Annotated in this window: 49 protein-coding genes (2 of these 49 cut by a window edge); 33 read left to right on the top strand and 16 right to left on the bottom strand. The window is 41.2% G+C overall.

Annotated features, from left to right (window positions below; all coding sequences use genetic code 11):
* The 17 genes from fliQ to PSH50_RS13980 form a co-directional block, all read left to right on the top strand.
* Positions 1-126, top strand: the 3' portion of a protein-coding gene (gene fliQ, locus PSH50_RS14060) for a flagellar biosynthesis protein FliQ (RefSeq protein ID WP_004588301.1). Its footprint begins 144 nt before the window's first position; only the last 126 of its 270 coding nucleotides appear in the window; its start codon lies off the left edge, out of view; it ends in the stop codon at positions 124-126.
* A gap of 2 nt (positions 127-128) precedes the next feature.
* Positions 129-908, top strand: coding sequence for a flagellar biosynthetic protein FliR (gene fliR, locus PSH50_RS14055; RefSeq protein ID WP_029773807.1), 780 nt, complete (start codon positions 129-131; stop codon positions 906-908).
* A gap of 8 nt (positions 909-916) precedes the next feature.
* Entirely contained in the window at positions 917-2,050 is a 1,134-nt protein-coding gene (gene flhB, locus PSH50_RS14050; RefSeq protein WP_029773808.1) for a flagellar biosynthesis protein FlhB, read from the top strand.
* A 205-nt stretch (positions 2,051-2,255) separates the two neighbouring features.
* The gene (flhA, locus tag PSH50_RS14045; RefSeq protein WP_004588304.1) at positions 2,256-4,367 is read left to right on the top strand and encodes a flagellar biosynthesis protein FlhA; all 2,112 of its coding nucleotides are present in this window, start codon (positions 2,256-2,258) and stop codon (positions 4,365-4,367) included.
* A gap of 22 nt (positions 4,368-4,389) precedes the next feature.
* On the top strand, positions 4,390-5,865 hold the full coding sequence (gene flhF / locus PSH50_RS14040) for a flagellar biosynthesis protein FlhF (protein WP_273609784.1): 1,476 nt from the start codon (positions 4,390-4,392) through the stop codon (positions 5,863-5,865).
* Positions 5,858-6,718 (top strand): MinD/ParA family protein, encoded by an 861-nt coding sequence (locus PSH50_RS14035; RefSeq protein WP_054983003.1) that lies wholly within the window; start codon positions 5,858-5,860, stop codon positions 6,716-6,718. Before flhF ends, PSH50_RS14035 begins: the two co-directional genes overlap by 8 nt.
* A 26-nt stretch (positions 6,719-6,744) precedes the next feature.
* Positions 6,745-7,455 (top strand): RNA polymerase sigma factor FliA, encoded by a 711-nt coding sequence (locus PSH50_RS14030; RefSeq protein WP_024032309.1) that lies wholly within the window; start codon positions 6,745-6,747, stop codon positions 7,453-7,455.
* A gap of 41 nt (positions 7,456-7,496) precedes the next feature.
* Complete coding sequence (gene cheY / locus PSH50_RS14025; RefSeq protein ID WP_004588308.1) at positions 7,497-7,880, top strand: chemotaxis response regulator CheY; 384 nt, start codon at positions 7,497-7,499, stop codon at positions 7,878-7,880.
* A 15-nt stretch (positions 7,881-7,895) separates the two neighbouring features.
* Positions 7,896-8,663, top strand: a complete 768-nt coding sequence (locus PSH50_RS14020; protein ID WP_055015934.1) for a protein phosphatase CheZ — start codon at positions 7,896-7,898, stop codon at positions 8,661-8,663.
* A 15-nt stretch (positions 8,664-8,678) separates the two neighbouring features.
* Entirely contained in the window at positions 8,679-10,886 is a 2,208-nt protein-coding gene (locus PSH50_RS14015; RefSeq protein WP_126007840.1) for a chemotaxis protein CheA, read from the top strand.
* 51 nt (positions 10,887-10,937) lie between these two features.
* Entirely contained in the window at positions 10,938-12,083 is a 1,146-nt protein-coding gene (locus tag PSH50_RS14010) for a chemotaxis response regulator protein-glutamate methylesterase (RefSeq protein WP_273609783.1), read from the top strand.
* Positions 12,076-12,840, top strand: a complete 765-nt coding sequence (locus PSH50_RS14005) for a flagellar motor protein (RefSeq protein ID WP_004588312.1) — start codon at positions 12,076-12,078, stop codon at positions 12,838-12,840. The genes PSH50_RS14010 and PSH50_RS14005 overlap by 8 nt, the downstream gene beginning before the upstream one ends.
* Before the next feature lie 5 nt (positions 12,841-12,845).
* Positions 12,846-13,811, top strand: coding sequence for a flagellar motor protein MotB (locus PSH50_RS14000; protein WP_273609782.1), 966 nt, complete (start codon positions 12,846-12,848; stop codon positions 13,809-13,811).
* Positions 13,812-13,823: 12 nt separating this feature from the next.
* Positions 13,824-14,594 carry a ParA family protein gene (locus PSH50_RS13995; RefSeq protein WP_004588314.1) on the top strand — a complete coding sequence of 257 codons (771 nt, stop codon included), beginning with the start codon at positions 13,824-13,826 and terminating at the stop codon, positions 14,592-14,594.
* Between the two features lie 3 nt (positions 14,595-14,597).
* Positions 14,598-15,380 carry a chemotaxis protein CheW gene (locus PSH50_RS13990; protein ID WP_004588315.1) on the top strand — a complete coding sequence of 261 codons (783 nt, stop codon included), beginning with the start codon at positions 14,598-14,600 and terminating at the stop codon, positions 15,378-15,380.
* Positions 15,381-15,404: 24 nt separating this feature from the next.
* Positions 15,405-15,902: a chemotaxis protein CheW gene (locus tag PSH50_RS13985; protein ID WP_004588316.1), complete on the top strand. Its 498-nt coding sequence runs from the start codon at positions 15,405-15,407 to the stop codon at positions 15,900-15,902.
* 17 nt (positions 15,903-15,919) lie between these two features.
* Positions 15,920-16,321 (top strand): DUF2802 domain-containing protein, encoded by a 402-nt coding sequence (locus tag PSH50_RS13980; RefSeq protein WP_004588317.1) that lies wholly within the window; start codon positions 15,920-15,922, stop codon positions 16,319-16,321.
* A gap of 82 nt (positions 16,322-16,403) precedes the next feature.
* Here PSH50_RS13980 and PSH50_RS13975 read toward each other — a convergent pair whose 3' ends face one another.
* Both PSH50_RS13975 and PSH50_RS13970 read right to left on the bottom strand, forming a co-directional pair.
* Complete coding sequence (locus PSH50_RS13975; RefSeq protein ID WP_004588318.1) at positions 16,404-16,724, bottom strand: EscU/YscU/HrcU family type III secretion system export apparatus switch protein; 321 nt, start codon at positions 16,722-16,724, stop codon at positions 16,404-16,406.
* A gap of 1 nt (position 16,725) precedes the next feature.
* Positions 16,726-19,038, bottom strand: coding sequence for a flagellar hook-length control protein FliK (locus PSH50_RS13970; RefSeq protein ID WP_273609781.1), 2,313 nt, complete (start codon positions 19,036-19,038; stop codon positions 16,726-16,728).
* A 113-nt stretch (positions 19,039-19,151) separates the two neighbouring features.
* Between PSH50_RS13970 and ccmA the strand changes: the two genes are divergently transcribed.
* The 10 genes from ccmA to PSH50_RS13920 are packed head-to-tail and all read left to right on the top strand — an operon-like array spanning position 19,152 to position 26,867.
* A complete protein-coding gene (gene ccmA, locus PSH50_RS13965; protein WP_273587054.1) occupies positions 19,152-19,772 on the top strand; it encodes a cytochrome c biogenesis heme-transporting ATPase CcmA in 621 nt (206 codons plus the stop codon).
* A complete protein-coding gene (gene ccmB / locus PSH50_RS13960) occupies positions 19,772-20,458 on the top strand; it encodes a heme exporter protein CcmB (protein WP_004588321.1) in 687 nt (228 codons plus the stop codon). The genes ccmA and ccmB overlap by 1 nt, the downstream gene beginning before the upstream one ends.
* Before the next feature lies 1 nt (position 20,459).
* On the top strand, positions 20,460-21,197 hold the full coding sequence (locus PSH50_RS13955; protein WP_004588322.1) for a heme ABC transporter permease: 738 nt from the start codon (positions 20,460-20,462) through the stop codon (positions 21,195-21,197).
* Between the two features lie 3 nt (positions 21,198-21,200).
* Complete coding sequence (gene ccmD / locus PSH50_RS13950; protein WP_004588323.1) at positions 21,201-21,404, top strand: heme exporter protein CcmD; 204 nt, start codon at positions 21,201-21,203, stop codon at positions 21,402-21,404.
* Complete coding sequence (gene ccmE, locus PSH50_RS13945; RefSeq protein ID WP_004588324.1) at positions 21,401-21,880, top strand: cytochrome c maturation protein CcmE; 480 nt, start codon at positions 21,401-21,403, stop codon at positions 21,878-21,880. Before ccmD ends, ccmE begins: the two co-directional genes overlap by 4 nt.
* A gap of 1 nt (position 21,881) precedes the next feature.
* Positions 21,882-23,846, top strand: coding sequence for a heme lyase CcmF/NrfE family subunit (locus PSH50_RS13940; protein ID WP_064386512.1), 1,965 nt, complete (start codon positions 21,882-21,884; stop codon positions 23,844-23,846).
* Positions 23,846-24,415 carry a redoxin family protein gene (locus PSH50_RS13935; RefSeq protein WP_029773820.1) on the top strand — a complete coding sequence of 190 codons (570 nt, stop codon included), beginning with the start codon at positions 23,846-23,848 and terminating at the stop codon, positions 24,413-24,415. The genes PSH50_RS13940 and PSH50_RS13935 overlap by 1 nt, the downstream gene beginning before the upstream one ends.
* Entirely contained in the window at positions 24,415-24,876 is a 462-nt protein-coding gene (locus tag PSH50_RS13930; protein WP_004588327.1) for a cytochrome c-type biogenesis protein, read from the top strand. Before PSH50_RS13935 ends, PSH50_RS13930 begins: the two co-directional genes overlap by 1 nt.
* Positions 24,876-26,126, top strand: a complete 1,251-nt coding sequence (ccmI, locus tag PSH50_RS13925; protein WP_273587055.1) for a c-type cytochrome biogenesis protein CcmI — start codon at positions 24,876-24,878, stop codon at positions 26,124-26,126. Before PSH50_RS13930 ends, ccmI begins: the two co-directional genes overlap by 1 nt.
* Before the next feature lie 9 nt (positions 26,127-26,135).
* A complete protein-coding gene (locus tag PSH50_RS13920) occupies positions 26,136-26,867 on the top strand; it encodes a VacJ family lipoprotein (RefSeq protein ID WP_004588329.1) in 732 nt (243 codons plus the stop codon).
* An 81-nt stretch (positions 26,868-26,948) separates the two neighbouring features.
* Here the strand turns inward: PSH50_RS13920 and PSH50_RS13915 are convergent, their stop codons facing one another.
* A complete protein-coding gene (locus tag PSH50_RS13915) occupies positions 26,949-28,172 on the bottom strand; it encodes an EAL and HDOD domain-containing protein (RefSeq protein WP_273587056.1) in 1,224 nt (407 codons plus the stop codon).
* 334 nt (positions 28,173-28,506) lie between these two features.
* Here PSH50_RS13915 and putP point away from each other — a divergent pair, with 334 nt between their 5' ends.
* Entirely contained in the window at positions 28,507-29,985 is a 1,479-nt protein-coding gene (putP, locus tag PSH50_RS13910; RefSeq protein WP_004588331.1) for a sodium/proline symporter PutP, read from the top strand.
* A gap of 116 nt (positions 29,986-30,101) precedes the next feature.
* Here putP and fahA read toward each other — a convergent pair whose 3' ends face one another.
* From fahA to bcsR, 10 genes are all read right to left on the bottom strand, one after another.
* Complete coding sequence (fahA, locus tag PSH50_RS13905; protein WP_273587057.1) at positions 30,102-31,415, bottom strand: fumarylacetoacetase; 1,314 nt, start codon at positions 31,413-31,415, stop codon at positions 30,102-30,104.
* Positions 31,416-31,545: 130 nt separating this feature from the next.
* Positions 31,546-32,592, bottom strand: coding sequence for a 4-hydroxyphenylpyruvate dioxygenase (hppD, locus tag PSH50_RS13900; RefSeq protein WP_273587059.1), 1,047 nt, complete (start codon positions 32,590-32,592; stop codon positions 31,546-31,548).
* 308 nt (positions 32,593-32,900) lie between these two features.
* A complete protein-coding gene (locus tag PSH50_RS13895) occupies positions 32,901-35,648 on the bottom strand; it encodes a metallophosphoesterase (protein WP_273587060.1) in 2,748 nt (915 codons plus the stop codon).
* Between the two features lie 145 nt (positions 35,649-35,793).
* Entirely contained in the window at positions 35,794-37,287 is a 1,494-nt protein-coding gene (locus PSH50_RS13890) for a peptide MFS transporter (protein ID WP_024032295.1), read from the bottom strand.
* Positions 37,288-37,532: 245 nt separating this feature from the next.
* Positions 37,533-41,351: a cellulose synthase subunit BcsC-related outer membrane protein gene (locus PSH50_RS13885; protein ID WP_273587061.1), complete on the bottom strand. Its 3,819-nt coding sequence runs from the start codon at positions 41,349-41,351 to the stop codon at positions 37,533-37,535.
* Positions 41,342-42,469 carry a cellulose synthase complex periplasmic endoglucanase BcsZ gene (bcsZ, locus tag PSH50_RS13880; RefSeq protein WP_273587062.1) on the bottom strand — a complete coding sequence of 376 codons (1,128 nt, stop codon included), beginning with the start codon at positions 42,467-42,469 and terminating at the stop codon, positions 41,342-41,344. The genes PSH50_RS13885 and bcsZ overlap by 10 nt, the downstream gene beginning before the upstream one ends.
* A complete protein-coding gene (gene bcsB, locus PSH50_RS13875) occupies positions 42,469-44,715 on the bottom strand; it encodes a cellulose biosynthesis cyclic di-GMP-binding regulatory protein BcsB (protein ID WP_273587063.1) in 2,247 nt (748 codons plus the stop codon). Before bcsB ends, bcsZ begins: the two co-directional genes overlap by 1 nt.
* Positions 44,708-47,377 carry a UDP-forming cellulose synthase catalytic subunit gene (bcsA, locus tag PSH50_RS13870; protein WP_273587064.1) on the bottom strand — a complete coding sequence of 890 codons (2,670 nt, stop codon included), beginning with the start codon at positions 47,375-47,377 and terminating at the stop codon, positions 44,708-44,710. The genes bcsB and bcsA overlap by 8 nt, the downstream gene beginning before the upstream one ends.
* A gap of 2 nt (positions 47,378-47,379) precedes the next feature.
* Positions 47,380-48,093, bottom strand: coding sequence for a cellulose biosynthesis protein BcsQ (bcsQ, locus tag PSH50_RS13865; protein WP_004588340.1), 714 nt, complete (start codon positions 48,091-48,093; stop codon positions 47,380-47,382).
* A 31-nt stretch (positions 48,094-48,124) separates the two neighbouring features.
* Positions 48,125-48,304, bottom strand: coding sequence for a BcsR/BcsP family cellulose biosynthesis protein (bcsR, locus tag PSH50_RS13860; RefSeq protein ID WP_004588341.1), 180 nt, complete (start codon positions 48,302-48,304; stop codon positions 48,125-48,127).
* Positions 48,305-48,418: 114 nt separating this feature from the next.
* Here bcsR and bcsE point away from each other — a divergent pair, with 114 nt between their 5' ends.
* The 3 genes from bcsE (at position 48,419) to tyrR (ending at position 53,557) form a co-directional block, all read left to right on the top strand.
* A complete protein-coding gene (bcsE, locus tag PSH50_RS13855) occupies positions 48,419-50,041 on the top strand; it encodes a cellulose biosynthesis protein BcsE (RefSeq protein ID WP_273587065.1) in 1,623 nt (540 codons plus the stop codon).
* A gap of 169 nt (positions 50,042-50,210) precedes the next feature.
* Positions 50,211-51,791, top strand: coding sequence for a cellulose biosynthesis protein BcsG (gene bcsG / locus PSH50_RS13850; RefSeq protein ID WP_273587066.1), 1,581 nt, complete (start codon positions 50,211-50,213; stop codon positions 51,789-51,791).
* 209 nt (positions 51,792-52,000) lie between these two features.
* Positions 52,001-53,557 carry a transcriptional regulator TyrR gene (tyrR, locus tag PSH50_RS13845; RefSeq protein ID WP_004588344.1) on the top strand — a complete coding sequence of 519 codons (1,557 nt, stop codon included), beginning with the start codon at positions 52,001-52,003 and terminating at the stop codon, positions 53,555-53,557.
* 18 nt (positions 53,558-53,575) lie between these two features.
* On the opposite strand, the gene PSH50_RS13840 is transcribed toward tyrR, so the two are convergent.
* Positions 53,576-54,070 carry a hypothetical protein gene (locus tag PSH50_RS13840; RefSeq protein ID WP_054983023.1) on the bottom strand — a complete coding sequence of 165 codons (495 nt, stop codon included), beginning with the start codon at positions 54,068-54,070 and terminating at the stop codon, positions 53,576-53,578.
* Positions 54,071-54,173: 103 nt separating this feature from the next.
* On the opposite strand from PSH50_RS13840, the gene PSH50_RS13835 reads away from it, so the two are divergent.
* Positions 54,174-54,710, top strand: coding sequence for a thioesterase family protein (locus tag PSH50_RS13835; protein WP_004588346.1), 537 nt, complete (start codon positions 54,174-54,176; stop codon positions 54,708-54,710).
* 60 nt (positions 54,711-54,770) lie between these two features.
* Here the strand turns inward: PSH50_RS13835 and PSH50_RS13830 are convergent, their stop codons facing one another.
* Positions 54,771-55,424, bottom strand: coding sequence for an OmpW family protein (locus PSH50_RS13830; RefSeq protein ID WP_004588347.1), 654 nt, complete (start codon positions 55,422-55,424; stop codon positions 54,771-54,773).
* Between the two features lie 261 nt (positions 55,425-55,685).
* Between PSH50_RS13830 and dapE the strand changes: the two genes are divergently transcribed.
* Positions 55,686-56,870 carry a succinyl-diaminopimelate desuccinylase gene (gene dapE / locus PSH50_RS13825; protein WP_273587067.1) on the top strand — a complete coding sequence of 395 codons (1,185 nt, stop codon included), beginning with the start codon at positions 55,686-55,688 and terminating at the stop codon, positions 56,868-56,870.
* Positions 56,871-57,186: 316 nt separating this feature from the next.
* Here dapE and PSH50_RS13820 read toward each other — a convergent pair whose 3' ends face one another.
* Positions 57,187-57,671 carry the 3' end of a lysophospholipid acyltransferase family protein gene (locus PSH50_RS13820; protein WP_273609780.1) on the bottom strand. The gene runs 1,222 nt beyond the window's last position, so the window shows 485 of its 1,707 coding nt (coding positions 1,223-1,707); its start codon lies off the right edge, out of view — the gene reads right to left on this strand; its stop codon occupies positions 57,187-57,189.

The raw sequence follows: 57,671 nt of genomic DNA, 5'->3' as shown, positions 1-57,671 counted from the left end.
CTAAGTTTTTTACCGCGCTTATTAATTACCATTGGAGCACTTATTGTAGGTGGGCATTGGCTTACTCAAGAGCTAATGGACTTTTTTACCCGCCTAGTGTTACTCATTCCTGAAATTGCAGGCTAATTGTGGAATTTCCTTTTTCTTTTGTTATTCAATGGTTAAGTGATTTTTTACTGCCTTTAGTTCGCATAAGCTCTATGATCATGATTATGGCGGGCTTAGGCGCACAAAACGTACCTACCCGCATTAAAATGGGATTGGCGGTAGTGGTAACGTTTTTAGTGGTGCCAGCGCTGCCTCCTGCAACATTTACTAATTTATTTTCTTTTGAAATGGTGCTGGTGGTTATTCAGCAAATGTTGATAGGTGTTGCGATAGGGTTTGCCTCTACGCTAATGCTAAATACCTTTGTGCTTGCTGGGCAAATACTGGCAATGCAAACCGGTTTGGGCTTTGCCTCTGTTATAGACCCTTCAAATGGTGCGAGTGTGCCTGCAGTTGGCCAGTTTTACTTAATTTTAGCGACCTTGTTATTTTTTGTTTTTAATGGCCATTTAATGATGATTCAAATGGTGGTGCATAGTTTTTCGGTGTTGCCTATAAACGGCCAGTGGTGGGCTGTTGATCATTACTGGGACATAGTAACGTGGGGCAGCTGGATGTTTACCACTGCACTGGTATTGGCTTTAGCCCCCCTTACGGCCATGCTCATTATTAATATTTCATTTGGTATTATGACCCGCGCAGCACCGCAATTAAACATTTTCTCAATAGGTTTTCCGTTTACATTAGTTGCCGGTTTAATTATTATTTGGGCTACCTTAGGTAATTTTGTAACCCAATTTGAATTTCAGTGGTTAAAAATGATTGAGCTAATGTGTAGCCTTGTTGGCTGTACGGTGTAGGAGGGGCAATGGCTGAAGATTCAGGACAAGAAAAAACAGAAGAACCCACCTCCAAAAAGCTCGAAGATGCTAAAAAGAAAGGTCAAATAGCACGCTCAAAAGAGCTAGGGACTATGTTTGTACTTATTTTTTCTGCAATTTCGTTGCTGTTATATGGGCCCGAAATAGGCAAAGGCTTATACAATATTATGGGTAGGATGCTGTCTTTAAATCGCAGTGAAACCTACGACACCACTAAAATGTTTGCGGTGTGGAGTGAGGTGGCCAGTGCGCTGCTGTTTCCAGTGGCGATGTTTGTTTTAATTATTGTTATTGCAGCATTTATAGGAAATACCTTACTCGGCGGCTTTAATTTTAGTTGGGAAGCTGCAGCACCTAAGCCCAGTAAAATGTCGCCAATAAAGGGTTTTAAACGCATGTTTGGCCCACAAGCAGCGATAGAGCTTGTAAAGTCTATATTAAAGTTTGCGCTGGTGGCTATTTTTGCGGTGTTTTTGATTCAAACTTTTTTTGATGAAATTTTGCATTTAAGTATTGAAAGCGCACCTAGTAATATAATTCATGCCCTTGAAATGCTCTCGTGGATGTTTTTAGGGTTGTCGTGCACTTTGGTGATTATTGCCGCAATAGATGCGCCTTATCAAAGTTATAACCACAACAAACAACTTAAAATGACCATGCAGGAGATCAAAGACGAGTACAAAAACTCAGAGGGTGATCCGCAAATTAAAGCGCGCATTAGGCAAACACAAAGGCAAATGTCGCAGCGAAGGATGATGCAAGATGTCCCCGATGCCGACGTAATTGTAACCAATCCTACTCACTATTCTGTGGCGCTAAAATACGATACTGAGCGAGCAGGTGCACCGATTGTACTTGCCAAAGGGATAGATGAAATGGCTATGCAAATTCGTAAAATAGCCAAAGGTAACGAAGTACCGATTGTAGAATCTCCTATGCTTACGCGGGCGCTTTATCATACTGCTGAAATAGGCCAACAGATCCCAGATCAGCTATTTACCGCTGTAGCGCAAGTTTTAGCCTATGTATTTCAGCTTAAACGCTTTAAAAAAGGTCGCGGAAAGCGCCCCATCCCTCTTAAGTCTAAACTGCCTATTCCGGATGATTTTAAATACGATTAGGGTAAGCTGAGCTAACCACACTTTACAGGGGCGCCTTGCCTAAATACCAACATGGGGCTGCAAATTCAAACCATAAAGCCCATTCGCTCTTGTCTCTCACTTGCTTTAAATTTTGTATCAATACTCAATGAATCTATTGCTGGCTCTATACTTGGAATAGTTATTGCAATTTCAGGCTAGTGTCAATTTATTGAATTGTAGAGTTATGGATTTTAAAGCGGTATTACAACAACTTAACAAAGATAAAAAAGAGTATGCCAAAGGTGTTGGCACACCGCTATTAGTACTTGCAGCGCTGGGTATGGTTATTTTACCGCTGCCGCCATTTCTTCTTGATATATTATTTTCATTTAATATTGCCCTTGCCTTAGTTGTTTTACTGGTGACTGTTTACACCATGAAACCCCTCGAATTTGGCATGTTTCCGGCGGTATTGTTAATCGCTACAATTATGCGTTTAGCACTAAATGTTGCCAGTACGCGCGTGGTGCTCCTTGAGGGTCACAACGGGGGTGATGCGGCTGGTAAAGTAATTGAAGCGTTTGGCTCAGTGGTTATTGGCGGAAACTACGCGGTAGGTTTAGTGGTGTTTTTAATTCTGATCATCATAAACTTTGTAGTAATAACCAAAGGTGCAGGGCGTATTTCTGAAGTATCGGCTCGTTTCACGCTAGATGCTATGCCGGGTAAGCAAATGGCGATAGATGCCGACTTAAACGCTGGCTTTATTAGTGCAGAGCAAGCACGTGAGCGCCGCAGCGAAGTAACCCGCGAAGCCGACTTTTACGGCTCTATGGATGGGGCGAGTAAGTTTGTAAAAGGCGATGCCATTGCCGGTATCGTGATATTAATTATTAATATTGTTGGCGGCTTATTTGTGGGCATGATCCAACATGACTTGAGCTTTAGCCGCGCAATGGAAGTATATACTTTACTTACCATTGGTGACGGCCTTGTGGCGCAGCTTCCTTCATTACTGCTCTCTATTGGTACTGCTATTGTTGTTACTCGCCAAAACGAATCACATAACATGGGTGAGCAATTTAAAGCCCAATTAGGTAACGAAAAATCATTATTTATCGCCTCAGGTATTTTAATCATTATGGGGTTAGTTCCGGGTATGCCTCATATTGCTTTTTTAAGTTTAGGCGCACTACTTGGCTACTTAGCTTACTTTACTCAGCAGCAAAAATTAAAAGCCGCTGCTCTAGCAGCCCAAGAGGCTGAAAGTGGTACCGTTGCCGGTACTGGTGTTGCAAACAAGCAAGAGCAAAAAGAGCTTGGATGGGACGATGTACAACAAATTGACGTTATTGGCTTAGAAGTTGGCTACAGGCTTATTCCGCTTGTTGACCAATCTCAAGGTGGTGAGCTGCTCAACCGAATTAAAGGGGTGCGTAAAAAGCTATCTCAGGAGCTTGGCTTTTTAGTACCGCCTGTACATATTCGCGATAACTTAGAGTTAGACCCTAATGCGTACCGTATTACCATGATGGGTGTTTCAAGTGGTGAGGGCGAACTCAAACATGGCGATGAACTGGCCATCAACCCAGGGCAAGTATTTGGCCCTATTAAAGGGGTTGAAACCAAAGACCCAGCATTTGGCTTAGATGCGGTGTGGATAAAGCCTGATCAAAAAGACGAAGCACAATCACTAGGTTACACCGTGGTTGACTCAGCCACTGTGGTAGCCACCCATATTAGCCAGTTATTAACTAACAGTGCCGCATTATTACTAGGCCATGAGGAGGTTCAAAACCTGCTTGATATGTTAGCTAAAAGCCATCCACGTTTAGTCGAAGGGTTAGTGCCAGAAGTACTACCACTGACAACCGTTGTAAAAGTACTGCAAAATTTATTAAACGAAGGTGTGGCTATTCGTGATATGCGCTCTATTGTTCAAACCCTTGTGGAGTACGGACCACGTAGCCAAGATGCAGATGTATTAACCGCTGCAGTGCGTATTTCGCTGCGCCGTTTAATCGTACAAGACGCTGTGGGCATGTCATCAGAAATCCCTGTCATAACCTTGGCGCCTGAGTTGGAACAGATGTTGCATCAGTCATTACAAAATGCAGGCGACGAAGGTGCCGGAATAGAACCAAGCCTTGCTGAGCGACTTCAAACATCATTAAACGAAGCGCATCAGAATCAAGAAATGGCCGGAGAACCTTCAATATTGCTAACGTCAGGAATGTTACGCACTGTGTTATCTCGTTTTGTTAAGTACACCATACCGGGTTTAAGGGTGATGTCTTATCAAGAGGTACCAGATGAAAGACAGATCAAGATTGTCAGCTCAGTAGGCCAACAATAAAGATTTTAACAGGGGTTGAACCATGAAGATTAAACGTTTTTTTGCCAAAGATATGCGCACCGCACTGAAAGAAGTTAAAGATGAGCTAGGTGTTGATGCCGTTATTATGTCGAACAAAAAACTCGCTAATGGTGTAGAAATTGTTGCCGCAGTAGATTACGACAAAGCAGCCCCTAAAGCCGCAGCGCAACCACAGGCAGCGCCTGCTCCGCAAAGAGCCGTGCAACAGCCTACTCATAACTTTGTAAAGCCAGAGCCTAAGCGTGCGCAACCTGAGCCACAAGCGGCAGTCGCCGATAGCTTACAAGCATTATTAGAGCGTCAGTCGCCACGCCCTCGCTCTCCTGAGCTAGCCTCTATGTTTTCGCAATCAGGTATTGATACGTCTGAGCATTACCAAGAGCCAGCACAGCCACGTACGACAAATATGTTTGCTCGCGAAAATGAAGCGCCAAAACGCATGCAAACCCAAGCAGACAGCCTAGGCTTTGATGACCTAGATCAAGATTTTGACGAGCTAGATGCGCCGGTTGCACCACGTAGCCAAACTAATAACAACGAAAGCGCCCAAATGAGCGCGATGCGTGATGAAATGAACGCAATTCGCCAGTTACTAGAACACCAAGTATCGGGTTTAATGCAGCAAGATATGGCACGTCGCGACCCTACACGTGCATGCATGATTGATCGGTTAGTTGGCATGGGAATAGATAAAGACGTTGCAGAGCAAATGGCGTGTTTTATTCCAGATGACGTATCGCGACAGCAAGGTTGGAGAGCATTATTGCAAATGGTTGAAGATCAAATGCAAACCACCAATAACGAAATTCTTCGCCAAGGGGGTGTGTATGCACTTGTTGGGCCTACTGGTGTAGGTAAAACAACCACAGTAGCTAAACTTGCCGCATTAGGCGCACAAAAGTATGGCGCCGACAAAGTTGCCCTAATCACCACTGATACATACAGAATTGGTGCGTATGAGCAGCTTGCAACGTATGGTCGTATTATTGGTTGTGGTGTTAAACAAGTAAAAGATGCCAATGAATTAGCTGAAGTTTTATATCATTTACGCAATAAGCGTCTAGTATTAATTGATACAGCGGGTATGAGCCAACGTGATTTACGCCTTACAGAGCAATTAAATACGTTAATGCGCAACCAGCGAGTAGATATACGTAGTTATTTGGTATTAAGTGCCACAGCACAAATAAATGTACTGCAAGAAACCGTAAGACATTTTAAAAAGGTTCAGCTAAGCGGTTGTATTTTCACTAAGTTAGATGAATCATTAAGTTTAGGTGAGATTATTAGTATAGCGATTCAAAATCGCCTTCCAATAGGGTATCTTACTAATGGTCAGCGTGTACCAGAAGATATTCGCGTTGCAAATGCTGAAAAACTAGTAAAAAAAGCTGAGCAATTGTATTTAAAAAGAGCAAAAGCACAACATTCAAGACACCAAGCAGTGGCGTCAAGCACAGTAGGGATGTATGATTAACACAGTATTAGATCAAGCAAGCGGCCTGCGCAAAATGAGTCAAAACAACAACAACGGCGTAAAAGTTATCGCTGTCACCGGCGGTAAAGGAGGGGTGGGTAAAACCAACGTCTCTTTAAATACTGCTATTGCTTTAGGGCAGCAGGGTAATCGTGTATTAGTATTAGATGCCGATTTAGGCCTAGCTAATTGTGATGTAATGCTAGGACTACGTGTTGAAAAAAACTTATCTCATGTCCTTTCAGGCGAGTGCGAACTTGACGAGATTTTAGTTGAAGGCCCAGGCGGTATTAAAATCGTGCCTGCTACATCAGGCTCGCAAAGTATGGTGGAGCTAACCCCATCTGAGCATGCTGGGTTAATTCGTGCCTTTAGTGAGCTTAATACCGAATTTGATATTTTAATTGTAGATACCGCCGCTGGTATTTCTGACATGGTGCTGAGTTTTTCTCGTGCAGCGCAAGATGTCATGGTGGTGGTGTGTGACGAGCCGACCTCTATTACTGATGCCTACGCGCTTATTAAAGTACTTAGCCGCGAGCATGGCGTTTATAAATTTAAAATTGTTGCAAACATGGTGCGCAGTATGCGCGAGGGCCAAGAGCTTTTTGCAAAGCTCTCTAAAGTAACAGACCGCTTTTTAGATGTGTCTATGGAGCTTGTTGCGACTATTCCATATGATGAAAATATGCGTAAATCTACGCGCAAACAAAAAGTAATTGTCGATCTTTTCCCTAATTCACCAGCAGCAGTCGCGTTTAAAACATTAGCGACAAAAGCAGTAAAATGGCCTATACCTAATCAACCTTCAGGACATTTAGAGTTTTTCATTGAGAAGCTAGTAAACGGCTGATTATGACAACATCGGTGAAAAGAGCTATGGGATATCAATCAACACAAAATTTAAATGTGATTGTTGAAAAACACGCGTCGCTTGTCAAAAAAGTGGCGTGCCATTTAATAGCTCGTCTTCCTCCTAGCGTTCAGCTTGATGACTTAATCCAATCGGGAATGATTGGCCTTATCGAGGCCTCAAAAAACTTTGATGCCAGTAAAGGGGCAAGCTTTGAAACGTTTGCTGGTATTCGTATTCGCGGCGCTATGCTTGATGAAATGCGCAGAGGGGATTGGGCACCACGTTCGGTGCACCGCAAAAGCCGATTAGTAGCCGAAACCATCACAGAATTAGAAAATAGCTTAAATAGAGAACCAAAAGATACTGAAGTAGCTGAAAAACTTGATATTTCGCTAGAAGAATACCATCATATTTTAAATGATGTTAATTCCAGTAAAGTGCTTGGTATAGAAGACCTAGGGGTAGATGAAGATGTTATTAGCCCTGCAGGTCAAGATTTAGCGCTAGACAAACCATTTAATAATGTTAAAAATGAACGGTTTAATAATTCATTGTTAGAGGCAATAAAGTCTTTACCAGAGCGAGATGCAATGGTGCTTTCTTTGTATTACAACGATGAAATGAATTTAAAAGAAATTGGGCATATACTCGATGTAAGTGAATCGCGTGTAAGTCAGATACATGGTCAGGCGATGATTAAGCTCAAAGCAAAAATCAATGACTGGATAAACTAGTAGTAAGTAAATTATAGGTTAAGACCTCACCGGAGGATGTTTTGGATAAAAACATGAAAATTCTTGTTGTTGATGATTTCTCTACAATGAGACGTATTATAAAAAATCTGTTGCGTGACCTAGGGTTCACGAATGTTCAAGAAGCTGACGATGGTTCTACAGCATTACCTATGTTGCAAAATCAGGTTTTTGACTTTGTTGTAACCGATTGGAACATGCCAGGCATGCAGGGTATTGACTTGCTAAGAGCCATTAGAGCTGACGAAAAATTAAAACATATTCCGGTTTTAATGGTGACGGCAGAAGCTAAAAAAGAACAAATAATAGCGGCAGCGCAAGCAGGTGTTAATGGCTATATTGTTAAGCCATTTACTGCTGGTACTTTGAAAACTAAATTAGAAAAAGTGTTTGAACGCTTAGGTTAATGAGAGGAGAGGCTTATGTCAGCACCAGCTGCGCCTCAAATTACTTTAGAACAAGCTCGTCAGCTCGTCGTTTTTTTAGAAAACGGTGAGCAAGATAAAGCAGATCAATTAATTTTAGATACTGCCTCTCAAGAGCAATCGCAGCTTTTTGCTGAAGTAGGTAAGTTAACACGCCAATTACACGAAGCCCTTAAAAGCTTTGAACTTGATACGCGTTTAACCGATTTAACCACTGATGCAATACCGGATGCGAAAAAGCGCTTAAACTATGTCATGGAAATGACAGAAAATGCAGCTAATAAGACAATGGATGCGGTCGAAGCAAGCCTTCCTATTGCGCAGCAGCTAGCAGATGAAATTGCACATATTAAGCCTACTTGGGATAGGCTTATGAACCGCGAAATAGAGCTGGGCGAGTTTAAAACCTTATGCCACAGCATCGACAAGTTTATGAACAGCTCTCATCATAAAACCGATGAGTTGCAAACTTTAATGACCAATGTACTAATGGCGCAGGATTTTCAAGATTTAACTGGCCAGGTTATCCGCCGTGTAATTGAATTAGTCAGAGAAGTAGAAGAAAGTTTAATCCACCTTTTAACAGCATTTGCTGCACAAGATGACAGCATTGTTGAAAGTAAAGAACAACAAGAAACAGAAGAACTGGTTGCCGCACAAACATTAGCAGGTCCTGAAGGCCCTATTATTGATAAAGAGTCGCGAAATGATGTTGTATCTGACCAAGACGAGGTCGATGACCTATTATCAAGTTTGGGCTTCTAAGAGGAGAGTAACTGCATGAGCTTTGAAGTCGATGAAGATATTTTACAAGACTTTCTTGTAGAGGCTGGAGAAATCCTAGAGCTTTTATCTGAACAGTTAGTTGAGCTAGAAAATAACCCAGAAGATACTGAGTTACTAAATGCTATTTTTAGGGGCTTTCATACCGTAAAAGGGGGGGCAGGCTTTTTAGCTATGACTGAGCTTGTTGATGCCTGTCATGGTGCTGAAAACGTATTTGATCTCTTACGCCAAGGGGTTAGAACTGTTAATTCAGAATTAATGGATGTGATTTTACAAGCACTAGATACCATTAATGAAATGTTTGCCACTATTCAAAACCGCGAACAGCCAGACCCAGCAGACCCTCAATTACTAGAAACCCTTCACAAACTTGGTCAACCGCCTACGGATGACGAGCTTACTGAAACAGCCCCCGAAGTTGTTGAACAAGAACCCGCAGCTCCCGTTAGCGCAACAGATGATGAAGACCCATTTGCATTTGATGAACTATTTGATGTGGCAGGTTCAAGCCCTTCAGCAGATAGCACGCAAATTGATGAAATTACAGAAGATGAATTTGAAAGCTTACTCGATGAGCTACACGGCAAAGGGCAAAGCCCAGTGTCGCAACCAAGTGCAGAGCCAGATTCAAGTTCAGATATTACCGATGATGAATTTGACAGTTTATTAGATGAATTACACGGTGTAGGTAGTTTTGGTCCGGTTGCAGGAGATACTTCAAGCAGTGAGCCAGAAGTAAAACACACAGCACCACCAGCGGCTGTTACAAATGATAGCGGTGATGATGAAATCAGCGATGATGAATTTGAGGCACTGCTTGATGAATTGCATGGTAAAGGTGCCGCACCAGAATCAAAAGAAGCTGACACACCTGCACCGCAGCCACCTAAGGCTGCACCTGTAGCACAAACGCCAGCAAAACCTACGCCAGCACCTGCAGTAAAACAAGCTCCGGCGGCAAAAGCCGCTGCGCCTACACCTAAAGTGGCTGAAAAACCAGCGAGTAGCGCTGCACCTAAAAAAGCTACGCCTCCACCTGCTGAAACCACAGTACGTGTTGATACAAAGCGTTTAGATCAAATAATGAATATGGTTGGCGAGTTGGTATTAGTACGAAATAGGTTGGTCAGTTTAGCGACCAATACAGACAGTGAAGCGATGGGTAAGGCGATATCAAATCTTGATGTGGTCACTGCTGATATTCAAGGTGCAGTAATGCAAACGCGAATGCAGCCTATCAAAAAAGTGTTTGGCCGATTCCCTCGCGTAGTACGTGACTTAGCCCGTAGCTTAAATAAAGAAATTGATTTACAGCTTGTAGGTGAAGAAACCGATTTAGATAAAAACTTAGTTGAGGCACTGGCCGATCCGTTGGTGCATTTAGTACGAAACTCAGTTGACCACGGAATTGAAATGCCAGCAGCGCGTGAAGCTGCGGGTAAGCCTAGAACTGGTAACGTTACATTATCGGCTTCGCAAGAAGGCGACCATATTTTGTTAACCATTAAAGATGATGGTGCAGGTATGGATGCGGAAAAACTGAAAAAAATAGCGATCAGTAAAGGCGTTATTGATCATGATCAGGCAAGTCGCTTAACAGATACAGAAGCGTATAACTTAATATTTGCACCAGGCTTTTCGACCAAAGAAGAGATATCTGATATTTCTGGCCGTGGCGTAGGCATGGATGTAGTAAAAACTAAAATTACGCAGCTTAATGGCTCTGTGAGTATACAGTCAGAGTTGGGCGTAGGGACTATTTTAGAGATAAAAGTACCATTAACACTGGCTATTTTACCTACGCTGATGGTTATTGTTGGTGAGCAAACGTTTGCGTTACCACTTGCTGGTGTGAGTGAAATATTCCACTTAGATTTAACCAAAACCAATGTGGTAGATGGTCAGCTTACAATTATTGTTCGTAAAAAAGCGATACCGCTATTTTACTTAGAGCATTGGTTAGTTAAAGGTGCTGATTGTTCTCAGCGAAAAGCGCAAGGTCATGTGGTAATTGTACAAATAGGTACTCAGCAAGTTGGCTTTGTGGTTGATTCATTAATTGGCCAAGAAGAAGTTGTTATTAAGCCTCTTGATGCGTTATTACAAGGTACGCCTGGAATGGCTGGTGCAACAATTACATCTGACGGTGGTATTGCGCTGATTCTGGATGTACCTAATATGCTTAAGCATTACGCAGGGTAAAATGTAGGCATACCTGTGTATGCCTATACATAAATTTAATAAGAGAGCGCAATGGCCGTAAAAGTTTTAGTTGTTGACGATTCCAGTTTTTTTCGCCGTCGAGTGAGCGAAATCCTTGAACAAGACAGCGGTATCGAAGTAATAGGCTTTGCTGTTAACGGTAGAGAAGCCGTAGAAAAAACAGCGCAGTTACGTCCAGATATGATCACCATGGATGTAGAAATGCCTGTGCTTGATGGTATTAGCGCAGTTAAAGAAATTATGGGGAGTAACCCAACGCCAATACTTATGTTTTCTTCATTAACTCGCGACGGTGCAACCGCAACTTTAGATGCACTTGATGCCGGAGCTATGGACTTTTTACCGAAAAAGTTTGAAGACATTGCACGAAATAACGAAGATGCAATCAAGTTATTGCAAGCTAAAGTGAAGGAAATTGGTCGCAGGCAAGCACCGCGCCCTGTTAGGCCATTAACATCAAGTAAGACTACTGCTCCATCTGCAAGCAAACTTGCCACAACAAGCTCATCGCTTAAACAACCTGATAGAAGCTTTCAACGTGCTGCCCCAGTGCAGACAACAACTACACCCAGTATGCCCACGCGTGCCAGCGGTAAACACTATCAAATAGTGGCTATTGGCACTTCAACTGGCGGGCCAGTTGCTTTACAAACCATATTAACCCAATTACCTGCTCACTTTGCTCACCCTATTTTGTTAATTCAGCACATGCCGGCAGCATTTACGCCTGCGTTTGCGGCACGTTTAAATAGCCTTTGCAAAATACGCGTTAAAGAAGCGCAACAAGGTGACAGGCTAGAAGCCGGCACAGCCTACTTAGCACCTGGTGGACAGCAAATGATGGTAGAAGGGCGAAGTGGTAACAAAACGTTGCGTGTATTTGAAGATAATAGTGAACGTATAAGCTACAAACCAAGCGTTGATGTGACTTTTGCAAGTGTTGCCAAAAGCTACCAAGGAGATGTACTTGCTATTGTTTTAACCGGCATGGGCGCTGATGGACGTGATGGCGCGCGAATGCTTAAGCAATCTGGCGCAACAATTTGGGCGCAAGATGAAAAAAGCTGTGTGGTATACGGTATGCCTCAAGCTATTGCCAACGCTGGGCTTGCCTCTGAGCATTTAGCGTTAAACGACGTAGCAGCAAGAATAAAAAGAGAGACTGGTTGTGGATAAGCTCTCTGTTTTAGGGTTAATCATTGCGCTGGGCGCTATAGCGATTGGTTACTCTTTAGAGGGGGGCGTTGTCACGGCGTTATTTAATGGCCCTGCACTTATTATTGTACTTGGCGGCACCTTAGGGGCTGTTATGTTGCAAACGGCGACAAGCACCTTTAAAAAAACGCTAAGCATGAGCCATTGGGTGTTTTTTTCACCTCAGTACAATATTGAGCAAGCCATAGAGCAAATTAAAACGTGGTCGCATAAAGCTCGCCAGGAAGGGTACTTAGCGCTTGAAAAAGAGGCACTTAGTCACCCAGATCCTTATGCAGCAAAAGGGCTTAGCTTACTAGTAGATGGGTGTTCGGAGCAAAAGCTACGCGACACCTTAGAAATAGATTTAATGCTTGAACGAGACCGCTTACTTGAAGCAAGTAGAGTGTACGAAGCCATGGGCGGATATAGCCCAACTATAGGTATTTTAGGGGCTGTACTTGGCCTTATTCAAGCAATGTCATTTATTACCGACCCTCAAAAGCTTGGTGCAGGGGTCGCCACCGCATTTATTGCAACAATATATGGGGTGGGTTTAGCTAACTTATTATTTTTACCTATGGCCAATAAGCTTAAGCAGCGAGTAGAGCAAAAAATGCTTTACCATGAAATGATGGCCGAAGGGGTGATTGCTATAAGCCTTGGCGAAAGTCCTATAAACATAGAATTAAAGCTTGAAGCTTATCGCACAGAGCGCCCTAATGTCGTGGTAGAGTAACTTTTATGTTACGCCGGCGCTTACGTCAATCAGCTGAAAAAAATCAACTTACAGAACGTTGGTTAGTCTCTTATGCTGATTACATGACCATTATGTTTGCCTTTTTTGTGGTTATGTATGCCATTGCCATAAATAAAGAAGAAAGTTTTCAAATCCTCTCCGACTCCCTAGAACAGGTTTTTGACAAATCAGCAAGGCAACAATCGCAACAAGGTGAGGGCGTGAAAGGCGAAGGGCTACTTACTGACCGTGTTACCCCAGAGCAAGAGTTATTGTATGGTGAGAGCATTCAAAAACAGGAGTCTGGCCCAGAGCTGTTAGATGGACATAGTGATACCAGCAATATAAAACAAAAACATTTAGGTAAACCACTCGATAGTCTGTTAACTAAATTACATTCAGCACTTATTGATGAAATTCGTGATGGAGAAGCAAGTTTAGAGCTCAACCAAGATTGGCTTATTATTGAGCTAAGTTCAGGAATGCTGTTCTCAAGTGGTAGCTCAGTGGCCCACGCGCGAGCTAAGCAAGTCGTAAAAATTGTAAAAGATATTATTGCCCCAGTAGATAACTACATATGGGTAAGAGGTTACACAGATAACGAAAGTATTCGCAATGAAATGTTTCGCTCTAACTGGGAGTTGTCAGTTGCACGGGCGACCTCTATTTTAGTTGAATTAGAAACGTTAGGAATTAACCCAGCGCGAATGGCAATCGAGGGGTATGGGCAATACTCACCTTTTGCCGATAACGACACCGCAGCGGGTCGAGCAGAGAATCGTAAAGTTGTTATTGCGCTTTCTAAGTATGGCTTAGTACAACAAACCACCGAAAATGAAGCTGAGCCTGATGAGCAAGTGCAACAAGCTGCGCCTGAGCCAGAGGTGGAACTTCCCTCTGATGATAACTCTATTAAAATAATTCGTTTACCTCATGGTGGCATCAGAATCACCACGCGCAATGAACAGTAATTAGGACTTAATGTGAAGATTTGGACAGTAGCAAATCAAAAGGGCGGTGTAGGTAAAACCACAACGGCTGTCAGTCTTGCTGGTATTTTGGCCTTGCAAGGTAAACGCGTATTACTCATTGATACCGACCCTCACGCCTCACTAACGTACTATTTTGGTATTGATTCTGAAGATTTAGAAGTCAGTGTGTACGATATTTTTGCCCGCGGCACCTCAATGCAAAGTGAAGAAATACTACAAGCCTTGTGCCCCTCTACCATGGAAAACCTAGATATATTGCCCGCGACGATGGCTATAGCAACCCTCGATAGAAGTATGGGCAATAAAACGGGGATGGGCTTAATTTTAAAAAAAACACTTGCAAAAATTAGTGAACATTACGATTATGCGCTGCTTGATTGCCCGCCCGTTTTAGGTGTTTTAATGGTGAACGCATTAGCCGCCAGCGAACGTATTTTAGTGCCTGTGCAAACTGAGTTTTTGGCGCTCAAAGGGCTTGATAGAATGATGCGCACTATGGAATTAATGCAAAGCTCTCAAGCGAAACAGTACCAATATACTATAATCCCTACTATGTATGATAAGCGCACTAAAGCGTCGCTTGAAGCCTACAAAACGTTGCAAAATACATATAAAGATAAAGTATGGCCAGGAGTGATCCCCGTTGATACAAAGTTTAGAGATGCAAGCCTTGCACAAAAGGTACCCATAGAGTTTTGCCCACGTTCGCGTGGGGTTTACGCTTATAAAGCGTTATTAGATTATTTAATTGGACAAGGTTAATGAATGAGTAAGCAATTATTTGCTAATGAAAAAGTAATGACTCAATACTTAGGGGCGCTATTATGCGAAGACGAACCTGAGGAAAACCTTGAGCCTGTAGCAAAGCTACTTGAGCAAGTACCTAGTGCCTTACAAAACGACGAAGTACTTTTAAAGCCCAAAGCGCAATTAAAAGTAACCGAGCAGCTTTATTCTGAGCAAGTAAAAGAGAGTAATAGCGAGGCTGACGCCACTATTTCGCCACCGGCACCTATTGAGCCTGAGCCAGTAGAGACAGCTGAGGTGCAAACCCAGTTAAGTACAGAACCTGCCCCTTTATTACATAGCCAAGAAGATTACTTTGAAGGTGAATTTCAGGCTCTGTTTTTTGAAGTGGCTGGTTTAACATTGGCTGTTCCTTTGAAAGCGCTTGGAGGAATTCATCAATTAGGTGAAGTAAATCATTTATTTGGTAAGCCAAAGTGGTTTAAAGGCGTTATGCTTAATAGAGATGAAAAGCTAAACGTAGTTGATACTGCCCGTTGGGTAATGCCTGAAAAGTACGATGAAAAGTTAGAGGCCTCTCTTAATTATCAGTATTTAATAACCTTAGGCGATAGCAACTGGGGTTTATTGGCCGAAAAGTTAATAAATAACATTACATTGAGTAAAGAAGATGTAAAATGGCGAAAAAACAGTGGCAAACGCCCTTGGCTTGCCGGTGTTATTAAAGAAAAAATGTGTGCTTTAATAGATGTAGATAATTTAAATGCACTATTAGAAAAAGGCTTAGATAGCCGTCAGTAGTAACGACCATTACGGGGTAACAGCATGAGCGAAGATAGACTATTATCAGCGAATAAAAACGCAGATAACAACGATGAAATTTTACAGTGGGTAACGTTTAAGCTTGAAGAAGAAACGTATGGCGTCAACGTAATGCAGGTGCAAGAAATTTTACGTTATACCGAAATTGCCCCAGTACCTGGAGCACCTTCATACGTTATTGGCATTATAAATTTACGTGGTAACGTAGTCACTGTTATTGATACTCGTGCACGCTTTGGTTTGCCTGCTGCGGATGCAACTGATAACTCTCGCATTTTAATTATTGAAGCAGAAGAGCAAGTAATTGGTATTTTAGCCGATAGTGTTTCTGAAGTTGTGTATTTACGCAGCTCTGAAATAGACAGCGCCCCAAATGTTGGTACCGAAGAAAGCGCTAAGTTTATCCAAGGTGTATGTAACCGCGATAACGAATTACTTATTTTAGTCGATTTAAATAAATTACTTAGCGATGACGAATGGGATGAGTTAAGCGATATTTAAGCTTTACCACTAAAATTATGTTGTTACTCAGTATCGCAATAGCAGCGCTAGGGATAGGTTTAATATCGCTGGCGCTAATTGTTGCATTAAAAAATAAACAGTCGGCGGAGCTTAATGCGGTATCACAGCAATTAAAAGATACCTCAGAGCAAACACATATATTACGCAGTGAAGTGTCTGAGCTCAGAACAGGGCTTTTAAGTATAGGTAAGCGCGTACTTGAAGTTGAGCAACAAAATCAAGAGTTGATGCAACAACAAGCTGCCCAAAAATATGATGACCCAGACGCAAAAATATATTCACGTGCTGTTAAAATGGTTGAGCTTGGCGCAGATTTAGATGAGGTGATACGCGAGTGCGAGCTTCCTAGGGCTGAGGCTGAACTATTATTTTCGTTACATAAACAAAAAGACGCCTAGCGTCTTTTTTGCTTTTAACTACACACAACACCAATGTGCAGTAATACTTAATAAAGGGGGGAGATATAATTCATCCACCTAGTTATGCCTTTACATTTAGCTTACCTTGAAAGTCTTGCCAGCCAGGTGGGAACTGCCCACGAAGCACGTACGAAAAAGCAATCAATTCAGCAATAACATAATAAAGCTCTTTAGGTATTTCCTCTCCCAATTCTAAGTGTGAGAGTGTTTTAGCAAGTGCTTCATCTTGGTGGATCATAATGCCTTTTTGTTTTGCTGCTGCGATTATTTCATCGGCTAACTCGCCAAACCCTTTTACACTTACTGCTGGGGTACTTCCTGCTTCATACAACAGGCCAATCGCGGATTTATTATTTGCTGCTAAATTAGAGGTGTCAGTCATGTTAAACCTTAATATTTATAATGGCATGCGATTGATAAAACGCTTGATGACTAGCATCTCCGCGTCTTAAGTTTAGCTCGCCTACTTGCAAGCCATGCTGAGCTAATTTAGCCCTGAGGCTATCTAAGTGAGGGTGTGCAATTGCACTTACTTCTTGGCTAGAGGCAAGCAGCTGGCAATCGAGCGCTTTGTCCATAAGCTCAGCCACTATTTGTAATTGCCCTTGCTGTGCATAATCAAAATTTAATCTAACAAACCACACGTTTTTTTCGGTTTTATCTACACTGGCTTTTTTATATTGCCCTAAGGTTATCTCTGTTTGTCCCGCTTCAGGCGGAAGTTTCATCGGAAATAAAAACTGTGCTAGCGGGTTTGTGTCGCTTTGTTGGTTTGGCGTAGTTACTTGTACTTGGCTAAGGGTATTTTTAACTTGTAACAGCTCTGGGGCAAGCTCTTGTATTTGTGTTTGTTGAAGTTGCTCTAATAGTTTATCCGCGCCATTACCTACTTTAAAAGTAGGTAAAAGCACATTAAGTAGGGCATCAACCCCTGTGTGGTTATTAAACGTTAGCGAAGTACTTGGTTGGCTTATTATTGGCGCCGCTAAAATAGTAACCGCAAGTTGCTCAAGCCCTTTTGTAAAGCTACTTTGTAGTGTGTCGTTTGGCGTAGTAAGCGGTTGTAAGGTACTTAAAAGCTCTCGCTGTATGGTGGCTGGGTGCACATTAGTACTGGAGACCATTCTATTAAAAGCTTGATTCACTAAACGCGTAAGATCAGGTGTATTTTGAGTAGCTTTACTTGCTATGTCAGTAATTTGGCTACTCAACAATGTCTTAGGGTTGGAAGCACTATTTGGGCGCTCACTCTCTGTTGGCAAATTTAAAAGCGAGGTTAAAATTTTAGCTTCTGTTGGTTGTAACTGCTGACTTACAGCTGTGTTAAAAAGCGAGTGAGACAAACTGGGTTGATTGGGAGTATTTACCTGTGAAGTTGTGGCATGTAGTGTTTTTAAACTCAGCGGCGTAGAAGCGTTGCCTTGCGTACTTACATTTGTTGGTTGGGCGCTCACTGCTTGGGGCTGAGCTGTATTGTTTGCTGATTGCCATAACGACACACTTGCCTTTAATTGCTGGGTTATTTGCACTAAAGGAGGAAGCTGCGCAAAGTGTTTAGCTAAAGGGCTGTTAGGGGTAAAAGAATGATTAGCAACTTCAGCGGTTATATTTAGCTTGCTTAAATTAAGGTTTGTTAGCGTGTTTATTTGTGTCGGCGTTTTATTTACATCAAGCTTAGCTTGTTGAACCTGCAAAGGTGACGTTTTACTCGCAAAGGGTTTGTTTTCAAAGTATTTAACGGCATCGTTAATTCGCGTTTTTAAATCGCTAAAGCTGCTTTGTAACCATGACTTTATAGGGCTTTGTGCACTTAACTGCGGGCTTGTTTTATCAGCGGGGGGTCTGGCTGCATTTTGCTGCTGTGATAAAACCAAGTCGGTAAAGGGTTTACTAAATGAGTTATTAAGTGCGACCTGCATTTTAGGTAAGTTAGTTTTAATGAGCAGCTTATCTGCTTGATTAGTAATATTTACTGCCACGGGCTTGCTAGGCAATTCACTAAGCTGTTTATTGGTTATCGGGGTTGTGAACGAGCCGCTATGCTGAGGGTGCGAAATAATAGCTAATTTAGGCGTTGCTTGTAGTTGCGCGCTGGGCAGTAAGTTAGTTAATAGCTGCGAAATTTTATGTTGGCTGAGAGTTTGAGTATGGACGGTGTCAGCAAAGCGGTTAATAACATTTATTTGTGCGCCTTTATTGGTTGTATTAATAAGTACCTGTAATGGCTGCTCGGTATTTAACAGCTGTGCGGTTTCTTTGTTAATTGCAATACTGGCATTAAGGCTAGGTATCATAAGCTGCGGTGACGGCGAAAGCTGTACATTGACTGGCAAGGGTTTACTTTGTATTTCACTACCGGTACTAACATAATTTAAAAAACGCTGCAGTTGTGATGCGTTGCTAAGTGTAATATTGGTATTGTTAGGAGTAATATTTAGCTGCTTTCCATCAGCGCTGAGCTGTATGTTAGCACTTGCTATTTTGTCTGTATTTTGAGGGGCATGCGTTATGCCTAAGCGTAGAGTTTGCCAGTGTTTATCTATTAAAACATCGAGTGTAATTGAGCCTTTTGAAAACTGAATATTTTTAGCCGCAAGTACCTGCTCTGGTAATTGTACTAATTCGTCCGAAGTGCTCGGAGCGCTTTGGTTATTAACCAATGAATTAGATAATGTGATTTGCGTTGGATTATTCATTATTTTAAATCAAGTTTTCGCTAATTTTCGTGAATCGATTTTAAAGCAATATTCGTATTACCCTATCATTATGGTAGACTAACGCCTAATTTTTGGCATAGAGAAACGTCATCTTGTTACACATTAAGTCCGTCACCTGCATCAAGCAAGAACGTTGTTTGTTTGCGGATCTTAATTTTAGCCTAAATAGCGGTCAAATCATGCAATTAGCGGGTCCTAACGGGGCTGGCAAAACATCATTATTGCGTATTGTCGCAGGCTTTAGTGTGCCTGATGAAGGCGCTATTTTTTATAACCAGCAAGCTATTACCAAGCATTATGAAGAGTACGCCACAGACTTGCTATTTATAGGCCATAAAACCGGAGTCAATGTGCAGCTCAGCGCACTGGAAAACGTACGCCATTGGTTGCACATTAACGGCTATACAAATGAGCCCGACTTATATCCAATTTTAGCTAAGCTTGGCTTAGTGGGCCTTGAAGATGTGCCGGTAAGAATGCTCTCTGCAGGGCAGCAGCGTCGTGTCGCTTTAGTGCGATTATGGTTAAGCGATGCAAAACTATGGGTGCTTGATGAACCCTTTACTGCACTTGATAAAAATGGCGTTGCATTTTTACAACAACGTTTTTCTGAGCACTTAAAAAGTGGTGGCGCTATTTTACTAACAACCCATCAAGATTTAACAACACAGTTTGAAAACCTAAAAACGGTGACCTTGGAGTATCGTTACTGATGACTCGTCAACATTCATATTGGCTGCTGTTTAGTGCGGTATTTAGTAAAGATGTAAAGCTTGCGTTTCGCCAGCGTGCTGAAATTATCAATCCTATCTTGTTTTTTCTCATTGTTATTTCTTTATTTCCGTTAGCAATTGGCCCAGAGCCCGGTCTATTAAACAGAATGGCGCCAGGTATTATTTGGGTAGCAGCTTTGCTCTCTACCATGCTTGGACTCGATAAATTATTCAGAGACGACTATAACGATGGCTCGTTAGAGCAGTTAATTGCATCATCGTACCCGCTATCACTCACCGTGTTGGCTAAAGTCGCGGCGCATTGGGTTGTTACCGGTTTACCATTAGTATTAATGACACCGTTATTTGCTTTATTGCTTAATTTAGAGAGCTCTGCGCTGTTAGCGACCGTATTAACATTATTATTAGGCACGCCATTATTAAGCTTTATTGGTGCAATTGGGGCTGGCCTTACTGTGGGATTACAAAAAGGCGGCATTTTAATGAGCCTATTAGTGTTGCCTTTGTATATTCCTGTTTTAATTTTTGCAACGTCAGCCATTGATACCAGTACTATGTCGCTGGATTATAGCGGGCAGCTTGCCATTCTTGGGGCCATGTTAGTAGTTGCTATTATGTGTGCACCCATCGCCATATCGTCAGCATTAAAAGTGAGTGTAAGTTAATATGTGGAAGTGGTTACATCCCTACGCAAAAGCAGAGCGCGCATATCAATTATGTAATACGTTACTGCCTTATTTTGCCGTTGTTACGGTTATAAGTATGCTTGTTGGTTGGATTTGGGGCTTAGGTTTTGCACCAGCTGATTATCAACAAAAAGACAGCTACCGTATTATTTTCATTCATGTTCCATCGGCTATTTTGTCTATGGGCGCATACTCTTCTATGGCTATAGCAGCTATTGTCGCTTTAGTGTGGCAATTACGTAACGCTGAACTTGCTGTAATTGCTATTGCCCCGGTGGGAGCATGTGTTACAGCTATTGCCTTAATTACCGGCGCTGCATGGGGTAAACCTATGTGGGGTGCTTGGTGGGTATGGGATGCACGTTTAACCTCTGAACTTATTTTATTGTTTTTATACTTAGGCGTGCTGTCGCTTTATCATGCCTTTGAAGATAAAAAATCAGCAGGGCGCGCAGCGTCTATTTTAGCCATTGTAGGGGTAATTAATTTACCTGTTATTCACTACTCCGTAGAGTGGTGGAACACCCTGCACCAAGGCGCAACAATCACAAAGCTTGATACAAAAGCCATTGACCCAAGTATGTTTTGGCCGCTTATGGTAAATATTTTAGCGTTTGCAGCGTTTGTAGGCACTGTAACGTTAATTCGCCTTAAAAATGAAATATTACAACGTGAAAAGCATCGACCTTGGGTTCGAGCCTTGTTAAGTAAGGGGTAAATTATGCAGTTTGACTCTTTTTCTGATTTTATTGCAATGGGAGGCTACGGGTTTTACGTGTGGCTTTCATTTGGTACATGCGCCTTAATTTTGTTGGGCATTTTATTTAGCTCTTTACGTGATACAAAACGTATTATGGCCTCAGTAGAGCAGCAAGTTGCGCGCGAAGCGCGAATTAAAAAAGCGAAGCAGGAACAAATCTCATGAACCCAAGACGTAAAAAACGCCTATTGGTAATTATTGCAGTACTGTTTGGTATTGGTGCCTCTGTAGGCCTAGTGCTTTATGCGCTACAAGAAAACATCAACTTATTTTATACACCAAGCGAGCTAATAGACGGCAAAGGCCCAGATAAAGAAAAACCGCAAATAGGGCAAAAGTTACGTATTGGCGGTATGGTTGTGCCGGGTTCTGTCATTCGTAATGAACAAAGTTTACAAGTCAGCTTTAAATTGATTGATACCGGGCCATTGGTAACAATTAAATACCAAGGCATTTTGCCTGACTTATTTCGCGAAGGCCAAGGTATTGTCGCGCAAGGTGTGCTTGTAGAACCAAACGTGATTGAAGCTTTTGAAGTACTGGCTAAGCATGATGAAGAATACATGCCAGCAGAAGTTGCAGAAGCCGTAAAAGGAATTAAACACGAAAAACCAAAATACAACCTAGATAGCGGTAGCTAATATGATCCCAGAACTTGGTTATTTTTCTTTAACGCTTGCCATGGTGCTAAGCGTTTTACTGTGTATTTTTCCGCTGTGGGGCGCGCATACCGGTAATCTTCGTTTAATGCGTGCGGCCCCGTCTTTAGCCGTTGGGCAGTTTGCTTTTGTACTTATCTCGTTTGCTGCGCTTATCTATGCCAGCTTAACAGATGACTTTACGGTATCTTATGTGGCGTATCATTCAAGTAGTACGTTGCCTTGGTATTATAAAATTACCTCTACGTGGGGTGGGCACGAAGGCGCTATTTTACTGTGGCTTGTAATGCAAGCAGGGTGGACCGCCGTAGTTGCTATGCGTTCTAAATCGCTACCTTGGGTGTTGCGTGCACGCGTTTTAGGTGTGCTTGGCTTTTTAGGTGTCGGTTTTATGATGTACACACTACTGCTTTCAAGCCCATTTGAACGCTTACTGCCGTATTTCCCTGTTGAAGGGCGTGATTTAAATCCGCTTCTACAAGACCCAGGTATGATCATTCATCCGCCATTACTATATATGGGATATGTGGGGTTATCGGTTGCGTTTTCATTTGCTATTGCAGCACTTTTAACAGGTAAACTTGATAACACCTGGGCTAAATGGTCTCGCCCATGGACGATGACTGCTTGGGGCTTTTTAAGTTTAGGAATAACCATAGGCAGCTGGTGGGCTTATTCTGAGCTTGGCTGGGGTGGCTGGTGGTTTTGGGATCCGGTAGAAAACGCATCGCTTATGCCTTGGCTAGTCGCTACGGCTTTATTGCACTCTTTGAGCGTGACAGAAAAGCGCGGTGTATTTAAATCGTGGACTGTGCTGCTTGCCATCGCTGCATTCTCCCTAAGCTTATTAGGCACCTTTATTGTTCGCTCAGGTATTATTGTATCGGTGCATGCATTTGCCACTGACCCCGATAGAGGTTTATTCATTCTAGCCTTTTTAGGCATTGTTGTTGGCGGCGGTTTATCGTTGTATGCGCTGCGCGTATCACAAGTTAAAAGCGAAGGCCGTTACAAGTTTGTATCACGCGAAGTGGCCTTATGGCTTAACAACATCTTTTTAGTGGTAGCCACATTAATTGTTCTTTTAGGTACTTTGTTACCTATGGTGCATAAAGAAATGGGCCTAGGCAGTATTTCTATTGGCGAACCGTTCTTTAATAAAATGTTTGCCATTTTATTAGTACCATTTGCCATATTAATGGGAATAGGGCCTTTTCTTCGTTGGAAACAAAACAAGTGGGCTGTACTACAAAATAAAGTATTAATAGGTGTGTTAATAAGTGTTGTTATTACCTGTGCGTGGTTGTTCTCAAGCTACGATGTCGTAAAACCACTTACATTATTAGCAACCACATTAGGTGTATGGGTTGCTGTATCTACTGCCATAGATTTATACGCCAAGGCGTCGGTTCACGGGACGCTAAAAGAAGGCATTAAACGTTTAGGCATTAGCTACTGGGCTATGGTGCTAGGTCACGTTGGTTTAGCATTTGTTATTGCTGGCGTAACACTTACTTCGGCGTACTCGGTAGAGCGTGATGTTTCTATGAAGCAAGGCGATATTGTTACGCTTAATCAATACGAATACCGATTTGATGGCGTTAAAGCAATACGCGGCCCTAACTACAGTGGACATGCTGGTGTAGTGTCGGTATTCAATAACGATAAGCTAGTGACTGAGCTGCACGCAGAAAAACGCAAATACGATATTGGTATGCAATTTATGACAGAAGCGGCAATTGATGCCGGCTTTACTCGCGACCTATATTTAGCGCTCGGAGAGCAATTAAGTAAAGGGGCATGGTCACTGCGTATTTATCACAAACCGTTCGTGCGTTGGATGTGGATAGGCGGTGTACTTATATCGCTTGCAGGGTTTATGATTTTATTTGATAAACGCTACCGTACATCAGCAAGTACACGCAAAAAAGCGTTGGAGAATGCGTAATGAACCGTAAAATTTTAGCTTTAGCACCGTTATTAATATTTATATTTTTATGTGTATTTTTGTATCAAGGTTTGTTTGCCAACCCGCGTGAAATTCAAACCGGTCGACTAGGCCAAACGATGCCTGCGTTTAACCTGCCTGATTTAATGCAAGATGATAAGCGCTGGACAGATGAAAGCCTAAAAGGCGAAGTTTATTTACTTAATGTATGGGGGACTTGGTGCCCTACATGTTTAGTTGAACTTGGGTATTTAACCAAGCTGCGTGAGCAAGGCGTAAAAATTATTGGTTTGTACTATGTACAAGGCTACGATGCCGATTTTGATGGTCCATTTGATATGCAAGCTTTGCGTACCGATGTGAGTGATATGCTCAGCCGTGCTGGCGACCCATACCAGTTTAATATTTTAGACTTGCACCGTACCTTGTCACTTGATTTAGGTGTATCAGGTGCCCCTGAAACATTTTTAGTGGATAAAACGGGTAAAATTTTATTACACCATACAGGGGATCTAAACCCGCGCGTATGGCGTGCTAAATTTGCCCCTGTTATGCAGGAGCTAAATTAATGCGAGTGTTTTTATTAACCCTGAGCTTTTTTATAAGTATGGCAGTGTATGCCGAGCAAGATCGCTACCAGTTTGACAATAACCAACAAGCTGTGCGCTTTGAAGAGTTAACCAAAGAGCTCAGGTGCCCTAAATGTCAAAACCAAAATATTGCAGACTCTGATGCCATTGTTGCAAAAGATTTACGCGACAAGGTACTCGCGTTGGTAAAAGAAGGTAAAACAAAAGACGAAGTAATCGATTACATGATAGACAGATACGGTTATTTTGTTCATTACGATCCGCCTGTAACACCAGCCACATTAGTACTTTGGGTTTTACCTGTACTTATTGTTATTTTGGGTTTTGGTTTTATTGTAATTCGCCAGCGTAAGGCGTCAGTTAAGCAAACCTGGAACAGCGATGATGAAGCAAAACTTGCTAAGTTAATTGCAGAAAATAAACGTCAGGAGCAAAATTAATGATTTTAATGTGGGCGTGTTTTGCTTTACTCACACTAATTGCACTGGCTTTTATTATGTTGCCTTTTTTAAAAAAAGAGCGCGTGCAAACCATTACTCACAATGCTAATGCAGAATTGATCAGCATTTACGAGCAGCGTTTAGTTGAGCTGCAAAACGACTTAGACAATCAACGTATTGATGCGCAAAGCCATAGTGAATCGGTTATTGAGCTAAAACGTCGTTTATTGAACGAGCTTTCGCCAGAAAAATCGCTTAATAGCAAAGGTAATAACCGTATTTTTGCTTTAACAGGCGCAGCATTTTTATTAGCCCTCACCGGTGTTTTTTACACCTTTACAGGGAGCCAGCAGCAAATAGCAGCGTGGTATGATGCAATGGATAACCTTGCAGATTATGGCGAGCGTGCGGTAATGCAAAAAGGTGAGCCACTAACTCAAAACGAGTTGCAAGCGTTTGCTTTAGCGCTGCGCACTAAGCTTAGTGAATCAGGCGATGACGAAGTTGCGTGGATGTTGCTTGGACGTGTAGCCATGTCGTTAAACGAATTTGATATGGCGCAGCAATCGTTTGATAAAGCCCTTCGAATGAACCCAGACAACATGCAAGTACTCATTAGCTACAGCCAAGTTTTACTGCTTGAAGGCAGCGAAGAGAACATGACGCGTGCAGCGGGTATGCTATCTAAAGTGCTAAAGGTTGAACCAACAAACCTTGATGCTATTTCTTTATTAGCGCTTATTGCCTATGAGCGCAAGGACTGGCCGCAAGCCAAAGCGGCGTTTGAAGTATTACTGGCAAGCATGGATAAAAGCGATACGCGCTACTCAATGATAGCGCAGCGTATTTCCGATATAGAGCAACAAATGCAAAATGAGGGCTCTGTAATGCCGGTCTCTGCTAATAGTGCTATTAGTGTTACTGTGAGCTTAGCAGATGAGCTTTTCGATAAGCAGCCACAGCAGGGGACTTTATTTATTTTTGCCAAGGCTGCTCAAGGCTCTCCTATGCCATTAGCGGTTGTTAAACTAAATGAATACAGCTTTCCGCTAACGGTGCAACTCACTGATGCTAATGCAATGGTTGATGGGTTAAACTTATCAAGTGCTAAAGATATTGTGATCACAGCGCGGATCTCAATCGATGAGTCAGTTATGCCAAGTAGTGGTGAGTTAGAGGGTCACTCTGAGACACTACAACGTGAAAACGTAAGTGACTACCAACTTCAAATTGATACATTAATACCTTAAGGACATTAGATGTTAAAGCATAGTTTTACTTTTTTATGTTTATTGGTGCTAGCCGGATGTGCACAAGTACCAGAAAACAAAGTTGATGAGCGCGACCCGCTACAAAGCATTAACCGTCCATTGTACGACTTTAATATGGATATTCTTGATGCTTATATTTTACGCCCTGTGGCTGTAGGGTATGTAGAAGTGACCCCTGTGCCTGTACGCAATGGGATTGTTAACTTTACCGATAATATTAGTGCGCCTGTTGATATGATAAACGCAGGGCTACAAGGTAAAGCGGGCAACGCAGGCGTGAGTTTAGCGCGTTTTTTAGTTAACTCTACGGTAGGTGTATTTGGTATTTTTGATGTTGCAAGTTCACTTGGACTTGAGCTGGTAGATGAAGACTTTGGCCAAACATTGGGCGTGTGGGGCGTTGGCGATGGCGCATATATTATGCTGCCAGCAATGGGGCCGACTACAGCACGTAACTTAACAGGCGATGTAGTTGATAACTTTGTGTTACCAGAAATCGCTCTGACTACGCCTCAAACTATTTTAGTTTTTGCGCTTAAAGCGGTTGAAGCTCGTGCTTCGCTTATCCCGCAAGAAGGCTTACTTAATGATTCACTCGACCCGTATTTATTTGTTAAAGACATATACTTTCAGCGTCAGCTTTATGAGCTATACGACGGCAATCCTCCAATCAAAGAAGAGCCTGAAGACTTTGATGAAGACTTCTTAGAAAGCTTATAAATAACAGCTATAAAAAATGCCAGCAATTGCTGGCATTTTTTATGTGTATTTTGAGCTTAAATAAACAGATTCTGATGTTTATTATTCTTTAACCATCAGCTGCATTTGCTCATTAACCCACGTTAAGGCGTCATGGTATGCATTGGCAACTTCTTCGCCTAAATTTAACTGTTTAGCAATTTCGTTGGCGGCTTCCCAATCTGCGTGCTCATAAAACTTAACCAAGTTTAGATACTGAGCAAGCAGGCCTTCGTCATTCAATAGCGCAGCTTTTATCTCTGCAGACAGCGGGAGCTTTTGCATAACGCTTTCCATGGTTTCATCTAAAATAGCGTCCATAAGCGACATCATGCCAGTTAAAAAGGCCATGCCGGTATCTTTAAACTGCCCGTGTGAAATAGCAAGTAGTTCGCCAAATCGTGCACGTGTTAGCGAAAGCCTAATGAGCTCAACAGGTTTATCGGCAGAGACTTGCGCTGCAAATAACAAAGATAACAGCTTTTTAATTTCGTTAGCGCCAAGGACGATGAGTGCTTGTTTGATTGTGTTTATTTCGGCTCTGCGCGCAAACGCAGCTGAGTTTGAATAACGCAATAATTTGTATGATAGATTTACGTCACGTTCAAACACATCGGTTATCTTTTTAAGATCCATTTCAACAGATGAGGTTTCGTAAAGCAGCTCTGCTAATGCCATTTCTGATGGCGGCAGTGCTTTACTTTGTACCATTTCAGGCTTTGAAAAAAAGAACCCCTGAAAATATTCAAACCCAAGCTCAAGAGCTAAATTATAGGCTTCATAGGTTTCTACTTTTTCAGCTAAAAGCTTGATGTGTGGATAGGCTTTAATATCGTTAATTATGGTTTTTATTGCATTTTCATCAGTGGTTAAAAAGTCTATTTTTAAAATATCGATAAACGGGTAAAAATGGCGCCATACAGGTTGGTGAATGTAATCATCAAGCGCTAGGGTGTAGCCTTTTTCTTTTAAATCTTTGACAATAGCCAGTAAGCGCTTACCTGGTTGCACTGTTTCAAGGATTTCTACAACGACCGTCTCTTTCCCTAACATAGTAGGGTAACCTTTAAGTAAGGTTTCTAGGGTAAAGTTAATATAGGCGGGTTTGTTGCCAGTCAAATCTTCTAAGCCAAAATTAAACTGACTCCCTTCGATTAGCTTCGTTGTTGCTTCGTCACCGTCTATGTCTGGAAATACATTATCAACGCCATCACGAAATAATAACTCGTATCCAACAAGCTCCTTTTCGCGGTCTAAAATAGGTTGGCGTGCAGCATAAAAATACATAAATAGTTCCGTACAAAATAATAATTATTAGTAATGGTTATAATATATGGCAAAACGTTCGAAATAGCATTAGGTAATTATTATTGATTTAATGAATTGTTATTAAATATTAGCTATATATGTAAATAAATTTACCGTATATCGGGTGTTTGAGGGTTAAATAGTCAATCCGGCTGTTTTTTGTTCACTTCAGTGTAACAAGTTGGAGTTATCACCTTTAAGCATGGTATAGTCAAGACGGATGGTTTTTACCCCAATAGTGTCTTTATTATAATATTTTAAGAGTCATTATTAGGATTAAAAGCCTGTTTTATACAACTTTGTGGAGGCGAATTTGGAAACAGGAATGATTATTTCACTGGCATTGTATTTTATAGTCATGCTTGGCATTGGACTTTATGCATACAAACAGTCTACAAGTGATGTATCGGGTTATATGCTAGGTGGACGTAGCTTATCTCCAAGTGTTGCAGCATTATCTGCTGGCGCATCGGATATGAGCGGTTGGATTTTAATGGGCTTACCTGGCGCTATGTTCGTTACTGGCTTTAGTAGCACATGGATAGCAATAGGCTTGGTTATTGGTGCGTGGTTAAACTACTTTTTAGTTGCGCCTCGTTTGCGTGTTTACACTGAAAAAGCAAACGACTCAATCACAATCCCAGACTACTTCTCTAATCGTTTTAATGATAAATCAAACCTTTTACGTGTAGTTTCTGCGGTAGTAATTATTGTGTTCTTTACGCTTTATACATCATCAGGTGTTGTAGCAGGCGGTAAATTGTTTGAAAGCTCGTTTGGCTTAAGTTACGAAATGGGTTTATACATCACCACTGGTGTTGTTGTTTTATATACCTTATTTGGTGGCTTCTTAGCAGTTAGCTTAACTGACTTTGTGCAAGGCTGTATTATGTTTATTGCCTTGATACTGGTACCGACCGTTGCTTACTCTTTATTAGATCAACCGCTAGAGTCAACACTTCATAGCGTTAACCCCGATATGCTTAATTGGATAGGTGCAGGCTCTGCATTAGGGATTATTTCGGCAATGGCATGGGGCTTAGGCTACTTTGGTCAACCTCATATTATTGTACGTTTTATGTCGGTGCGTAGCGTAAAAGATATGCCAACGGCTCGCCGTATTGGTATGACATGGATGATAGTTGCAGCCATTGGTGCTGTGGGTACTGGTTTATTTGGTGCCGCGTACACTTACGAAAACAACATTGTTGTTGAAGACCCAGAAACCATTTTCTTAATTCTTTCTGAGTTATTATTCCACCCATTAATTGCTGGTTTCTTATTGGCGGCTATTTTAGCTGCAATCATGAGTACAATTTCTTCGCAGTTACTTGTTAGCTCAAGTTCGTTAACTGAAGATTTTTACAAAACGTTTTTACGCAAAGAAGCAAGCGACACAGAGCTTGTTACTGTAGGACGTATTAGTGTAGCAGCAGTTGCTCTATGTGCTATTTACTTAGCGTACGATAGAGATAGCTCAATATTAAGCTTAGTAAGTAATGCATGGGCAGGTTTTGGTGCGGCATTTGGCCCACTGGTTTTATTTAGCCTGTACTGGAAACGCATGAACTTTGAAGGCGCACTAGCAGGTATGGTTGTAGGTGCTGGTACGGTTCTGTTTTGGATTTACTCACCATTTATGATTGATGGGCAAAGCTTAAGCAGTTACATGTACGAAATTGTACCAGGCTTTATTTTAGCAAGTATTGCAATTGTCGTTGTAAGCTTAGCGACGAAAGAGCCAGCGCAAAATATTACTGCGCTATTTGATGAGGTTGAAAAAGACCTTTAATAAACCCGTACTGTAGATACGAAAAAGCCACCTAGTTTAACTAGGTGGCTTTTTTATTTGCTATGTGTTGTCCTCAAATGTGTTTGCTTATTTAGGACATATCAATAACCAATAAGTTATTTAGCAGGTAATACAGTGCTTTCTACACTACCAAAGCCAATACGGGCATAGCCTGGCTTTTCACACCAGCCGCGCATAATTACATTATCGCCATCTTCTAAAAAGCTGCGTTGCTCACCATTACTCAGGGTTATTTTTTCTTTACCACCACGAGAAAGCTCTAATAAAGAGCCCGCTTCTTCATGTGTAGGGCCTGACTGCGTGCCAGAGCCGAGCATATCACCTGGCATAAAGTTACAGCCATTTACAGTGTGATGGGTCACCATTTGCGCCACAGTCCAATATGAATGTTTGAAGCTTGAGGCAGAGACCTGCGTAGGTTGGTGGTTTTCATCACGCATTTTTTGAGTCTGAATTTTAACATCCATTTGAATATCAAATGCACCTAGCTCGCGATTAGCGGCAGATTCTAGGTACGGCATTGGCTGTGGATCGTTTTCATCACGTGTCCAGCTAGTTCTAAAAGGTGCAAGTGCTTCAGTGGTGACAATCCAAGGCGATACGGTTGATGCAAAGTTTTTAGCTAAAAACGGGCCTAATGGTTGGTATTCCCATGCTTGTAAATCCCGTGCTGACCAATCATTAAATACACAAAAACCAAATACATGGTTTTCAGCGTTTTCAATGGCGATAGCATCACCCAGCTCATTGCCTTTGCCTAAGTAAATACCGAGCTCTAACTCGTAATCTAGGCGCTTACATGGGCCAAATGATGGAGTATCTGCATCGGGCGCTTTAGTTTGCCCTTTAGGGCGGTGAAACGTTTGCCCCGATACATCAATAGATGAAGAGCGGCCATGATAGCCAATCGGCACCCATTTATAGTTTGGTAAAAGCGGGTTGTCTGGTCTAAACAAGCTACCAACGGCTGTTGCATGGTAAATTGAGGTATAAAAGTCGGTGTAATCACCAATACGACACGGCAGTGAAAACTCTATATCAGCTTGAGCAATAAGGGTACTTTGCATTTCTTTTTGTTGTTGTGCGCCTTCACGCAGTGCTTTTGAAAGCGCTAAGCGCAGTGCTGACCAGTATTGTTCCCCTAAACCCATAAATGTATTTAGTGTTGATTCGCTTGCTGCATCCACGGCTGTTTTAGCATCACCGGTAAAAATGTTTAAGTGGCTCAATTTTGCTAAATCAATAACCTGATCGCCAATAGCAACCCCGCCTCTAAATTCTTCATTTGTGTTTTTAGGACGAAATTCTGCAAAAGGTAAATTTTGAATCGGGAAGTCACAGCCTTTAATATTGGCCGACTCTACCCAGCTAGTTAAATTAATGTCGTGGGTTTCGTTAATTTGGCTCATTACTTATCCTTTAGGTTTGATGTTGGGTGCATGCATTTATTTAAGCATACTTGTATCTTGCACCCTACTTTTTAAATATTAAAACGACAAAAAGCAGCGAAGATCGCTGCTTTTAATTTACTCAAAAAAGTTATAAAACGCCGCGGCGCTCTTGGTCTCGCTCAATTGACTCAAACAATGCTTGGAAATTACCTTCACCAAAACCACCATCATCTACACGTTGGATCATTTCTATAAAAATAGGTCCAAATAGGTTTTTAGAGAAAATTTGTAATAGGTAGCAGTTTTCACTTTGGCTATCGACTAATATTTGATGCTCGCGAATTTTTTCTTTATCTTCTGCAACCCACGGTACACGGTCAAAAATAGTGTCGTAATACTCAGGAATAATGTCTAAAGTAGCAATGGTCGATTTATCAAGCTTATCAAGCGAGCTAACTAAATCGTCAGTTAAAAACGCGAGATGTTGTACACCAGGGCCATTATATTCGCCTAAATACTCGTCAATTTGGTTGTTGTTATTGCCTTTACCTTCATTAATAGGAATTGAGAAGGTGCCACAGGGCGATTTTAATGCATACGATAGCAACGCTGTTTTTTGACCTTTAATATCGAAATAGCGTACTTCTGTAAAACCAAATACGTCTTTGTAAAAGTTTGCCCATGTTTCCATAGTGCCTTTATAAACGTTATTAGTTAAGTGATCTATACGTATAAAGCCTTTATCTTCAACTACATTAGGTGCTGATAAATCTTCAAAGTCAGACTCATAAATAGATCCTTTATCACCAAATTGCTCAATAAAGTAAATCAGGCTATCGCCAATACCGTAAATGGCGGGATAAGGTAAGTCTTTATGGGTTGAGTCGGTTGCGGGTTTTGCACCACGTGCTACAGCTGTTTCAAATGCATGCTGTGCATCCTCAACGCGCCAACCCATAGAGCAAATTGCTGGGCCATGACTTTTTGCAAATTCAGCAGAAAAACCATCGCGTTCGTTATTTAGTAAAAAGTGAATGTCGTTTTGGTTGTAATAGACAATATCTTTGCCTTTAAATTTTTTTAATTTTGAAAAACCAAAATCAGTAAACACTTTATCCATGTAGTCTGCATCAGGTGTTGCGTATTCAGTAAACTCAATACCAACTAAACCTAGTGGATTATTTGCTTCACTCATTTTTATTACTCCTGCAATAAATATTGCTACTGCGATTATGTGTTGTTGTCGTGTTGAGCTAGATAATCAACTAGATTTTAAGTTTGGGGAAGAGGGGGAGCAGATTTAGCATTTGAGCAAACTGTAAATTTAATAAGACGTTTACTTAGTCAATAGGTTTATACCTTACGCTTTAGGGTAAACGAGCATGTATTAGCTTGATGCTTTTAGTTTATTAAAGTTTAAGGTATTGATATAAATGAATAAAAAAGAGGTTTTATAAAAATAAAACCTCTTTTAAAAATGTAGTTACGTAATGTTTTTTGTATTTAATTGTTTACACTTTGTGTGCGATTGTTAAAAAACGTGTTGCGCTGCTCGAGCCAAAGGTTAGGTTTTACGGTTGGAGCTGCTTGGTAATGGCGCTCAATAGCTTGGTTTAATACCCGTGTTGTAGGGGTAAATGTCAGCTTTGATTGTGCACTGCCTATGCTTTTAATTTCGTCTCGAGTCAGGGCGCGCCCAGCATATAAAAGGGCGTTCAAATAACCGGGCACTGTTTCAAAGTTGTTATCTGTAAAGAGTAAAACAGATGACGTTAATGCCCAGGTGTTATTTATTTCACCGTCTTCTTTCACACCAGCAAGCTCGCCATCTATGTACACTTCAAATACCCCATTACTGGGGGCGGTATAAAATACAAATGCAACTCGGTGCCAGTTTCCAGGCTCTGTTTGTCCAAAGTAACCACTATCACTAGTTGATTTACCATAACCGCCCGTTGGGTCGATAAACATATCGGCATCATCAGTGAGGTAATCTTGTGTGTTTGCTTGCATGATAGCGCGATAAATATCTTTGCCTTCTTCTGGCCAATATAAATCCATTACTAAGGTGTAATCAGAAACCATTCCTTCACTTGCATAATCACCATTGGCAGGTGTATTTAAGATTATTAATAACCCCTCGGTAGGGGCGTGGCGTGAAAACGCCATTACACCTGAGCTGCCATCAGCAAAATCAGCAATACCAAGTGCTTGAGTTGTATTATATTGTGTTTCTTCAGGGCCCCAGTTTGTTTGTTCTGGGTCAAAATAGCTCAATACTGAAGGGCCATAATCTGCTGCCAAAGGGCTATTTGCATCGTTAAAATTCCACACTGTGACATTGCTTTGCTCATTACATGAAAAGAGTTGATTATCGGTATCTAGGTATAAGCACTGGCTTGTTCTAAAACGCGCATATTGATCAAGTAACCACCATGCTTCGTCAATGGCTTCTATGTTTGAAAACGTTACACCGCTAAAAAATAGCTCAGGATTAAGTGCTGCGCCTTTAAACAACGCAACCTGATAAGTGCTCGCAGCTTGTATATCATCTGGTTTGAGTAAAAACCAATCTGGCTGACTGGCAAACATGGTGTTTAAATCGCTACCTGTAACCGTTACGCTATATAACGAATTAAAGCCCGGAGTGTTAGAGGGCTGGCGCTCAACATAGTAGGCTTTATGAAAGTCTTCTTGCGTTAAGGTCCCTGGTGTCCACCTCGTTTGTACTAATTCTGGGTTAAGCAGGGCCGCCGTTATATCACTTGCATGGGCTGCAGCTAAAGCCGTTATTTCTGCAAGTTCTAAACTACTTGGGTAGTTTTCAGAAATAGCAATTTCTGTATTTGCATCAGGCGCATAGCGGCCCATAATTTCATCAATTGCCAGTTTAGTTGGTTCATCACGTTCGCTGATGCTGTCAGTTTCAATGGTGCTGTAATCTATTGTTGGCGATGTTTTATCTTGCAAGTTAAACGTAAGAGTAACATCGGTGATGCCTTTGGCGTAAAAATCTGGCTGAATAACCACAGCGCCGTTCTCGAGCGTATTATAACTTTCACCGCCATGAGTATGACCGCCTAACACTAAATCAATACCGCTTACATCGGTTGCCATATCAATATCTAAGCCTTCACCTAAATGGCTTAGCATTACCATGTAGTCAACATCGCCTTGGTATTGGTTTACTATACTTTGTGCTATTTGTTGCCACTGCCAGCTCATTTTAAATTGTTTGATAAAATCAGGTATAGGCTCATCATCTATCGGTTCGTCTAGCTCGTTCCAAGGTACTGAGGTCATGCCAAATACACCTAAGGTCACACAGCCTACTTGTACTTTAGCAAAGCCTACAGCGGCAAAATCTTGTAATTGTTCGCCTTCATAGCGTGTATTACTGGCAAGCACTATGGCGTTATCATCTTGCGAGTAGCTTAATAGCTTTTCTGGCCCCCATGCATAGTCGTGATTTCCGACCACACGTAAATCAAACTGCATGGCTTTAATGGCTTCTTCTGTAGCGCTACCTTGTGATAGTTGCTCAGCAACAGTGCCTTTTTCGTAGTCATCACCCCCGTTGGTAAAAAGGGTATGCGGCGTTTGTGCAAGTACTTGGTTGTAGTAGGCCTTTATGCGGCTAAAGTATTGCTCCTCATAACCGAATCGCGCATGTAGGTCGGCAACATGAACAAATCTAACCGATTGCTCTGTGGCTGTGGCATCACACGTTGGGCCTATAGCTGCTAAGGCCTCATTGCGCTGCATCATAATAGCGAAGGTTCCCAGTGTTGTTACTTGCGCACTTACAAAACCATCTGCAACAAAAGAGTTATCAATAACTTCCCAGCTATCGCCAGATTGTCTAGCAATAAATAGCTGGCCACCTAATTGGTAATCATCAGGTATTTTTATGGTAATTGTTATTGGGTTACTAAAAGAAAGCGTACTTGGGGTGAGTAGGTGTATATCTGAGATAATATTTAGTAGTGCATTTGCATCATCTAATACTGTTTTTTCGTGTGTAAGTTCAGTGTTTTGAGAGACGGCATTGGCAGGTACAGTCAGTAAAAAGCTTCCTTCATCAAGGCTGACATCTAAACCTGTAGTTGTAGATACGGTTAACTCGCTAGGCTCAGGCTCAACGGGATCATTAGGGTTAGTTGTAACTTGATCGTCTGAACCACCACAGGCTGATAAAAAAACAATGCTTAAGGTTAAAAATAGGGTGTGAGATAAAGTTAACAAGCGCATGTACTGCGTCCCTGAGACTAGTTAAAAATTAATCAGCAGATGATAGCAGTTTACAGCGAGGTGATATAGAAATTTGAGAAAATTTCCCCCATAGCGGCTATGGGGGAAATTATAAATAGTATTACGCGTAATTAAACGTGCAATATTATGCAGCTTTTTCTTCTAGGCCTTGTTTTTCCCATACTTTCGCTTTAAAGCTCATAAGCACTAAAACAATACCTACGCCAATGCTAAATAAGGCAATTTGTAAGTATAAGTTAGGGATTTCTTCAACGTTATTTGGATCAAAGTTACCAGCCAGTAAGCCAGCAATAATGTTACCAATAGAATAAGTTAATACAAATACACCCATCATTTGGCCTGTGTAACGACGTGGCGAAAGTTTACTTACCGCACTTAATGCTACAGGGCTTAAACAAAGCTCACCTACTGTATGTAAAAAGTAAGTTGTTACTAGCCAGTATGGCGCTACTTTTAAGCCTTCAGCTGCGTAGTGAGCGGCCATAAACATAACTAAAAAGCCAGAAGCCATAATAATTAAGCCCATTGCACATTTTACGCTGTAAGTCGGCGATACCATCTTTTTAGATAAGTTAATCCAAAGCGCGGCAAAAAATGGCGATAAAGCAATAATAAATAGTGAGTTTAAAGATTGGAACCATGTTGTTGGAATTTCAAAAGTACCAATAAGGCGATCTGTGTAATCACGGGCAAATAAGTTAAGTGATGAACCCGCTTGCTCAAAGCCAGACCAAAAACACGCAGAGGCAACACACACTAAAAATAGTGCCCACATTCTTTGTTTTTCGCCCGCTGTTAATTTACCTGTAAAGTAAATAACCCCGAAATAAATGAAGAATATAATAGTAAACACAACAGCTGTGTAGCCTGCTACAACAGTTGGGTTAATAATAATTGCGCCCGTCATTGCTGCAGCGGTCACACCAGCGGCAATAACAACAAAAGCAGCAATACCAAACCATGCACGAGATGCACCTTTAGCGCTTAATGGGTTAGCCGGTAATGCACTGTGCTCTGGTAGATTATTAAGCGTGCGCTTATATTGGATTAAGCCAATAGCCATACCCACAGCAGCTGCACCAAATGCCCAGTGCCAACCTACGTTTTCCATAAAGTAACCACATACGTAGTAACCAATTAGAGAACCTAAGTTAATACCCATGTAGTATATAGCGTAACCGCCATCACGGCGCTCATCAGCATCGCTGTATAACTGGCCTACCATTGCGCTGATATTTGGTTTTAGCAAACCAGTACCTGTAGCAACAAAGATCAAACCAATAAAAAATGAATACTCATGAGGCACGGCCAAAATAATATGGCCACACATGATGATGATACCGCCGTACCATACGGCCTTTTGACCACCGAATAATCTATCCGCTAGCCAACCACCCGGTAAGCCTAAGAAATAAACGGCACCTGTGTATAAACCGTAAATTGCAGCAGCTGATGCAACAGTAAAGGCAAGGCCTTCTTCTTGTAGGCTTGCTGTCATAAACAATACGAGCATCGCTCGCATGCCGTAGTAACTCATTCGTTCCCACATCTCAGTGAAGAACAATGTCGAAAGTCCTTTAGGGTGGCCAAACCAACCACTATCTGGAGCTGAACTCATATTTACTTCCTAACTTTAAGAATTGTTGTAATGGCCTTATAATTTTTTGCTTTAGCTGTTTTGTGCCATGGGGCACTAAAACGCTCGACCATCTGTATATTATTTGTAGCTAAGATAATGATTTGCTAAATGGTAGTAACACCACAAGGTAAGAGACACACCCTTATCCTAGTTACAATTGCGCTCAAGTATACATATACCTTAGTGCGAGGGGAAGCATTCGCGATGTATCACCTTGCACTGCGTTAAAAGTCTGCATAGGGAATAATTGGGGTGCCAGGAAACTCTAACGTCCCGTACACAGGATTGAAGTAATAGCGAATATAGAGCTGGCCAAAGTTTGGTTCGTAAAAGTCAGCGCGATCGATGGCTAAATAACCACCAAAAAACCAATGCGGCGTTATACGGTACTCAAAGCTCCCTTCAAGATTGTATGACACGCCAGAGCTGTCATCACTCTCAAATACTGGGTCTACCCCGGTAATCGATTCTCTATCGTAGGCTTGTAGCTGCAAGTCAGTATCGTTAGGATAAAAATCAATGGCTTGGGTTTTTGTTTGCGAATACGAAATCCCCGTTTTTAAGCGATAAACAAAATCATCGCCCCAGCGCGCATCGTAGCTTAAAGGCACCGACAACCCAACGTAGTTTTGTGGGCTATAGTAACCGCCGTGGCCCCATGTTTCTTCACTTAAATTATACTGATATGTCCAATGCAATAGACTTGCGCCGACGGTAAACTCACGCTCTTGATTACTAATAACGCGATAATAAGACCCGCCCATTACTCTATAGCGTTGGTTATCTTTAACATTTTGCCCTTTATAGAGCGTAAAGTCGGCGCTTGACCAAAAGCCCCAATCGCCACCTAAGTCATGAGATAGGTTGGCAGTTAGGCCTGTTGAGCGCACGCCGCCCCAAATTTCACCGGTATTTACATCTTCAAGCCCAGCATAAGAAAGCACGGAGCTTGTTACAGGGCGTTTTTCGAGCTCTAGGCTATAGCCAAAATCGCCAATACTGTTGGCGTAATTTACACCCCATACTATGTCTTCAATTAAAAAGCCAAGCGGGGTGGTGCCTACATCAACACGCCAATTTTCATTTTGCCAGCCAATACCTATGTCGACCCCATCTTGCTCAGGGCTTACTTCATCAATAGCACAGGTAAATATACAAAGTGCACCTTGGCCGTAGCGGCTACCAGCAAATTGCTCATCAAAACGAGTTGTTTGTGCGCTAATAGTGGTTGGGTCTATTTTAATAAACCCTTGGCCTTGCCAAAGTGGAAAGTAGGCTTCAATAGGTACTAAGCCTGCGCCAAGAGTCGCCTCGCTTTCGGTGCTTGTTTGGCCACTAAAGTTTACCCCAATAGCAATGTATGCTTGGTTTTTGCTTAGCTCATTTATAAGCTCGCGTTTAGCGCCATTAATATACCATGCATCATTTTCATCTATGCGGGCAATTTGTTTGTAAAACGATTCATCGTTTAGGCGTTGCTCGCTTGATAGCGTTTTTAAATACCATTGCTTAGCTTGGTCTTGTTCATTAAAATTTCGAGCAACTTCAGCGCCCAAATAACTAAGCTCTTTATCATTGGGTGATTTAGCAATTAATTGATTGGCTAAAACTAAAGCATCACCTGCGTAATTAAAGTCATTTAACGAGGCCATTATTTGGCGTTGTAAGTAGGCTTGCTGATCATCTGTTTGCGTTATTGCGCGCTCAGTAACTTCTTTTGCCTGAAAGTCGTTACCTAATTCTCTGTAAGCTTTTGCTATTGCAAGCATTGCTTGAGGTTCAATTGGCTGATTGTTTTTCAGTTTTTGCTGATAAACAATAATTGCTGACTCTTGTTGCCCCAGAGCTAAATTAGCATTTATTAATGCCGTGGTGATGGCGGGTGTACTTTGGTACTTTTGATCAAGCTGGTTCAGCTTTGCTAATAATTCGCCACCTTCGTAATACTGATTAATATACGTGGTGTATAAATTGACGTACTGTTCTACTTCGCCAGCACTTGCATTATTAGGCAAGCTGTAATGAGAAAACCATTGTTCTACAGCAGGGCGCTCGTTTTGTTCTAATAGCCACTGCGCGTAAAGCATATGCCAATAAGGTGATAAAGTAGGCTCAGTATTTAATGCAGTATTAATTAACTTTAGAGCGTGTTTTTTCTCATCTATTTGATACCAGCTACGCGATAGCTCGGCTTTCATTACAGGAGTTAAATTTTGCGCTTCTAAATTACTTAAATGAAAAATAGCCGTGGTTCTATTTTTAGTATTTAAGTGTCGCTCGCTTTGTCGAAGAGACTCGTTGAGCCTAAGCTGTTGCTCAAGAGAAATTATGTCGTCATTTCGATCATTAACCGGCACATACTCTAAGGTGTTTAAAGCGCCTTGATAATCATCAATTGAGCGTAAAAATAAAGCATGGCTATAACGTAACTGTGGATTGAGCGGAAACTGCCAAAGCACATTATTAAATAACGTTTTTGCCTTTTTAGTTAACCCGTTTTGTTGATAAATAAACGCTAAATCGTAATAAAGCCAAGGCTGCTCAGGGGCCAGTTCAATTGCCTCTTTTAAGGTTTTCTCAGCAAGCTCTGTATCGCCTGCATCACTATGTTGGCGTGCTTTTTCGCGAAGCTGGCTACTTAACGTTGCCACATACACAGGTTTAAGTTGTGCTTTTTGAGACTGAGATAAAGCATTATAAAACTTGATTAACGACTGCTCATTGTTATCCAATTCAACAATTTCTAATAACCCTGTTAGAGCGCCATTATTAAGCGGGTCATTTTTTAACACGGTTTGATAAATAGCGGCCGCTTGTGAATAATTACCTTGAGCAAATTGTAACAATCCGCGGTTATACAAAACGCTAGCAGGGTCTTGCTCAAGTGTGTCGGCTAAATTTAATTTAAGCAACGCCGTTTTAAACTGGCTATTATTTATGGCTTCTTTAGCTTGGCGTATGTAAAGCCAAAACTTTGCTGTGGTTGCTAAGTCTTTTAGCGTTTCTCGCTCGGCAAAGTCGGCGGTATGCGAATACGCCTTAGTAAAATAATTATAAGATGTTTGATTTTTACCCATACGCAAATAAAGGGTGCCAAGGCTGCGCATAATTGCGCCATCGTTAGGGCGTCCTTTGAGTGCTTTTAGTAAAAGCGGCTCTGCGGCAACGAGCTTGTTTTTTTCAAGTAACGCCTCACCTTTAAGCCATAGTTGGTAGGCCGGGTTAGCTAATAATTTTTGTCGCGCTTTTAAATCTTTTTTGAAATCTTGATACTGTAATTCGCCTTTGCTGCTAAACGGATACACGCTAAAGTAGCGCTGAAATTGTTTTTCTGTAGCGCTATTTAATTGCATGTTAGATAAAGCACCTAACCAGATTGCTTCTACTTCATTACTGTAGCGAGAGGTGGCACCATATTTACTTAAAATCGTTAGCGCGGTGCTATCAGTGGGGTTATTTCTGAGTAAGTGGCGCGCGTATGCAATATCTACCGCGCCGATGTTCTCGTAACTGCGTAGTAGCCTTTCGTAGCCTTTTTTTACATTTTTCCATTGGCTTTGCTCTTGTGCATACCAACTTAAGTGCTCGAGCTCAAACGCTAAGCTTGGATAGGTGTTTTTAAAAAGCCTGTTGTAAATTAATCGCGCTTGTTCGTAACGTCCCGCACGGGCAAGTAATTTAGCTTGCTGTATATCTGCTTTGTATTCGTTTTCTAATCTAGCAATTAATCGTAACTGTTCTACACAAGGGTGGGTACGTGTGTTGTTACCGTCAATTTTTCTTAAAATTTGATTTGCTTGTATAGCCTTACCATTGGCAAACTCAAAACGAGCAAGCGCACACTGGCTTTCTATTCGATTAGGGGCAATGGCCAATAGCTTTTGTAAGCTATCGGCAATTAAATCTTTATTTTCTTGCACTTCACCAATATTGATTTGGCTTAAAAGCCACTCAACAGAGTGTGTATCAATGTCATTATTTGTTTTAGCATGCACACTTGCGCTGACTGCTAACGTACAAACAACAGCCCATTTTAACGACATTCAGTGCTCCACCTTGGCTTGAGCGTCCCGTCTGCTGTTATTAAAAAGCGCTTATTAAGCGCGCTACTACCAAACAGGTTTAATACACTGTCGTAATAGCGTGTTTGTGTGAATGACTTATCGACCATTAACTTTTGTTGAATGGCCATAACCAAAGAATCATCGCCATTTTCTTTTAGCATGGGCAGTAGAGCAGCATTAAAGCCTAATGGGCCACGCTTTTGGGTTTTGCCAGAGCGCGCATAGGTATTTAAAGGAACGTAGCCACGGCTGTTTATAGCCTCTACAAAAGGGGTAAACTGCTCGCTTAGTTGTGCTTTGTAAGGCGCATCGTTCGCCATCATGCTGGCCCATAAGTAAACCCTAATGGCGTTAAAACTGCCTAAATCGGTTGCTTTTTTATCGTAATAAAAACCTTTTGCTGGGCTATACATCACCCAGTCAGGGCTAACTCCGTTTTTAGCGGTATCTAAAATAAGCTTTGCAGACGCTTCATGTAATTGCTGCCAAGGTGAGTGCGGGTATAGTTTGCTAAATTGCTGATAAATAAATAACGGTGAATAACTAGGGTTGAGTTTATAGGTGTTATTTTCAAATTCAAACCCAGCAGGGGCGGGTAATAAAGTAAGTCCTAACCCTGAAATATAGGCGGTTTCTTCTCGCATAATACGCTGCGCTAATACAGCAGCTAAAATACTATAGCGGCGGTCGTCCCATAAAATAGCTGCTTGCGATAAACTATATGCTATCCATAAATCAGAATCTGATGCTGGGTTTGAGTCTATAATCCCATAGGTATCATTACCTGTTTCACCCCATTGCCAAGCAGGCAAACGTGTACTTAAATCGCCTTCAGAGAGATGGTCTTGCGTCCAATCTAAAATGGTATCAAACGCGGCTTTATCGTTTGCTACTAGCGCAAAAAATAGCGCGTATGATTGCCCCTCTGAGGTGGTAATATTTTGTTTTGAGCCTAGGTCTATTACGCGGCCTTCATTACTAATAAAGTGGTTTTTAAATACGTGCCACCCCTGCCAAGGCTCGCACTGCTGCGTTTGCGCTGACACAGAAAAACTTAAAAAAGCGGCTACTAATAATGCCCGGTTAAGTAATGTCATTATTCATCTCCTTCAGCTAAACGCTTATGGGTGAGTGCTTGTAGTAATCGCCATAAAATAAATGAAATTAGTAACAGCGTTAATATAGAAAGCAGGGCTAAAATAAATGGATGGTCAGATAAATGGAACCACACCAGCGTATGTACAGGAATATGACCGACAAAGTATTGCTCTTCGGTTTTTATTGTTTTAACGCCTTGTGAGTTTATAACCGCAGCACTGCCTTTTAATTGGCTTAATGTTTGCGAGTCCATAAGGGTTTTATCAATTAAGCCAAATGCTTTTTCAGTGGTGGCATTAAGTGATACAACAGAGCGTTCAGAATCAAAAGGAGATTGATAAGCTGTAATTACCGCCATATCTCCGCTACTTTTTACACTCACTTGTATTTTATCTGTGGCTTGCTCATCGTATGCACCGTTGTAAATTGCTTGCTTTATTTCACGTTGGTTATTCGTTAAAAGTACGTTTGTATGCGCATCTTCATCTAGTTGCTGAGCTGTGCTGCCAGGCTTTGCAACAACTAAAATATCTTTGTCGTCTAAATCAACATTTTCATTTAAATGGGCCACTGTCATTCTGTGGGTTGGATACCCCGTTATTGCGCCAAAATGACCGGTAAGATTAAACAGCAAAGTTAACGCTTTTGCAGAAGGCTGCTGGTCAATTAGTACAAGTGTTTGCTGTAAATCGGCATATTTGGTGTACGGGAAGCCACTGTTCGCAAATACATTTAAATCTGGCAGGGCAATGTAATGATCAAAGCCACTTACATCAATATTAGAATTACCATCAATAACACCAAACTCACCACCAGGTGGTGCTATTGCACACTCACCTTTTTTCAGCACACCAAATCTAAAATCAAAGTTTAGCTCGTTCCGAGTGGCTAAGTTTATGCCATTAAGTGAAAAGTTTTCTGCGTTTTGTGTAGTATCGGTATTGGCAATAAGTGGCAATAATGTTTTTGTAGTATTGAGCGCAGAGTCGTCATTATCTAACAAATATCCACTAATAAACTTTTGATTAATCAACATATTTAACCGAGAGTCCAAAGACTCGCTCTCGGGTGTGCTGCGATATTGCAATGTAATGGGGATGCCTTTTTCACGCCAAGTAAATAAATCTGGAGCAAAGCGCACGTTTAATTTTACGGGGCCGTTATTTAACCCTTGTGCTTGTAGCTGATTGTCAAAATCAATTAATTCGTCAAAGTGTACAGCTCTATCAGCGCGTAACCAGCGCGGGGCATCGTACGCCTTGCGAAGCGGTAGTTGGTTAATTGCTTCTATGCTAGCGGTTCTGCCGGTCATGACTTTATGGCCAAAGGCCAATCCCGTGACGGCGGTTTTTAAATCGTCTTCATCACGCCCTAAAATAAGCAACATTTTGCTGTATCTATGTAGTGGGTTTGAAATAATCTCAACGGTTGGCTTTTCCACATCGGGATAGTCTTTTAAAAAGTCAGGCTTTGAATCGTTGGTAATAAAAACCACGCTGTGCGTATCTAATGATTTGTTAATCACCACCGGAAAATCAGCACCACGCCAGTCAGCTTGCGCGCCAAACCAGCTTGAAAGAGTCGCAGCCGCTTCAATCGTTTTGGTGTTAGGTGTTTTTGCAAACACAAACGGTAAGCTTAACTTATTGTAATCTTTGGCATCAAAAAAGGGCTCTGGTAAATATTCTAAACGGCTATCTATTGCCAGTTGCTTTTGATTGAGCGTGATATTGCTCGATTTATTAATTTCGGTCCAAATAGAGCGACTAAAGTAATCTTGGCAACGTAAATCATAATAACCAACAAGCTCAAACCGTACTTGGTTGTAGTCTTGTACATACTTAGCATTGAGTTTTAGGCTATGGTTAACGGTATTTTTAACCACACTTAGTTGCTCATTTATGGGCAGTACAGTGACTAAGTTTTCATTAAAATACACTTTTAAATGCGACACGTTAGCAATCAATGATGGCGAGTTTGTGTACGAAAAATTAAGCTGTAAATCGGTGCTTAATTTATCAATGCGGTTGGTAAAATCCACTCTTGAGTTGTTGTTTATGCCATCAAGCTTGTAGCCATCAAAGCCTAAAGCAGCAAAGTCTAATCTTAAACTAGACACGTTGGCGCTTTCTGGGTAGCCATTTATAAACACAGATTTATCGTGCATTGGCTCAATAGCACATGCTTTGTAAGCACTGCATGTTAAAAACAGTATTAGAAATGTATTAAGCAAATTTTTAATCATAATTATAATGCACTATTGGTTTTTTAGGGGTGAAAGAGTTTATATATACAACAATTTTTGTCATTAGTTTTACAAAGGGTTGTAATGGCTTAGGAGCATGAAACAATAAATTGCTAAATCCTCTTAAACTTGTTTTTTGTACTTCTTTAAAGCTATATGAAGGGCGGTCATGACGAAAATTATTTTGCCAGTCAAGCCACGCATCCGCTCTTGAAAAGGTGCACTGTATAAATGCTTTTTGCTTTTCGAGCGAGAGATCTTTTAACGTTAAGCCTATTTGTTTGTTTCGGGTGTTACATACATACGTTGTAAACGAAAACTGTTTATTACCGCGGCTCATTAATAGCTCTATTTTGTCGTTTACTCGGCATAAATGAGCGTGCTCTGTTTCAATACCCACCCCATTATCAGAGTAATCGGTAATTTTAACTTTTAACGTATGCCCATTTGCTAAGCGCACGCCAGCCGGAAAGTTTGCCTTAATACGGTGAGACTGCCTTACTTGCCTAGCTTCTGCAGCAACGGCTACCGCAGCGCCTAAAATAATAATATTATAAATTGCCCAGCCCATGCTGATTAACAAAACGCCCACTTGGCTCGGATCGCCAAAGCCTAAGCGTAAAACACCTACAAGCATGCCAACTAAGTTTATGAGTAAAAGTACCAAGTAGGGTTTAGATATACCCCAATCGTAATGTTCTTTATCATTTAAGCCGCCTTTCTCTGTTACGTTAAACTTACCCTTATTAGGGTTTATTAGCGCAACGGTTGTAGGCTTTAATATGTACCAGGCAAGAACAGACTCATACACTTCACCCCAAAAAGAGTAGCGATATTTACCCTGAATTCGTGAGTTGGTCGCTTTTATTTGTATGAGTGTAGGCACTACATAAATAAAAATAGCTAAAAACGGCGCATAGATAATGTAAGCATTAAAGTATATGAGCGCCAGTGGCGCGGTTAAAAATACAATACGCGGAATGCCCGATAAAAAGTGCAGCATGGCGTTTAAGTAGCACAGGCGCTGTGGTATATCGAGCCCTTTACCTAAAATTGGGTTATCGAGCCTAAATATTTGCGCCATACCCCGAGCCCAACGAATACGCTGGCCAATATGTGCAGAGAGGCTGTCGGTGGCAAGCCCTGCAGCCTGTGGGATATTTATATAAGCGGTTTTATAACCGGCACGTTGCATACGCAGTGCAGTGTGGGCATCTTCGGTTACCGTTTCAAATGCAAAGCCACCAATATTGTCGAGTGCTTCACGTTTTAAAACGGCGCATGAGCCACAAAAGAAGGTGGCATCCCACATGTCATTACCATCTTGGATCAACCCATAAAAAAGCATGTTTTCATTAGGGATTTGGCTGTGGTTATTTAAATTACGCTCAAACGGGTCTGCTGAGAAAAAGTGATGCGGTGTTTGCACTAAACATACTTTGCTGTCTTTTAAAAATTGCCCCATGGTCATTTGTAAAAATGAGCGGGCAGGTACGTGGTCACAGTCAAAAATAGCAATGTAGTCGCCGTTAGTGTAGCGCATGGCGCTATTCATATTACCGGCTTTAGCGTGGTTATTATCGGGTCGTGTTAAATAACCCACCCCCACTTTTTGAGCAAATTCTTTAAACTCAGGGCGTTTGCCATCATCAAGAATATACACGTTGAGCTTATCAGCAGGCCAATCAATGCTCATCGCCGCAAGCGTGGTAGGTTGTACAACACTTAATGGTTCATTATAAGTAGGAATGTATACATCAACTGTTGGCCATAAGTCAGTGTTTTCTGGCAACGGAACAGGTTTACGCTCAAGGGGGTTTATAGTTTGAAAAAAGCCTAAAATGAGCACTAGCCACGCATAGGTTTCTGCCAGCAGCAAGCCTGCGCCTAACGTAAGTGCAACAGGGTCATCCCAATTGAGGGTTTCTGTGTAGCGCCACCATAAATAACGCGATGAAGTGGTTACCGATAGGGTGATCATTACAATCGTGGCCATTTGCCCTTTAACGCGCTTAAGCCCGTATGCCACTATCAAAATAAAACTAATAAACACGGCTTGCGCTTCTAGGCTAAACGGAATGGTTATAAAAATAGCCAGTAAAAACAATATAAAGGCTACAACCACATATTTTATTAGTTTATTTTGCCAAATCTTAGCGTCAGCCATGGTTTTAAAAGCACTTTTTTTAGGACCCTTAACGTTTTTTGATAACAAACGCTTTAGTAATCTACCTAGTTTTAAGTCAAACCAACGCAACTGTTTAAGTGAATAACTTACCCCATTATAAAACTGATTTGATAGCCGCTCCCTTACAGAGTTATTTTTAGGTTTGTATTTAAAAAATAACAAATAAGCGCTTTGAATGATAAAGCGCAAAATATTTGAATAAATAAACGTGCGGTATGGCAAGCGAAGATGCGGGTAGTAATCATATAAAATAAGTTCAAAGTTAATTTTGTGGTCTTTTATATTGATAAACAATGAACTAATCAGCGTAATAAAAGGCATTAAAAAGGCTTCTATTACGTTTACTTTGTGCTGGTTAAAATAACTATGAAACTTAAATAAAATATAACGTACAAGTTTTTCAGTAAAAATAATGCTTAACAGTAAATACAAAGTACTGTGTATTGGGCGCTTATAAAATAAAGAAAAGCTCATAACTACAGGGCCGATTTACTTACAAGCCAGCCGGCAAGTGTTTCAAAGTCATCGTTAGCAACACTGTAAGGCGCACAATTAAGCGCTACATTTCTATAGGCTGTAGACTCTTTAATTACTTCATCACTATTTATAAAAAAGGGCGCCATAAGCGGCAAGGTAGATTGCCATAAAGAAAACAGGTCAAACTCAAGTGTTGATGCAGAGTTATAACGATTGACTAAAAAGAAGTGTTTCCACTGGTTGTCAGTGTGTTTTAACGTTTGTAGTTTTTTATAAATTAAGCTGTGGCAAATAGCATCACAATTAACTATTTCAATTACTATGTCGTTTTTATCGAGCGGGTAGTGGGTGATATCAATATGTGCAGGGCAATCAAAAAGAAGCCAAGCATTATTGTTATAATCCAGTTTATTGCAATTGTTTATAAAATCGAATAACGCTGCGGTACTAACACTTTTATCGCCAAAAGGTAAAAACACTATGCCATCACTATCTTGATGAAAGTGCTCAAGGGCTTGTTCAAAGTCCTGCTCGTTACTCCAGCCGTGGTTGTACTGCCAAGGCAGGCCAAAGTGCAGGCCCAAATCGCTTTTAGAATCTAAATCTATAGCAATAACGTCAGAGCCTGATTTTTTTAATACGCAGGCTAAGTTGGCAACCATAGAAGTAGCGCCAGTGCCGCCTTTAATGCCTTTTAGAAAAATTCTTTGCAAAGGATTGTTTACCTGTCGTTTCAATTACTACTTACGCATTTACTGCACGGTGTATTTCGTTCAGTAATGCGTATTTTTCTATTGTTTGTTTATTTTTTTGTTTATTAACAATTTCAACGTAATCTTCACTTTTGCCGCCAAAACGCCGTGCAAGGTTCTCAATGTCATTTGATGTTAAGGTTTCAGAGCTTTTTGTCGTTAAATTACGCATTGTTGCCTTTATGGTGAAGTTTATTATTTTTATTTAAAGTGGACAATATTTGTCTATTATATATAGAATAGCGGGTAAAACTAGTAAAAAAGTATTTTTTATAGGCTAAATTCAGTGCAAAACTTTAACATTTCAGGCTTGCAGCCCTCTGCTGTAGAGCTAAAACCTGCATCGTTATATGCAATTTTAGCCCCTTTAGACAATTTTGCTACTGAACTGGCATTACATGCAATTAATAAACCCTCAGCCTCTGATATTTATATTGTTTCTTCTCAAATAGAAACATTTTTTGAAGGCCCTTTTAGCGATGCATTAAATCATGCATTTGACCAACACAAAGTGCATCCGTTTAGGTTTTCGGCAGATACACGCGACTTGCCAAAGCAACAAATAATTAACAATACGCTAAAAGAGCTAAATGCTTATAAACAGCTAAATAATGCATTAGTCATTGTTCACTTTAGTACGACTGATTTAGCCTCATTGGATCAAAAGCAACTGATGCAAAGTGTTCAGACCTATAAAAAATTTAGTACACAATCAGGAGCGACCGTCTTATTTTTAGTTTCTGGCCCTGAGGTGACTAACTATCGCTTTTTATTAAGGCGGTTAAATTCGGACCTCGACGGGTTGGTATATGTTGAAAATGATTCAACAGTGCGCGTACTAGAGTACGATTATTGGCATCACAGTACAGGTATCATTGCCTCTGTACAGTATCCATTAATGATTGAAAATGGCTGCTTTAAAGTGCAGCAAAATAGTATTACGGAACAACAAACCTCAACATCGGGTGTATTTGCAGATGAAGACGACGTGTGGATTGTACAAGGAGCTATTCCTGAAGGGACCAAGCTTCCTGCAAAATATAAAATAATAAAAGACAACAACACGCTTTTTTCAAAAGGCCCTAAATTAGAGGCGGCAACATTGGTATTTGCAGTTTCGCGTTATACCGATTTAGCCCTGCTTGCCAAGCAATGTTTTGAGCTGAGAAAAAACTGTGGTCGCTGGCTTAAATTAGTGATTCAGAACGTTGATGGGGTGATCCGCCATCAAGATGAATGCTTATTTTTGACCTTAGGTGTTAATCTAATTTTGTATAGTTTTTCAGAGCCTTCAAGGTTGCTCTCACAGGTGCAGTCAATTCAAGGGTTTCAATTTTCAAGACCGTTACCGCCTTCTATTGAACATGTACTTCAATTTACCGAAAATACCTTTTCTAAAGGTTACCTGCCTTTTATAGAATTTACCAAACAGGTAGAAGTTCACAGCGATTCAGCTGTAAATTTAGGGGTAAGTGGAGTGTTGGTTAAATTAGAGCTTTTGCCTCGGATTGACCCAATCCACCCTTTGCATTTATTTCATATAAAGCGTGAGGGCGACGTATTCAGTTTGGTAGAAAACACCGTGTATTTGTATTTACATGCGTGTCGCGAAAATGATGTTAACAATGCGATAAAGCACTTGTTTAAATTAGAAACAAACGATTTTTTTGCGCAGCAAAATATTATTTCCGATCATTTTTATATTCAGCAAGAATGTAAACAGCTTAGGCGTTATTATGCGGGCCAAGATATAACCGATTACTCTGCCCAATTAAAAGAGAATGAAAGCTATAAATTTTCGCAAAAAATAGATGCAAGTGTTGCAGCTGATTTAGAAACACCGGAGTTTACTAAAAACGAGCGCGCAGATGCTGTGCCGTTTAAAATGGCCATAAAGAGTAACGTATGAGTATCAATCAATTATTGATTACAGCAATTTTAGCGATGCTAGTTGGCGTATTTTTATGTATGTCGGGGTCGTTGATACTGAAAAAAATAAAAAAATACTATGCTCAGCTTACGTTTAAACATGAAGTACTCGAACCTTACAAACCAAATAGAATAAAGAAGGGTAAATAGTGAAATTATCAGGCTTAGGGGTGTGGAACCTCTATTTTTTAGTTAAGTTTGCACTTTTTTATTATGGTGCAATCGACTTTGGCTTATTAGCAAATGCAGCGCTGGCTGCTTTTTTTGCTATTTCTTACACGCACCCTTTACTAAATAAAGCCAAACATTGGTTAGGCGCGGTAATGGCTATTGTTTTACTTTATAAAGATTCGTGGTTGCCCCCTATAGACCGTTTAACACGCCAAGCTGGTAACGTGCAAGACTTTAGCTTTGGCTACTTTTTAGAGCTCATGGCGCGTGTTATTAAAGTTGATATGTTATTAGCACTGTTTGTTATTACTGTGTGCTTTTGGTATTGCTCACAGTGGATACGCTTTACCACTGTAACAATTGTTGGGCTTATGTTTGTAGCTTGGCAGGGCACAAACAACGAGGATAATTTAATTTCACAGCCAGTGGCGGCTAATAATGTTCAAACAGCGGCGCCTCGTGCACAAGCACAAGTGGTAACGCAAGAAGCCAAATCGCCTGATCAGCAATTAAAAGAGTTTTATCAGCAGCAAAGTTTGCTAGCAAGCCAATTCCCTCAGCAATATAATGGCGAGTTATTTGATGTCATAGTACTAAATATTTGCTCGATGGCCGTGGCTGATCTAGAGGCCATTGGCGTAAGCCTTGATGATTTATATAGCGATTTTGATGTGGTGTTTTCTGATTTTAATTCGGCTACTTCTTACTCTGGGCCTGCTGCAATTCGCCTTCTACGAGCAAGTTGTGGTCAAACAAGCCAAACTGCCTTATTTGAAAATGCACCAGAGCAGTGTCATTTGTTTAAAAATTTAGAAAACTTAGGTTACAAAAGCAATGTGGTTATGAACCACGACGGCCACTTTGATGAGTTTAAAGGTTTGGTGAAAAAGTTTGGTAAAATAGATGAGCAGCCTTACGATATAACTAACTTACCTGTAGCTCAATACGGGTTTGACAACAAGCCTATTTATTCAGACGGGGCAGTACTAAACTCATGGTTAAATGATAAAGGTGAAGACTGCGCGCCATGTGCTATGTATTACAACACCACCAGCTTGCATGATGGCAATCAACTAGCGAATCAAGCCCGCATGAGTAGCCTTGAAAGTTACCCAATTAGACATAAAAACTTATTTAACGATATTAACGGGTTTATTAAAAACCTAGAAAAACGTGGCCGTAATGTCATGCTGATGATAGTACCTGAACACGGCGCAGCATTAAAAGGCGATAAAGTGCAGTTTGCTGGGCTTCGTGAGATACCAAGCCCAAGTATTGTATCTGTTCCGGTGGCGATTAAGTTTATTGGTAAAAATGTACAAAGCTATTCACAAACGCTTGTAAGCGAATCAACAAGTTACTTTGGTTTATCGGAGCTAATTAGTGGCGTGCTTAGCACAAACTTTTTTGCAGGTAATGGCAATATTGCCGACTTAGTTGATACGCTGCCTCGTGCACCTAAAGTAGCCGAAAACGCTGACACAATAATGATGTATGTTAATAAGCGCCCTTATATTCAATTAGATGGCGGAGACTGGACCCCATACCCGCAAAATTAATAGCATATATGCACGACCCCTTTTAAAACGCAGCTTACACGCTGCGTTTTTTAGTTTTAAGCTGCACGTTATTACAGTTTGATGTTTATAGGCGTGAGTTTACAGTGATAAAGACGATGGCTTGTCCAAATTTGTTTACAATTTACTGTATTGAATAACGGAGTTAGCGTATTATTCGGCTAATATAGTTTTTCCTTATTCGAGGATGTATGCGTCTAGATATTCATTGTGCCGACCGTGTAGGTATTGCCCAAGAGATCCTAAATATTTTAGTAAACTACGATGTTGACTTAAAAGGGATTGAGGTTGATTCGGTAAATTGCCGTATGTATGTAAGCTTTCCTGAAATTGAATTTGAGCAATTTCAAAAAATTATGCCTTCTATTCGTTTGATTGATGGCGTACATGATGTTCGCACAACCGCCTTTTTACCCTCTGAGCGAGAGCATAACGAATTAAATACACTGCTGCGTGCACTTCCCGATGGCGTTATCTCGATTGACGCAAAAGGGTGGGTACGTTTGTGTAACGACGCTGCCTGTAAAGACCTACAGTTGAGCGAAAAAGAAGTGGTAGGGGCCAATATTAATAACCTACTAAAAGGGTTTAACTTTACGCGTTGGTTAGAAGGCAAAGAAGTACTTGGACAAACAACCCGGGTAGATGTTGCCGGTGAAGACTTTATTGCCGATATTTTACCGATTGCCGTCCCGCAAGGTGGTGAAGGTGACGTGTTAGCTGGTGCGGTTATAAATATAAAATCGCAAAGCCGCCTTGGTCAGCAGGTCAGTGCCTTTAGACGTTACGGGCAAGAAAGCTTTGCAACTATTCACAACTTTAGTACTGCTATGCGCCGTGTAGTGCGCGAAGCACGAAAAATGTCGCAGCTAGAAGCCCCCATTTTAATAACCGGAGAAACTGGTACAGGTAAAGAGCTCCTTGCTCGTGCGTGCCACTATGCCTCTAATCGTTCGGTTAAGCCGTTTATTGCACTTTCGTGCGCATCTTTGCCTGATGATGTGGCTGAATCTGAATTATTTGGTTACGCCGGATATGAAGAAAACACCGCACCTAAACGCGGAGTACTAGAGCAAGCCGATGGCGGTACTGTGTTTTTAGATGAAGTTGGCGAAATGTCTACACAGCTACAAACAAAGCTGCTGCGCTTTTTACAAGACGGCACATTTAGAAAAGTGGGCGACGAAAACGAAGTAAAAGTAAACGTGCGTATTATTGCAGCCACACAAAAAGATTTACCCGCAATGGTGCAAGAGGGCGTATTTAGAGAAGACCTATACTATCGAATTAATGTACTCACATTAGAGATTGCACCACTGAGAGACCGTAAAGCTGATGTGGGCCCATTAGCCGAGCACTTTATTCAAAAGTACGCGCAGCAAAACGGCCATGCAATTCCGCTTTTATCACAAGAGTGCTTACGCTTTTTACAAGAGTACCCGTGGCCAGGTAATGTGCGCCAGCTAGAAAATGCAATTTATCGGGCGGTGTCGTTACTTGATGATAGCGAGCTACGTGTAGAGCATTTGCAATTGCCCACCTTTACCCACGATTTAGGCTACTTAGAGTCAGATTTTGAAGGGTCGTTAGATCAAGCTGTAAAACGTTTTGAAGCAACCTTGCTACGCAAATTGTATCCGGCTTACCCAAGCTCAAGACAATTAGCTAAGCGTTTAGGGCTTAGCCACACTGCAGTGGCAAATAAACTACGAGATTACGGTATTAATCGCAAAACTGTTAAAGTTTAATAGCCGCTTTACTGGGCACTAGCTCTTAGTGCCCATGTTTTTAGTAACCCCATCAATGGCGATAGTTTCTATGCCATTTTCATCAAAATTAATCACTATGCTTGCGTTATTACGAGTAAAAAAGTAACTGCGGCCATTCAGCTCAATCACGTAATTGCCTTTTACGGGGTCTTTAAATTGCTGCTTTTTTAAACTGACAGTATGTTTACCTATTTGCCAATCAAACGCTTCAATAAAGCCATTATTAAACTCTTGTACCCACACTTGGCTATCGTCTTTAGCTAAAGTGATTGCCACCGAGTATGAGTTAGGTAATTGCGACATATCGTAGCTTTTGCTACCTATCGAAAATTTACCAAGCTGCTGCTGCCATGCAAAGCCAAAATTAAAGGTTTTTTCTATACCTGTTGGGTAAGTTACCGTACCTGGGCCTTTAATAGTAAAATCGGCCAGTGCGCAGGTGCTAATGCATAATAAACTGGTTGTGAAAAGTGTCGCTAATTTATATTTCATACTATGACTTTTTTATATTTATAATTTGAGATTAAAACAGAACATTCGCCTTAACAAGTGGCTATGTTACACTGAGTTAACTTTATACTGGTAAGACCTTCTCGTGAACTTATATATTAGACTTCTTTTATTATTTTTTAAAATTAAGCGCAACCGCGACTACCAACAGTTACTTGATACTGTTGATATTGATTACAAAGCGCTACCAACAGACTGCGATATAAACCTGCATCTAACAAACTCGCGTTATTTGGCTATGATGGACTTGTCGCGCACTTGGATGATTGAGCGAATTGGTCTATTAAAACAAGTAATGAAGCGCCGTTGGTTTCCTATTGTTAATGCTACAGCCATAACTTATATTCGCGATATTAAACCTATGCAGCGTTATACCATTAGTACCAAGCTGGTGGGGTGGGATCATAAATATTTTTACATTGAACAAAAGTTTCATTCTGCGCGTGGCCTGCACGCTATAGCGTATGTGCGCGGTGTGTTTAAAAACAAAAAAGGCATTGTCAGTATTGAAGAAATGCTTGAAGTAGCCGAGTTTGATGGTGTAGCGCCTATTTTGCCAAGTGAAATTATGCATTGGAAAGAAATGCTTGAGCAAAAAAAGGTGAATAACCTTCCTAAATAATTTTCATAAAATAAGGCCTTTCGGCCTTAAACACATAGAACATAGGCGCTGCAAACTTAATTAAAAGCTGTACCTTACACCAAACATGGCAACGACAGGGTCAAGCTCAACGGTTGATGTAAGGGCTTTTGCACCGTTTGCATACACTGTGGCATCGGTATCTATATCAATCATTGACACCATGGCATGTAGCCCCCAATGTTGATCGATTTTATAGTTAGCGCCTACTTGTGCAATAAAGCCAAACGAATCATCGAGTTTTACTTCAACATCATCAGTGCCTAGGGTTGCTTTTAGCGCTTGTGAAGGCTGCTCGTCAAAAAAGGTGGTGTAATTTAACCCTACACCAATAAACGGGCGTAGCGCGTAACTTGTATCTAAAAAGTGGTATTGCGCAACCAATGATGGCGGAAGCTGTTTGATGTCGGCAATTTTATTGCCAGCTAACCCACCCGCGCCATTTACATCGTGCGAAAACGGCGTAGCGGCAATAAGCTCTACCACCCACTTATCGTTAAATGCATAATCGATTGTAATACCTAGCTGCGTGTCAGAGTCGCCTTTGAGACCCAGGGTTGGCGCTTCGTTAATTGCCGAGCTGCTGTTATCTGGATTTACATTAATAGCGCCAACATTAACGCTAAGGTTAGCGTGTGCCGCAGGGGTAATAGCAAGTAAAGAGGTAAGTAATGCAATGCTGATTTGGGTTTTCATGTTGTGCTCCAATAACTACTTTTTGATTGACGCTATTATTACAATCTCCGAGCGTTGAAAACCTGTTCTAGATCAAAGTTTCAAAAATGTTTGAAGTATGTGAACCCTTTTCTTGATTTAGATTAAAGTCAGTGCAAAAAGTATTTTAATTAATTGACACAGCTATGTATTTAACGGTCATCGCACTGTATTAACTTTGCCATTATTTGGTCATATTCTCGCGCTTTAATAATTTCTCTTATGGTTATTGAGTGTGTTGTTATGTCTGTTGCAAAAGTATCGCAAAACAGTGTAAGTAAGCCTTTAAGCGCGGTGGTAAAAAATACGCAAACGCTTATTAGGTTTGAGTCTGTAACGCCTAACCAAGGCGGTGCCATAGATTGGCTTAGCAATGAGTTAACTGCGCTTGGCTTTAACTGTGAGCAGTTTACTTGTGAAGGCGTTACCAATTTAATTGCCTACGTTAGTTTTGAACAAGAAGGACCTTGTGTTGCGTTTTCTGGGCATATTGATGTTGTGCCCGCAGAGTCGGGCAACTGGCTAAGCCCGCCTTTTGCCGGCAATATTATTAATAATGCCGTGTATGGTCGCGGCGCAGCTGATATGAAAGGCGGCGTGGCGGCTATGCTTGGTGCTACTAAGGCACTATTAAAAGAGACTAAAAATAAAAAAGGACGTTTTTACTGGCTTATTACCTCCGATGAGGAAGGAGAGGCAGAATTTGGCTCAGAGGTAATAGCCGCGCGTTTAGCAAAAAATAATATACAGCTTGATGGCTGTATTGTTGGTGAGCCGACAAGCTCTACACACGTAGGCGATACAATTAAAAATGGTCGCCGAGGCGCTATTTCTTCTCGTATAAAAGTTCACGGCAAGGCCGGACATGTTGCCTACCCACAGAACACTATAAATGCTGCGCATATTGCGGGTAATATTGTAAATTGTTTAAGTAATTTAACATGGCCTGACGATGAGCCAAGCTCTAAAACCACCTTGCAAGTGACCGGCATTAATATAAATAATGTTGTTGATAATTTAGTGCCTAGTGAATGCGAAATTACCTTTAATGTGCGATATAGCCATGGTTATACAAGCAATGCAATAAAGCACTGTATATCAGCGGCGCTGAGTGAATACGCCCAGCACCTTGAAGTTGAATGGGAGCGAGCGTGTGAGCCCTATTATACGCCACCAACAAACGGGTGGAGTTTATTGCAGCAGTTAGAACACACTATTTATGCGCAAACAGGGAGTTACCCCATGTTAAGTACCAGTGGCGGTACTTCTGATGGGCGATTCTTTGCAAACCAGCATACCCAAGTTATTGAGTGTGGGGTTAAAAATAGTACCATTCATCAGGTAAACGAGCATGTTCCGGTTGATGATTTACTTAAAATTGAGGCCATTTACACAGACTTATTAGCGCGAATTTTTAGCCATAAATAGTAATCGCCTAATAAAAATAAACAGCGAGAATCACCTCGCTGTTTGTTTGAGTAGGGCGTGTTGATCTTTAATGATTGAGTTTGCAGCAGTATGTTTGGTTTTTAGGCAAGGCAGAGCCTATGAAGTGTGGTTATTCCCCATAAATAGGCGATAACGCAGCATAAATGCCAAACATGCGCTGCCCTTCGGGTTCTGCCTAGGGGCGATAAACTCTTTGTTGCTCGGTTTTTACTTAGCCCACTAGGTTACAAACCTCGCGCCGCGATTAAATCGCCCCTAGATTGAACAAATTTCAATCCGTAAAGTTCAACACGCCCTAACCTAAATAGCGCTTGGCTTTATTTTCTTTTACGTTTTGTAAATCTACCAGCACTAACCCATCAATACAGTTGTTAAAGTCGGGGTCGATACTAAAGCTTAAAAATTTTACACCGCCAGGCTTACACAGCTCGGTATATTGCTTAAATAGCGTAGGAACGTGTGCCCCCATATTGGCCAGTACATGTTTTAATTCTACAAAGTCTTCTTTTACATCGTTGCCGCTAAAAACAGTTTTACACTGAGTAAGTTGTTGCTCGCTTAATTTAAACTCGTTATTAGGGGTGGCAAGGTGTTGCTCTGATTTGTAATAGTGTTGATAGTAATATACGAGCATGGCTTTAGCTTGTTCTGGTAAAGCATTAGAGACGCTCACTGCGCCGAATAAGTAACGATATTGCGGGTAGTTTTTAATAAATGCGCCAATACCGTACCATAAGTAGTCTAAGCTTTTACGTCCCCAATACTTAGGTTGCACAAAGC

Source organism: Pseudoalteromonas sp. Angola-7 (assembly GCF_028599255.1).
GTDB classification, from domain to species: Bacteria; Pseudomonadota; Gammaproteobacteria; order Enterobacterales; family Alteromonadaceae; genus Pseudoalteromonas; species Pseudoalteromonas atlantica.
This window is presented reverse-complemented; position numbering and strand designations above follow the sequence as displayed.

What these genes read in the sequence shown, in the direction of transcription:
- bcsR (WP_004588341.1), bottom strand. Translation starts at nt 48,304, where the DNA reads ATGCGTAATTTAACGACAAAAAGCTCTGAAACCTTAACATCAAATGAC.
- PSH50_RS13985 (WP_004588316.1), top strand. Translation starts at nt 15,405, where the DNA reads ATGAGCGAAGATAGACTATTATCAGCGAATAAAAACGCAGATAACAAC.
- dapE (WP_273587067.1), top strand. Translation starts at nt 55,686, where the DNA reads ATGTCTGTTGCAAAAGTATCGCAAAACAGTGTAAGTAAGCCTTTAAGC.
- PSH50_RS13895 (WP_273587060.1), bottom strand. Translation starts at nt 35,648, where the DNA reads ATGCGCTTGTTAACTTTATCTCACACCCTATTTTTAACCTTAAGCATT.
- bcsZ (WP_273587062.1), bottom strand. Translation starts at nt 42,469, where the DNA reads ATGACATTACTTAACCGGGCATTATTAGTAGCCGCTTTTTTAAGTTTT.
- PSH50_RS13975 (WP_004588318.1), bottom strand. Translation starts at nt 16,724, where the DNA reads ATGACTGACACCTCTAATTTAGCAGCAAATAATAAATCCGCGATTGGC.
- PSH50_RS14010 (WP_273609783.1), top strand. Translation starts at nt 10,938, where the DNA reads ATGGCCGTAAAAGTTTTAGTTGTTGACGATTCCAGTTTTTTTCGCCGT.
- ccmB (WP_004588321.1), top strand. Translation starts at nt 19,772, where the DNA reads ATGACTCGTCAACATTCATATTGGCTGCTGTTTAGTGCGGTATTTAGT.
- PSH50_RS13840 (WP_054983023.1), bottom strand. Translation starts at nt 54,070, where the DNA reads ATGAAATATAAATTAGCGACACTTTTCACAACCAGTTTATTATGCATT.
- PSH50_RS13890 (WP_024032295.1), bottom strand. Translation starts at nt 37,287, where the DNA reads ATGAGTTCAGCTCCAGATAGTGGTTGGTTTGGCCACCCTAAAGGACTT.
- bcsA (WP_273587064.1), bottom strand. Translation starts at nt 47,377, where the DNA reads ATGAGCTTTTCTTTATTTTATAAGCGCCCAATACACAGTACTTTGTAT.
- fahA (WP_273587057.1), bottom strand. Translation starts at nt 31,415, where the DNA reads ATGAGCCAAATTAACGAAACCCACGACATTAATTTAACTAGCTGGGTA.
- PSH50_RS14015 (WP_126007840.1), top strand. Translation starts at nt 8,679, where the DNA reads ATGAGCTTTGAAGTCGATGAAGATATTTTACAAGACTTTCTTGTAGAG.
- PSH50_RS13990 (WP_004588315.1), top strand. Translation starts at nt 14,598, where the DNA reads ATGAGTAAGCAATTATTTGCTAATGAAAAAGTAATGACTCAATACTTA.
- flhB (WP_029773808.1), top strand. Translation starts at nt 917, where the DNA reads ATGGCTGAAGATTCAGGACAAGAAAAAACAGAAGAACCCACCTCCAAA.
- PSH50_RS14030 (WP_024032309.1), top strand. Translation starts at nt 6,745, where the DNA reads ATGGGATATCAATCAACACAAAATTTAAATGTGATTGTTGAAAAACAC.
- ccmI (WP_273587055.1), top strand. Translation starts at nt 24,876, where the DNA reads ATGATTTTAATGTGGGCGTGTTTTGCTTTACTCACACTAATTGCACTG.
- PSH50_RS14035 (WP_054983003.1), top strand. Translation starts at nt 5,858, where the DNA reads ATGATTAACACAGTATTAGATCAAGCAAGCGGCCTGCGCAAAATGAGT.
- PSH50_RS13980 (WP_004588317.1), top strand. Translation starts at nt 15,920, where the DNA reads ATGTTGTTACTCAGTATCGCAATAGCAGCGCTAGGGATAGGTTTAATA.
- PSH50_RS13915 (WP_273587056.1), bottom strand. Translation starts at nt 28,172, where the DNA reads ATGTATTTTTATGCTGCACGCCAACCTATTTTAGACCGCGAAAAGGAG.
- PSH50_RS13930 (WP_004588327.1), top strand. Translation starts at nt 24,415, where the DNA reads ATGCGAGTGTTTTTATTAACCCTGAGCTTTTTTATAAGTATGGCAGTG.
- PSH50_RS13920 (WP_004588329.1), top strand. Translation starts at nt 26,136, where the DNA reads ATGTTAAAGCATAGTTTTACTTTTTTATGTTTATTGGTGCTAGCCGGA.
- PSH50_RS13935 (WP_029773820.1), top strand. Translation starts at nt 23,846, where the DNA reads ATGAACCGTAAAATTTTAGCTTTAGCACCGTTATTAATATTTATATTT.
- flhF (WP_273609784.1), top strand. Translation starts at nt 4,390, where the DNA reads ATGAAGATTAAACGTTTTTTTGCCAAAGATATGCGCACCGCACTGAAA.
- ccmD (WP_004588323.1), top strand. Translation starts at nt 21,201, where the DNA reads ATGCAGTTTGACTCTTTTTCTGATTTTATTGCAATGGGAGGCTACGGG.
- hppD (WP_273587059.1), bottom strand. Translation starts at nt 32,592, where the DNA reads ATGAGTGAAGCAAATAATCCACTAGGTTTAGTTGGTATTGAGTTTACT.
- tyrR (WP_004588344.1), top strand. Translation starts at nt 52,001, where the DNA reads ATGCGTCTAGATATTCATTGTGCCGACCGTGTAGGTATTGCCCAAGAG.
- PSH50_RS14020 (WP_055015934.1), top strand. Translation starts at nt 7,896, where the DNA reads ATGTCAGCACCAGCTGCGCCTCAAATTACTTTAGAACAAGCTCGTCAG.
- ccmE (WP_004588324.1), top strand. Translation starts at nt 21,401, where the DNA reads ATGAACCCAAGACGTAAAAAACGCCTATTGGTAATTATTGCAGTACTG.
- PSH50_RS13940 (WP_064386512.1), top strand. Translation starts at nt 21,882, where the DNA reads ATGATCCCAGAACTTGGTTATTTTTCTTTAACGCTTGCCATGGTGCTA.
- flhA (WP_004588304.1), top strand. Translation starts at nt 2,256, where the DNA reads ATGGATTTTAAAGCGGTATTACAACAACTTAACAAAGATAAAAAAGAG.
- PSH50_RS13830 (WP_004588347.1), bottom strand. Translation starts at nt 55,424, where the DNA reads ATGAAAACCCAAATCAGCATTGCATTACTTACCTCTTTACTTGCTATT.
- PSH50_RS13970 (WP_273609781.1), bottom strand. Translation starts at nt 19,038, where the DNA reads ATGAATAATCCAACGCAAATCACATTATCTAATTCATTGGTTAATAAC.
- PSH50_RS14000 (WP_273609782.1), top strand. Translation starts at nt 12,846, where the DNA reads ATGTTACGCCGGCGCTTACGTCAATCAGCTGAAAAAAATCAACTTACA.
- PSH50_RS13955 (WP_004588322.1), top strand. Translation starts at nt 20,460, where the DNA reads ATGTGGAAGTGGTTACATCCCTACGCAAAAGCAGAGCGCGCATATCAA.
- PSH50_RS13885 (WP_273587061.1), bottom strand. Translation starts at nt 41,351, where the DNA reads ATGTCGTTAAAATGGGCTGTTGTTTGTACGTTAGCAGTCAGCGCAAGT.
- bcsB (WP_273587063.1), bottom strand. Translation starts at nt 44,715, where the DNA reads ATGATTAAAAATTTGCTTAATACATTTCTAATACTGTTTTTAACATGC.